At 65.5% G+C, this 55990-nt stretch carries 52 protein-coding genes and 2 tRNA genes (2 of these 54 cut by a window edge); 27 read left to right on the top strand and 27 right to left on the bottom strand.

Features of this window, described 5'->3' with window-relative positions; translation table 11 throughout:
• On the top strand, positions 1-633 hold the 3' portion of the coding sequence (locus ASF31_RS11590; protein ID WP_055754790.1) for a polysaccharide deacetylase family protein. 108 nt of this gene lie to the left of the window's left edge; only the last 633 of its 741 coding nucleotides appear in the window; its start codon lies off the left edge, out of view; its stop codon occupies positions 631-633.
• A 2-nt stretch (positions 634-635) separates the two neighbouring features.
• Here the strand turns inward: ASF31_RS11590 and ASF31_RS11585 are convergent, their stop codons facing one another.
• Positions 636-1532, bottom strand: coding sequence for a hypothetical protein (locus ASF31_RS11585; RefSeq protein ID WP_055754789.1), 897 nt, complete (start codon positions 1530-1532; stop codon positions 636-638).
• A 105-nt stretch (positions 1533-1637) separates the two neighbouring features.
• Between ASF31_RS11585 and ASF31_RS11580 the strand changes: the two genes are divergently transcribed.
• Positions 1638-2096, top strand: a complete 459-nt coding sequence (locus tag ASF31_RS11580; protein WP_055754788.1) for a RidA family protein — start codon at positions 1638-1640, stop codon at positions 2094-2096.
• Entirely contained in the window at positions 2093-3238 is a 1146-nt protein-coding gene (locus tag ASF31_RS11575; protein ID WP_055754918.1) for a GNAT family N-acetyltransferase, read from the top strand. The genes ASF31_RS11580 and ASF31_RS11575 overlap by 4 nt, the downstream gene beginning before the upstream one ends.
• A 4-nt stretch (positions 3239-3242) precedes the next feature.
• On the opposite strand, the gene ASF31_RS11570 is transcribed toward ASF31_RS11575, so the two are convergent.
• From ASF31_RS11570 to clpS, 3 genes are all read right to left on the bottom strand, one after another.
• Positions 3243-4049, bottom strand: coding sequence for a hypothetical protein (locus tag ASF31_RS11570; RefSeq protein ID WP_055754787.1), 807 nt, complete (start codon positions 4047-4049; stop codon positions 3243-3245).
• Positions 4050-4143: 94 nt separating this feature from the next.
• The gene (clpA, locus tag ASF31_RS11565) at positions 4144-6444 is read right to left on the bottom strand and encodes an ATP-dependent Clp protease ATP-binding subunit ClpA (protein ID WP_026108343.1); all 2301 of its coding nucleotides are present in this window, start codon (positions 6442-6444) and stop codon (positions 4144-4146) included.
• Positions 6445-6457: 13 nt separating this feature from the next.
• Positions 6458-6787, bottom strand: a complete 330-nt coding sequence (clpS, locus tag ASF31_RS11560) for an ATP-dependent Clp protease adapter ClpS (protein ID WP_017504641.1) — start codon at positions 6785-6787, stop codon at positions 6458-6460.
• 172 nt (positions 6788-6959) lie between these two features.
• Between clpS and ASF31_RS11555 the strand changes: the two genes are divergently transcribed.
• Complete coding sequence (locus tag ASF31_RS11555) at positions 6960-7433, top strand: nuclear transport factor 2 family protein (RefSeq protein WP_055754786.1); 474 nt, start codon at positions 6960-6962, stop codon at positions 7431-7433.
• A 61-nt stretch (positions 7434-7494) separates the two neighbouring features.
• On the opposite strand, the gene ASF31_RS11550 is transcribed toward ASF31_RS11555, so the two are convergent.
• Positions 7495-7986 (bottom strand): phasin family protein, encoded by a 492-nt coding sequence (locus ASF31_RS11550; protein ID WP_082465129.1) that lies wholly within the window; start codon positions 7984-7986, stop codon positions 7495-7497.
• Positions 7987-8261: 275 nt separating this feature from the next.
• On the opposite strand from ASF31_RS11550, the gene ASF31_RS11545 reads away from it, so the two are divergent.
• Together ASF31_RS11545 and ASF31_RS11540 are read left to right on the top strand one after the other, a co-directional pair.
• Positions 8262-9752 (top strand): D-alanyl-D-alanine carboxypeptidase family protein, encoded by a 1491-nt coding sequence (locus tag ASF31_RS11545; protein ID WP_055754785.1) that lies wholly within the window; start codon positions 8262-8264, stop codon positions 9750-9752.
• Between the two features lie 62 nt (positions 9753-9814).
• Positions 9815-10879 (top strand): PA0069 family radical SAM protein, encoded by a 1065-nt coding sequence (locus ASF31_RS11540; protein ID WP_055754784.1) that lies wholly within the window; start codon positions 9815-9817, stop codon positions 10877-10879.
• On the opposite strand, the gene ASF31_RS11535 is transcribed toward ASF31_RS11540, so the two are convergent.
• Positions 10876-11277, bottom strand: a complete 402-nt coding sequence (locus tag ASF31_RS11535) for a hypothetical protein (RefSeq protein WP_055754783.1) — start codon at positions 11275-11277, stop codon at positions 10876-10878. The two genes, ASF31_RS11540 and ASF31_RS11535, sit on opposite strands and share 4 nt — an antisense overlap.
• On the bottom strand, positions 11274-12518 hold the full coding sequence (locus ASF31_RS11530; RefSeq protein ID WP_055754782.1) for a class I SAM-dependent RNA methyltransferase: 1245 nt from the start codon (positions 12516-12518) through the stop codon (positions 11274-11276). The genes ASF31_RS11535 and ASF31_RS11530 overlap by 4 nt, the downstream gene beginning before the upstream one ends.
• A 196-nt stretch (positions 12519-12714) precedes the next feature.
• Here ASF31_RS11530 and ASF31_RS11525 point away from each other — a divergent pair, with 196 nt between their 5' ends.
• The gene (locus tag ASF31_RS11525; protein WP_055754781.1) at positions 12715-13377 is read left to right on the top strand and encodes a glycine zipper 2TM domain-containing protein; all 663 of its coding nucleotides are present in this window, start codon (positions 12715-12717) and stop codon (positions 13375-13377) included.
• Positions 13378-13540: 163 nt separating this feature from the next.
• On the opposite strand, the gene ASF31_RS11520 is transcribed toward ASF31_RS11525, so the two are convergent.
• From ASF31_RS11520 to ASF31_RS11500, 5 genes are all read right to left on the bottom strand, one after another.
• A complete protein-coding gene (locus ASF31_RS11520) occupies positions 13541-14272 on the bottom strand; it encodes a TlyA family RNA methyltransferase (protein ID WP_055754780.1) in 732 nt (243 codons plus the stop codon).
• 21 nt (positions 14273-14293) lie between these two features.
• Positions 14294-17080: a valine--tRNA ligase gene (locus tag ASF31_RS11515; protein ID WP_055754779.1), complete on the bottom strand. Its 2787-nt coding sequence runs from the start codon at positions 17078-17080 to the stop codon at positions 14294-14296.
• An 81-nt stretch (positions 17081-17161) separates the two neighbouring features.
• A complete protein-coding gene (locus ASF31_RS11510) occupies positions 17162-17767 on the bottom strand; it encodes a DUF2497 domain-containing protein (protein ID WP_055754778.1) in 606 nt (201 codons plus the stop codon).
• 130 nt (positions 17768-17897) lie between these two features.
• Positions 17898-19433: a TolC family outer membrane protein gene (locus ASF31_RS11505; protein ID WP_055754777.1), complete on the bottom strand. Its 1536-nt coding sequence runs from the start codon at positions 19431-19433 to the stop codon at positions 17898-17900.
• A 139-nt stretch (positions 19434-19572) separates the two neighbouring features.
• On the bottom strand, positions 19573-20202 hold the full coding sequence (locus ASF31_RS11500; RefSeq protein ID WP_055754776.1) for a protein-L-isoaspartate O-methyltransferase: 630 nt from the start codon (positions 20200-20202) through the stop codon (positions 19573-19575).
• A gap of 134 nt (positions 20203-20336) precedes the next feature.
• Here ASF31_RS11500 and ASF31_RS11495 point away from each other — a divergent pair.
• Positions 20337-20410 (top strand) — tRNA-Cys (locus tag ASF31_RS11495).
• Positions 20411-20458: 48 nt separating this feature from the next.
• Here ASF31_RS11495 and ASF31_RS11490 read toward each other — a convergent pair.
• Positions 20459-21292, bottom strand: a complete 834-nt coding sequence (locus tag ASF31_RS11490) for an RNA methyltransferase (RefSeq protein WP_082465128.1) — start codon at positions 21290-21292, stop codon at positions 20459-20461.
• A gap of 44 nt (positions 21293-21336) precedes the next feature.
• Here ASF31_RS11490 and ASF31_RS11485 point away from each other — a divergent pair.
• From ASF31_RS11485 to mnhG, 7 genes are all read left to right on the top strand, one after another.
• Positions 21337-21411 (top strand) — tRNA-Asn (locus ASF31_RS11485).
• A gap of 219 nt (positions 21412-21630) precedes the next feature.
• Positions 21631-24549 carry a monovalent cation/H+ antiporter subunit A gene (locus ASF31_RS11480; RefSeq protein WP_055754775.1) on the top strand — a complete coding sequence of 973 codons (2919 nt, stop codon included), beginning with the start codon at positions 21631-21633 and terminating at the stop codon, positions 24547-24549.
• Entirely contained in the window at positions 24549-24890 is a 342-nt protein-coding gene (locus ASF31_RS11475) for a Na+/H+ antiporter subunit C (RefSeq protein WP_055754915.1), read from the top strand. The genes ASF31_RS11480 and ASF31_RS11475 overlap by 1 nt, the downstream gene beginning before the upstream one ends.
• A complete protein-coding gene (locus ASF31_RS11470) occupies positions 24887-26482 on the top strand; it encodes a monovalent cation/H+ antiporter subunit D (RefSeq protein ID WP_055754774.1) in 1596 nt (531 codons plus the stop codon). The genes ASF31_RS11475 and ASF31_RS11470 overlap by 4 nt, the downstream gene beginning before the upstream one ends.
• Positions 26479-26967 carry a Na+/H+ antiporter subunit E gene (locus ASF31_RS11465; protein WP_055754773.1) on the top strand — a complete coding sequence of 163 codons (489 nt, stop codon included), beginning with the start codon at positions 26479-26481 and terminating at the stop codon, positions 26965-26967. Before ASF31_RS11470 ends, ASF31_RS11465 begins: the two co-directional genes overlap by 4 nt.
• Complete coding sequence (locus tag ASF31_RS11460; RefSeq protein ID WP_045810222.1) at positions 26964-27245, top strand: K+/H+ antiporter subunit F; 282 nt, start codon at positions 26964-26966, stop codon at positions 27243-27245. The genes ASF31_RS11465 and ASF31_RS11460 overlap by 4 nt, the downstream gene beginning before the upstream one ends.
• The gene (mnhG, locus tag ASF31_RS11455; RefSeq protein WP_055754772.1) at positions 27242-27583 is read left to right on the top strand and encodes a monovalent cation/H(+) antiporter subunit G; all 342 of its coding nucleotides are present in this window, start codon (positions 27242-27244) and stop codon (positions 27581-27583) included. Before ASF31_RS11460 ends, mnhG begins: the two co-directional genes overlap by 4 nt.
• A 116-nt stretch (positions 27584-27699) precedes the next feature.
• Here mnhG and ASF31_RS11450 read toward each other — a convergent pair whose 3' ends face one another.
• Complete coding sequence (locus ASF31_RS11450; protein ID WP_200918629.1) at positions 27700-28422, bottom strand: hypothetical protein; 723 nt, start codon at positions 28420-28422, stop codon at positions 27700-27702.
• A gap of 111 nt (positions 28423-28533) precedes the next feature.
• On the opposite strand from ASF31_RS11450, the gene ASF31_RS11445 reads away from it, so the two are divergent.
• Together ASF31_RS11445 and ASF31_RS11440 are read left to right on the top strand one after the other, a co-directional pair.
• Positions 28534-29139 carry a TIGR00730 family Rossman fold protein gene (locus ASF31_RS11445; protein ID WP_039246470.1) on the top strand — a complete coding sequence of 202 codons (606 nt, stop codon included), beginning with the start codon at positions 28534-28536 and terminating at the stop codon, positions 29137-29139.
• A 105-nt stretch (positions 29140-29244) separates the two neighbouring features.
• The gene (locus tag ASF31_RS11440; protein WP_017504618.1) at positions 29245-29538 is read left to right on the top strand and encodes a hypothetical protein; all 294 of its coding nucleotides are present in this window, start codon (positions 29245-29247) and stop codon (positions 29536-29538) included.
• Positions 29539-29553: 15 nt separating this feature from the next.
• On the opposite strand, the gene gltX is transcribed toward ASF31_RS11440, so the two are convergent.
• The 3 genes from gltX to ASF31_RS11425 all read right to left on the bottom strand — a co-directional run bounded on the left by gltX (position 29554) and on the right by ASF31_RS11425 (position 32004).
• On the bottom strand, positions 29554-30888 hold the full coding sequence (gltX, locus tag ASF31_RS11435) for a glutamate--tRNA ligase (protein ID WP_055754770.1): 1335 nt from the start codon (positions 30886-30888) through the stop codon (positions 29554-29556).
• A gap of 76 nt (positions 30889-30964) precedes the next feature.
• Positions 30965-31399 carry an RNA polymerase-binding protein DksA gene (gene dksA, locus ASF31_RS11430; protein ID WP_017504616.1) on the bottom strand — a complete coding sequence of 145 codons (435 nt, stop codon included), beginning with the start codon at positions 31397-31399 and terminating at the stop codon, positions 30965-30967.
• Between the two features lie 179 nt (positions 31400-31578).
• Positions 31579-32004: a flagellar assembly protein FliX gene (locus ASF31_RS11425; protein WP_055754769.1), complete on the bottom strand. Its 426-nt coding sequence runs from the start codon at positions 32002-32004 to the stop codon at positions 31579-31581.
• A gap of 183 nt (positions 32005-32187) precedes the next feature.
• Here ASF31_RS11425 and ASF31_RS11420 point away from each other — a divergent pair, with 183 nt between their 5' ends.
• The 4 genes from ASF31_RS11420 to ASF31_RS11405 all read left to right on the top strand — a co-directional run bounded on the left by ASF31_RS11420 (position 32188) and on the right by ASF31_RS11405 (position 35730).
• Positions 32188-33309 carry a flagellar basal body P-ring protein FlgI gene (locus ASF31_RS11420; RefSeq protein ID WP_017504614.1) on the top strand — a complete coding sequence of 374 codons (1122 nt, stop codon included), beginning with the start codon at positions 32188-32190 and terminating at the stop codon, positions 33307-33309.
• Between the two features lie 2 nt (positions 33310-33311).
• Positions 33312-33614: a rod-binding protein gene (locus tag ASF31_RS11415; RefSeq protein ID WP_055754768.1), complete on the top strand. Its 303-nt coding sequence runs from the start codon at positions 33312-33314 to the stop codon at positions 33612-33614.
• Complete coding sequence (locus ASF31_RS11410; protein WP_055754767.1) at positions 33611-34048, top strand: hypothetical protein; 438 nt, start codon at positions 33611-33613, stop codon at positions 34046-34048. The genes ASF31_RS11415 and ASF31_RS11410 overlap by 4 nt, the downstream gene beginning before the upstream one ends.
• 104 nt (positions 34049-34152) lie before the next feature.
• Positions 34153-35730 carry an EAL domain-containing protein gene (locus tag ASF31_RS11405; protein ID WP_055754766.1) on the top strand — a complete coding sequence of 526 codons (1578 nt, stop codon included), beginning with the start codon at positions 34153-34155 and terminating at the stop codon, positions 35728-35730.
• A 6-nt stretch (positions 35731-35736) separates the two neighbouring features.
• Here ASF31_RS11405 and ASF31_RS11400 read toward each other — a convergent pair whose 3' ends face one another.
• Positions 35737-37347 (bottom strand): ABC-F family ATP-binding cassette domain-containing protein, encoded by a 1611-nt coding sequence (locus ASF31_RS11400; RefSeq protein ID WP_055754765.1) that lies wholly within the window; start codon positions 37345-37347, stop codon positions 35737-35739.
• Between the two features lie 175 nt (positions 37348-37522).
• Here ASF31_RS11400 and ASF31_RS11395 point away from each other — a divergent pair, with 175 nt between their 5' ends.
• The 3 genes from ASF31_RS11395 (at position 37523) to uvrA (ending at position 41533) form a co-directional block, all read left to right on the top strand.
• Positions 37523-37957: a hypothetical protein gene (locus ASF31_RS11395; protein ID WP_055754764.1), complete on the top strand. Its 435-nt coding sequence runs from the start codon at positions 37523-37525 to the stop codon at positions 37955-37957.
• Positions 37958-38051: 94 nt separating this feature from the next.
• On the top strand, positions 38052-38477 hold the full coding sequence (locus ASF31_RS11390) for a group III truncated hemoglobin (protein WP_156356026.1): 426 nt from the start codon (positions 38052-38054) through the stop codon (positions 38475-38477).
• 110 nt (positions 38478-38587) lie between these two features.
• On the top strand, positions 38588-41533 hold the full coding sequence (gene uvrA, locus ASF31_RS11385; protein WP_055754763.1) for an excinuclease ABC subunit UvrA: 2946 nt from the start codon (positions 38588-38590) through the stop codon (positions 41531-41533).
• A 3-nt stretch (positions 41534-41536) separates the two neighbouring features.
• Here uvrA and ASF31_RS11380 read toward each other — a convergent pair whose 3' ends face one another.
• From ASF31_RS11380 to flgK, 9 genes are all read right to left on the bottom strand, one after another.
• The gene (locus ASF31_RS11380) at positions 41537-42439 is read right to left on the bottom strand and encodes a hypothetical protein (RefSeq protein WP_055754762.1); all 903 of its coding nucleotides are present in this window, start codon (positions 42437-42439) and stop codon (positions 41537-41539) included.
• Positions 42440-42533: 94 nt separating this feature from the next.
• Positions 42534-43184 carry an ABC-type transport auxiliary lipoprotein family protein gene (locus ASF31_RS11375; protein ID WP_055754761.1) on the bottom strand — a complete coding sequence of 217 codons (651 nt, stop codon included), beginning with the start codon at positions 43182-43184 and terminating at the stop codon, positions 42534-42536.
• Positions 43181-44119, bottom strand: a complete 939-nt coding sequence (locus tag ASF31_RS11370) for an MlaD family protein (protein WP_055754760.1) — start codon at positions 44117-44119, stop codon at positions 43181-43183. Before ASF31_RS11370 ends, ASF31_RS11375 begins: the two co-directional genes overlap by 4 nt.
• A 12-nt stretch (positions 44120-44131) precedes the next feature.
• Entirely contained in the window at positions 44132-44908 is a 777-nt protein-coding gene (locus ASF31_RS11365; RefSeq protein ID WP_039246447.1) for an ABC transporter ATP-binding protein, read from the bottom strand.
• Complete coding sequence (locus tag ASF31_RS11360) at positions 44905-46020, bottom strand: ABC transporter permease (RefSeq protein ID WP_055754759.1); 1116 nt, start codon at positions 46018-46020, stop codon at positions 44905-44907. The genes ASF31_RS11365 and ASF31_RS11360 overlap by 4 nt, the downstream gene beginning before the upstream one ends.
• A gap of 228 nt (positions 46021-46248) precedes the next feature.
• Entirely contained in the window at positions 46249-47703 is a 1455-nt protein-coding gene (locus ASF31_RS11355) for a UdgX family uracil-DNA binding protein (RefSeq protein WP_055754758.1), read from the bottom strand.
• Positions 47703-48941 (bottom strand): putative DNA modification/repair radical SAM protein, encoded by a 1239-nt coding sequence (locus tag ASF31_RS11350; RefSeq protein ID WP_055754757.1) that lies wholly within the window; start codon positions 48939-48941, stop codon positions 47703-47705. Before ASF31_RS11350 ends, ASF31_RS11355 begins: the two co-directional genes overlap by 1 nt.
• A 65-nt stretch (positions 48942-49006) precedes the next feature.
• Positions 49007-49972, bottom strand: coding sequence for a flagellin (locus tag ASF31_RS11345; protein ID WP_055754756.1), 966 nt, complete (start codon positions 49970-49972; stop codon positions 49007-49009).
• Complete coding sequence (gene flgK, locus ASF31_RS11340; protein WP_055754755.1) at positions 49969-52086, bottom strand: flagellar hook-associated protein FlgK; 2118 nt, start codon at positions 52084-52086, stop codon at positions 49969-49971. Before flgK ends, ASF31_RS11345 begins: the two co-directional genes overlap by 4 nt.
• Before the next feature lie 389 nt (positions 52087-52475).
• Between flgK and ASF31_RS14770 the strand changes: the two genes are divergently transcribed.
• The 3 genes in view from ASF31_RS14770 to flgE are tightly spaced (at most 48 nt apart) and all read left to right on the top strand, a layout consistent with a single transcriptional unit that may run on beyond the window.
• Positions 52476-54389 (top strand): flagellar hook-length control protein FliK, encoded by a 1914-nt coding sequence (locus tag ASF31_RS14770; RefSeq protein WP_235551322.1) that lies wholly within the window; start codon positions 52476-52478, stop codon positions 54387-54389.
• A gap of 4 nt (positions 54390-54393) precedes the next feature.
• Positions 54394-55122: a flagellar hook assembly protein FlgD gene (locus tag ASF31_RS11330; protein ID WP_055754754.1), complete on the top strand. Its 729-nt coding sequence runs from the start codon at positions 54394-54396 to the stop codon at positions 55120-55122.
• Positions 55123-55170: 48 nt separating this feature from the next.
• Positions 55171-55990, top strand: partial view of a flagellar hook protein FlgE gene (gene flgE / locus ASF31_RS11325; protein WP_055754753.1) — the start only. It continues 938 nt past the right edge of the window; the window shows 820 of its 1758 coding nt (coding positions 1-820); its start codon is at positions 55171-55173; its stop codon lies beyond the right edge, outside the window.

Raw genomic sequence — 55990 nt, 5'->3', positions numbered from 1 at the left:
ATCCCGGCATCGGCCTGGACCGAGGCCGGGCCGATCCTGGCTCAGCACGGGGTCAAGGCGACCTACTATGTCTGTGGAGGGCTGTCGGGCGGTCGCAATCTGGACCTGCCCCAGTTTGAGGTGGAGCATCTGCAAGCCCTCCACGAGGCCGGGCACGAAGTCGGATGCCACACCTATGAGCATGTCTCGACCCTGACCCTTTCGCCGGCCGAACTGGACGCCAGCCTGGCCCGCAACGCCGCCTGGGTGGCCGAACGGCTGGACGGATACGAAATGCAGACTTTCGCCTATCCGTTCGGGGATTGCGCCTTGGGATCAAAAGCGGTGATTGACAAACGCTTCCTTTGCGGGCGCGGCGTCCGCGACGGGATCAACGCCGGGCGTACGGATCGCAATCTGCTACAGGCCATCGGCCTGGAGAGCCGTCGTCTGCCCGGCTACGACCTGGAGGCGCTGGTGGCGGAGACGGCTTCATCCAAAGGCTTGCTGATCGCCTACGGCCACGACGTCAGCGACGCCCCGACGCCGTATGGTTGCCGTCCGGAGGACATCGATCGATTGATCCGACTGGCCAAGGCGGCCGACTTGGATATTCAGCCGGTCGCGGCGGCGTGGCGGATGGCGACAGCCTGAAATCAGGCGGCGTTACGCCGATCCGCCCAGGCGATCAGCTCCTTGCGGGGCCAGATCATCAGCCATGACCGGGCAGTGTATTCCCCGCTGTCGATCAGCGCCTTGCGCGACGCCGACGCCGTCGCCGCCCGTTCGGTATGGATCTCGCCGGGTCCTTGATGGACCATGAAGGCGCCGCCCTTCAGCGGGTTCAGGCGCAGGTGCGCCAGGCGGGGGCTGATCTCGGTCAGGGGTGGGTCGTAGAACCAGCTGGAGCCGATCATGCCGGCCAGTTCGGACCGCGCGCGGCACAGTTCAGCCGCTGTCGCCCAGGCCTCGTTCCAGCCGTCCTCGTTGAAGCCGCGCAACCAGCGGCTCTCGGTGTGAACCTCCAGCCAAGGCTCGCGCTTGGCGCCCGCCGCCAGATAGCGGAACAGCGGCTTGAGGCCCCAGCCGTCGCGAACGTGTTTGACGATCTGGCCCGGCCCGACCGGCGACGACAGGTCGATCACCTGACTTTTCGCGCCCGGCACGCTGAGCGCCAGGGTGAAGCGCACGTCCTTGGACCAGTGGTCAAAAACGTAGTCGCCCTCGGCCTTGTCCAGAAAACCCGCCAACTGTTCGATCCAGTAGGGATAGAGGGCCATGACCTCGGCCGGCAGGTTCATCGCCGCTGAACGGTCGGGCAGTTGCAGCGCCCAGGCAGCAACCAAACCCCGACGCACATCGTCCGATGCATCAGCGCCCAACAGCGCATCCACCGCCTTGGCCGGCATTTCGAAGTCCCAATGCGGCGCGGCCTCGGCGGCCTTCTGCGCGGCCGGGATTACGGCGGCGTCCACACGCGCGCGGTCGCCGGGAGACAACCGCGCCAGCACGGCATGGAAGGCGGCGACGTCGGGGGTCAGATGCATATCCATGATCGCACCATGACACGGTGCGGTTGGCGAACCTTTAAAGCGCGCCGAACGGGTGACGCCGCCCTTGCCCCGCGCTAAACCGCGCCCAGATAAACAGGAGCCCCCATGAGTATCGAAGCCCGCATCGCCGAACTCGGCCTCACCCTGCCGGAACCCGCCAAGCCGGTGGCAAGCTATGTCTCCTATGTCCGCTCGGGCGATCAGGTCACCATCTCGGGCCAGCTGTCGAACGACGCCTCGGGCGGGATCAAGGGCACGGTCGGCGTGGACGTGACGCCGGAACAGGCCACGGAGGCCGCCCGCCTGTGCGGTCTGAACCTGATCGCCCAGATCAAGGCGGCCTGCGACGGCGATCTGGACCGGGTGGTCCGCATCGTCAAACTGGGCGGCTTCGTTCAGGCCGGTCCCGACTTCATCGCCATTCCCGCCGTGATCAACGGCTGCTCGGACCTGATGGTCGAGGTCTTCGGCGATGCGGGCAAGCACGCCCGGTCGGCCGTCGGCGTCTACAAACTGCCGCTCGGTTTCGCTGTGGAGATCGATGCGATCGTGGAGATCCGCTGATCTTTCAGATCTCGGTTCACGAAGGCATCGCCGATATCGGCCGCGAGGCCTGGGAGGCGTGCGCGCGTCCCACCGGCGACCCCTTCGTCTCCTACGATTTCCTGCACGCCTGCGAGGCGTCTGGCAGCGCCGCGCCGCGCCAGGGCTGGGCGCCACGCCATCTGGCCCTGAGGGGTGACGACAACGCCGTCCTGGGCGTCATGCCCCTCTATCTGAAGGGCAACAGCCAAGGCGAATACGTCTTCGACCATAGCTGGGCCGACGCCTATGAACGGGCCGGCGGGCGTTACTACCCCAAACTGCTTGGCGCTGTGCCCTTCACGCCTGCGACCGGACCGCGCTTCCTGAACCACCCAGAGACCGACGCCGCCACGGTGCGCCAGGCCCTGATCCAGGGGGCGGTGACCCTGGTCGAACGGCTTGGCGTGTCGTCACTGCACGTCAACTTCCCAACCGAAGCCGACTGGTCAGCCATGACCGAGGCGGACCTGCTGCCACGCCAGGACATCCAGTTCATCTGGCGCAATAACGGCTATCGGACCTTCGACGATTTCCTGGCCGCCCTGTCGGCCAACCGCCGCAAGACCATCAAGCGCGAGCGCCGCGACGCTCAGGCCGATCTGGATATCCGCGTCCTGACCGGCGCCGACATCACCGAGGCCCACTGGGACGCCTTTTTCGCCTTCTACATGGACACAGGCTCGCGCAAGTGGGGTCGGCCCTATCTGACGCGCGACTTCTTCAGCCGCGTCGGGGCCACCTTGGCCGACCGGATCGCCTTGGTCATGGCGTTTCAGGATGAGACGCCCATCGCCGGCGCCCTGAACTTCATTGGCCGCGACGCGCTTTACGGCCGCCAGTGGGGCACGCTGGAAGACGTGCCGTTCCTGCATTTCGAGCTTTGCTACTATAAGGCTATCGAATTCGCCATTTCGCGTGGCCTGTCCCGCGTCGAAGCCGGGGCCCAGGGCGACCACAAAATCGCGCGCGGCTACCTGCCCTCCCCCGTCTATTCCGCCCATTTCATCGCAGACCCCGCCCTGCGCGATCCCGTTGCCCGCTATCTGGACGGCGAACGCCCGGCCGTCGCGGCGGAGATTCGGGCGATGACCGAGGAACTCTCGCCCTACAAGCAGGCGTAAGTCGTCAGCTGATCCAGCTGGTTTCGCAACGATCCTGCCGCCACCCGTTGAGCGTCCGGGAATAGAAGCAAGTCTGGCCACCACCGCCCAACATGACCCATTCCTGACCGACCGACAGCGCGGCCCGTGTTCTCGAAAGAGAATAGGTCGGAGGCTCGACGGAAAACCAAGGATGAAATTCGCCGGTCATATCGCTCTGATGGCGACGCGGCTCAGGCAGCCCTAAAGAACGCCAATCGCATTTCGCCCTTGCCTCCAACCGCATTCCTCCAGTGACGCCCTCCGGAGAAAATTCCTTCAACGCTTGCGCCATCAAAGCGCAGTCTGCGGAAGTGACGTGCTCTGATCTAACGATGGGAACGGTGAAAGCTGCCCAAAGCGAAGCGAGCACCGTCACAACTGCCAAGCCTGCCGCCGTGGGCTTTACCCATTTGTCGGAGGCGTCGAGCCTTCCCCGCCAGATCAGATCGAAGGCTACCCACGAGACGGTGGCCAGCATGCCGAAACCGGTCATCCAGGGGTATACTGAGGCGCGGTTGTCGAAGTTCAGACGCACCATGAGTTCCGCGAGAACAAAAGCGCAGATCAACAAGACACTCGCCGCCAACGAGTAGGCGGCGATCCGGCTAGGTGATCTTTTCGAAAGCCAATCGTAGGTGCGATCCGCAGCCAGCAGACAGATCGCAAATGCCACCACAAAGATGACGTCACCCTGGAAACTGAAACCTTGAAACCAGACGGCGATAGCGAGGACCAAAACGGTCAACGCCGCCATTATAACGACCGAGGCTCTCCACACCTTTAGATTCATTACGCCCCTCCACTGCCTAGTTCGCCAGCGACTTGAAACATTAAAAAGGCCCGGCTGCTGCCAGCCGGGCCTTTCGCCATCACCTTTTTAAGGATCAGGCCGTCTCTTCTTCCTCGGCCTTCGCGGGCGCGCTGGCGCTCGTGATGTCGAAGTCGATCTTGCCGTCCTTCAGCTGGACCCTGACGTGTCCGCCGCGCGTCAGGCGGCCGAACAGGATGTCGTCGGCCAGCGGCTTCTTGATCGAGTCCTGGATGACCCGCGCCAGCGGACGCGCGCCATACAGTTCGTCGAAGCCGTTCTTGGCCAGCCAGTCGGCGGCTTCGTCGGTCAGTTCGATGGTGATGTTGCGGTCCGCCAGCTGGGCTTCCAGCTGCAGGATGAACTTGGTCACCACCGAACGGATCGTATCGGCCTGCAACGGCTTGAAGGCCACGATGGCGTCCAGGCGATTGCGAAACTCCGGCGCGAACAGGCGCTGGATGGCCTTGTCATCCTCGCCCTCGACCTTGCCCCGGCCGAAGCCGATGGAGGCGCGCGCGTTGTCGGCGGCCCCGGCGTTGGTGGTCATGATGAGGATGACGTTCCTGAAATCGACCTTCTTGCCGACCGCGTCGGTCAGCATGCCGTTGTCCATCACCTGCAGCAGGATGTTGTAGACATCCGGGTGCGCCTTTTCGATCTCGTCCAGCAGCACGACGGCGTGCGGATGCTGGTCGACCGCGTCGGTCAACAGCCCGCCCTGGTCGTGACCGACATAGCCGGGAGGCGCGCCGATCAGACGGCTGACCGTGTGGCGCTCCATATATTCCGACATGTCGAAACGCTGCATCTCGATGCCCAATGTGGCGGCGAGCTGCTTGGCGACCTCGGTCTTGCCGACGCCGGTCGGGCCGCTGAACAGGAAGCTGCCGATCGGCTTGTTCGGATCACGAAGACCTGCCCGCGCCAGCTTCATGGCCGCCGACACCTGTTCGATGGCCTGTTCCTGACCGAAGACGGCGCGCTTCAGGTCGGTTTCCAGTTCGCGCAGGCTTTCGGTGTCAGACTTGGACACCGACTTGGCCGGTATGCGGGCCATCTTGGCGATGACGGCCTCGACCTCCTTCTGACCGATGACCTTCTTCCTCTTGGATTCGGTCAGCAGCATCTGCGACGCCCCGGCCTCGTCGATTACGTCGATCGCCTTGTCCGGCAGTTTGCGGTCGGTCATGTAGCGCGCCGACAGTTCCACCGCCGTGCGCACGGCGCTGTCGGTATAGCGGACCTTGTGGTGCTGCTCGTAGTAGGTCTTCAGGCCCTTCAGGATCTTCACCGTATCCTCGACCGTCGGCTCGTTGACGTCGATCTTCTGGAAGCGACGCACCAGGGCGCGGTCCTTTTCGAAGTGCTGGCGATATTCCTTGTAGGTCGTTGATCCCATGCAGCGCAGCGTGCCGGACGCCAGGGCCGGTTTCAGCAGGTTCGAGGCATCCATCGCCCCGCCCGAGGTCGCGCCCGCACCGATCACCGTGTGGATCTCGTCGATGAAGAGCACGGCGTTGTCGTGGTTCTCCAACTCCTTGACCACCTGCTTCAAGCGCTCCTCGAAGTCGCCGCGATAGCGGGTGCCGGCCAGCAACGCGCCCATATCGAGCGAATAGATGGTGGCGTCCTTCAGGACGTCGGGCACCTCGCCGTTGACGATCTTGCGGGCCAGACCTTCGGCGATGGCGGTCTTGCCGACGCCGGGGTCGCCCACGAGAAGCGGGTTGTTCTTGGTCCGACGGCACAGGATCTGGATCGAGCGATCCACCTCGGCCTGACGACCGATCAGGGGATCGACCTTGCCCTGGCGCGACTTCTCGTTGAGGTCGACGCAATAGGCTTCCAGCGCCTCGCCGCCCTGTTTGACGGCGGAAGCATCCTCGGCCTCTTCGGGCGAAGCGCCTTTGGCCGGACGGGCCTCGTTGGCGCCCGCCTTCTTGGCGATGCCGTGGGCGATAAAGTTGACCGCGTCATAGCGCGTCATGTCCTGCTCTTGCAGGAAGTAGGCGGCGTGGCTCTCGCGCTCGGAGAAGATGGCGACTAGGACGTTGGCGCCGGACACTTCCTCGCGGCCGGACGACTGGACGTGGATCACCGCGCGCTGGATCACGCGCTGGAAGCCGGCGGTCGGCTTGGCGTCCTCGCCGTCGCTGGTGGCCAGGGCGGCCAGGTCGTTGTCGACATAGAGGGTCAGCGCCGCTTTCAACGCCGACAGATCGACGTTGCAGGCCTGCATGACGCCGGTCGCATCGGGATCGTCGATCAGCGCGAGCAGCAGGTGCTCGAGCGTCGCATACTCGTGCCTGCGCGCATTGGCGTATCCCACCGCGCGGTGCAGGGTTTCTTCGAGAGGACGGGAAAATGAAGGCATAGGGAGGCTCCTCTCAGTCCTTTTCCATCGTGCATTGCAAAGGGTGCTGGTGGCGGCGCGCCGTCTCGATGACCTGCGCGACCTTGGTCTCGGCGACTTCGTAGGTGAAGACGCCGCAGACGCCGACGCCATGCTGATGCACATGCAGCATGATGCGGGTGGCCTCTTCCCGGCTCTTTTGGAAGAACCGCTCCAGCACATAGACGACGAATTCCATCGGCGAATAGTCGTCGTTCAGAATCAGCACTCGATAGAGCGAGGGCTTTTGCAGCTTCGGCTTTGTTTCGGTGACGACGGCGGTTCCTTGACCGCCGCCGGTCTCACCGGGCCTTTGTATGGGCATTCGTGTTCCGTAATCGGGGAGTCGTCTTGGCTCTCAGATAGGGAATGATGGCCTGAATTGAAGCGGCGTCCAGTCACGGCTTTCGTGAAGGGCGTCTGACAAAGATTTCACGTGATCACAGGAGGTCAACGGCTCAGGTTGAGCGCCTCAAGTTGAACAGCTCCCGATCGCCATGCCCGCCGCCCTCGTCGCCGCCCTTTCGCTCGCCGCCCTCTCCCAGCCTACGCCGCTGGAAACCGCCGTCATGGCGGCCGACGCGAAACTTTTCGCCGTCTTCTTCGAAGGCTGCGACCCGGCTGGGCTTCGGGCCATGCTGACCGACGATTTCGAGTTTTTCGACGACCGCGGCGGACGCGTGGCCACCGACGCCGACGGCTTTGTCGCGCAATACGCCGTGCGCTGTCAGGACCGTAGCGCGCCCGACGCCTGGCGGTCCCGGCGCGAGGCTGTGCGGGACGGTCTGGCCGTCTATCCCATCAACAACTACGGCGCGGTCGAAACGGGCGAGCACGTCTTCTACGAACGCCAGGGCGACGGACCCGAAACCCGCGTCGGACGCGCCCGCTTCACGCAGATGTGGAAACAGGAGGGAGCCGAGTGGAAGCTGGCGCGGGTCTTCAGCTACGACCATTCCGCCCTGCCCTGACAGCAAAGAGGCCCCGGAGCGAACTCCGGGGCCTTCTCGATTCTTCAGGCGGTTCGCGGGATTAGCGAGCGGCCTGGAAGGTTTCGACTGAGGCGGTGACGCGCTCGTTGATCGGCTTGATGCTGTCCTTGACCGTGGCGGTGACGATCTCGTTCGTCTTGGTCAGCTCGGCGACATAGCGCTCCATCGACTTCTTGGCCCAGGCGGTCTGGAGCTCGAAGAACTCCTGCACCGAACGGGCGGTCGACAGTTCCTTGGAGGCGGCGACGCCGTCTTCCCACGAGGACTTGGCGAAACCCAGCGCCTGTTGCGACAGGGCCTCGGCGCCCTTCTGAGCGACGGTGACCGACTCGACCATGGCTTCCAGGGTCTTCTTGCTGTGCGCATTCAGCTCGGCCATCGAGGCCGTCGACTTGTCGATGCCTTCACGGAAGGCCTGAGTGCCAGCGGCTTGCATGGTTTCGGCTTGCGCCTTGACCTTGGCGGCGGCCGAAGTCGCAGCGGCGGTGGCTTGGTCGGCGGTTTTCTTCACGGTTTCAGCGGCGTCGGCCATGATCGTCTCTCAGATAAAAGGCCCTTGGGGACGGACCTGAGGGCGGAAATAATGACGCGAGAGGATCTCGCAGACCCGCAATATGCTGCATGTGCGAAGGTTTTTCAAGCTTTTTGTGCAATGCACAATATGATCGGCGATAACCTTGATCGGTCGGTCAAATTTGCGTTGACGCGCGGTTAACCACCACGAAACCCGCGCTTCCTATGCTAGCTGTCTGTTCGTGACGGCCGGGGGGCCTGTCGCACCCTGCTCACCGAGGGGTTGTCCCGCCCATGATCGCTTTTCTCCGCCGTGGCCTGTTCGCCGTCCTCGCGCTTTCGCTGGTTCTGGGCGCGAACGTCAGGCCGATCGAGGCCCAGACCGCCTACTCGGCCCAGGAGAACAGCCGCTACGCCGCCATCGTGATCGACGCCGCCACGGGCGAGGTCCTGTTCGCGCGCAACGCCGACAGCCGTCGCTATCCAGCGTCCTTGACCAAGATGATGACGCTGTATCTGACGTTCGAGGCGCTGTCTCAGGGCAAGGCCAATGTGAACGACGTGCTGACAATCTCGCCGCGCGCCGCGTCCCAGCCGCCATCGAAACTGGGCCTGGCTGCAGGCCAGACCATCACCCTGGACAACGCCATGCGCGCCACCGCCGTGCGGTCCGCCAACGACATGGCCCTGGCCATTGGCGAGCACATCGGCGGATCGGAAGCCCGCTTCACCAATATGATGACGCAGAAGGCCGCGCAGCTGGGCATGACCCAGACACGCTACTACACCGCAAACGGCCTGCCGGACGCACGTCAGGTGACCTCCGCACGCGACCAGGCCATTCTGGCGCGCGCGATCATGCGCGACTTCCCTCAATACTACAGTTATTTCGGCCTTCACGACTGGGCCTACAACGGCCGCAACTATCGCAACACCAACGGCCTGCTGCCGACCGGGCGCGGCTATGACGGGATGAAGACCGGCTACACTAACGCCTCGGGCTACAACCTCGCCGCCTCGGCCGTGCGTGACGGACGACGCCTGATCACCGTGGTCCTGGGCGGCCGTTCGACAGCCAGCCGCAACGCCCACGTCGCCGAGCTGATGGACACCGGGTTCGAGGTCGAGCGCCGCCGCGCCCAGGGCGAGCGGATCCAGGTGGCGCAGACCTTCTTCGAGCAGCGCGGGTTCGGCGTCGGGTCGGCAATCGCCGACGCCCCGATCGCCTATGCTTCGCTCAATGACGACGAGGACGGCGTCGGCGCGGAATCCACCGCTGTCGCCTATACGGCCGCACCGGCGCCCGCCGCCCTGCCGACCCGCGTCGCCCCTGCCCCGTCAGAGCGCGCAGCCAGCCAGCGGGCCGCCGCGACGCTGCCGCCCATTGGTTCGGCACCGGCCGCCTCTGCCCCTCCCCGTGCACCCCGCAATGTCACCGCTTCGCTGAACGGCGCGCCGGCCAATGCTGCTGTCGCGCCGTCTACCACGCCCCGTCGCTCGGCGTCGTCCGCAACGCGGGAACCCGCCCGAGCCGCACCCAGAACGCCGGCCGGTCGCTGGGCAGTGCAGGTCGGCGCCTTCCGCGAGGAAAAGGTGGCGACCGACTGGCTGACCGAGGTCAACCGCCGCTTCCGCGATCAGTTCGCCACCGCCGAACGCAACGTCCAGACCGCCGGCGACTGGTATCGCTCGCGCTTTGTCGGCTTGACCGAAACCGGGGCAAAGTCCGCCTGCGAGGCGCTGGCCGCGCGTCGCGTGACCTGCATGGTCATCGGCCCAGACTGAGACCAAAGCCGCGAGAACAAATGTTCTTGCTTTGTTCCAATTGATGTCGCATCGTCCTTCCCATGGAAACCGCCAAGGGAAGAGGCGCGCGCTCGAATGTCAGCGGCCGCTACGAGCCTGAGCAGCATCAGGCGTTCGATGACGGCTGGACGCAAGACGACGCCGAGGCCGCGCCACTGCGCACAACCCTCACCCCTGAACACGCCCGCACCATCATTGCCCGGAACGACAGCCCGGACATCGGATTCGACCGCTCCATCAACCCGTACAAAGGTTGCGAACATGGCTGCATCTACTGTTACGCCCGTCCGTCCCATGCCTGGATGGGCCTATCCCCGGGCCTGGATTTCGAGAGCCGGATCTTCTTCAAGCCCCAGGCCGCAAGTCTGCTGGAACAGGCGTTCCTCGCACCCCGATACCGGTGCAAACGCATCCACATAGGCGGCAACACCGACCCCTATCAGCCGGTGGAGCGCGATCTGAAATCGACGCGCTCGATCCTGGAGGTCATGCAAAGATTCAGGCATCCGTTCAGCATCATCACCAAGTCGGTGTTGATCGCGCGCGATGCCGACATTCTGGGCCCGATGGGCAAGGCGGGGCTGGCCTCGGCCTTCGTCTCCATCACCACCCTGGATCGTGGGCTGGCGCGGGCGATGGAGCCGCGCACCTCGACTCCCGCCAAGCGGCTGGAGGCGATCAGCCGCCTGGCGGACTCCGGTTGTCCTGTCGGAGTCGGTTTCGCCCCCGTCATTCCCGGTCTGAACGACCACGAACTGGAAGCCATATTGGAAGCCGCCGCCAAGGCCGGGGCGACGCGGGCCATGTATGTCACCCTGCGTCTGCCGCTTGAGATCAAGGATCTGTTTCGGGAATGGCTGGCCGACGCCCGCCCGGATCGCGCCGCGCGCGTCATGTCCCTGATCCGCCAGACACGCGGGGGCAAGGATTATGATGCCGACTGGTCTCAGCGGATGAAGGGAACAGGCCCTGTCGCCGAACTGATCGGAACCCGGTTCAAGGCCGCCGTCAAACGCTACGGCCTCGACACGCCGCATCGTTTGCTGGACGAAACTCAGTTCCGCGTGCCCGCAGACGCCCGGCCTCAGCTGGAGTTGTTCGGCTAATCGTCCGCCGCCGAAGGATCGATGGCGCGCGTGACCAGATCGCGCCAGGTCGGATCGGTGTCATCGACCAGATCGACATCCTCCATCAGGGCCACCGCGCCCTCCCCGTCCGACAGGATCAGACCCAGGATTTCCATCTCCTCGCCATCGGCGCCGAGATGGCTTTCGGCCTGAACCGCCACCGCCGCCTGTTCGCCGTCCTCTTCCCACCAGATGACCGGCTGGGGCAGGTCCATGACGATGGGACGCGGATCGTCGGTTTCGCCCAAGGCGAACACCGCACGTCTGGCCTGAACGTCATCCAGCGTCGCCACGGCCCCCGTGAACGGCTTTAGCCGCATCCAGTCGTCGGCGTCGAAGCCGCCGCCGTCTTCTTCGCTCGTGTCGTCCAAGGTCATCGTTTGAAAATCCCCACCAGTTCGACGTGCGACGACCACAGGAACTGATCCACAGGCGTCACTGCCTCCAGCCGGAAACCGGCATCGATCAACACCCGCGCATCACGCGCAAAGGTCTGAGGATTGCACGACACACCCACGACGACGCCGGCCTTGGTGTCCGCGATCTGAGCCGTCTGGTCGATCGCGCCGGCCCGCGGCGGATCGAACACGATGGCGTCGCATCCCTTCAGGTCATAGGGATTCATTGGCCGACGAAACAGATCGCGCGCCTCGGCCGTGATGGCCTTCATCCCTTTGGCAGACCCGACGGCGGCCTTCAGCGCATCGATGCCCGGCTTGGATGCGTCCGCTGCGATCACCGGCGCGACCGTGGCCAACGGGAAGGTGAAAGTCCCCGCGCCGCAGAATAGATCGGCGATCTTCTTGGCGCCCTTCACCGCCGTCAGCGCGCGAGAAACCATCGCCGCCTCGGCCTGAGGGACCGCCTGCAGGAAACCGCCCGCCGGCAGGGACACGGTCGCAGGACCGAACGCCACCTTGGGCTGGCGCGCCATCACCAGGGTGTCGCCCGCCAGGCTGAGGCGCGCCAGATCGGCCCGGTGCGCCGCCTGGATGGCCTTCATCTGGGCGTCAGCCGACAGGCCGCCGCCCGAGCGCCTTTCGACCCCGGTCACGTCAACGTCCAGCCCCGACAGGGTCCAGGTGACGTGCAGGGTCGGCGCCGATTTCGGATGTTCGAAAAACGCAACCGCGACCTGGGTCAGCGCCGGAATGGCCGCCACGATCCGGGGATCGGCGACCGGACAGGTCTTCACTTCGACCAGCCGCCAGGAGCGGCGCGCCTTGAAACCCAGCACCACCCGTCCATCCTGGGTGCGACGGGCATGAAGAGCCAGGCGGCGACGGCTGGCCGGCGGGGTCGCCACCGTCGCCTCGATCTCGGTCTCGATCCGCTCGCGCGCCAAGGCCAGACGCACCTGTTCTCGTTTCCATTCCAGATACGGCCCCTCGGACCAATGCTGGAGCGAGCAGCCGCCACAGTCACCATACTGTGGCGAGACCGGTGCGATCCGGTCAGGGCTGGGCGTGATGATCTCGACCTCTTCCAACCGACCGTCCACGACGACGCCGCGCACCGTTTCGCCGGGCAAGGTCAGGCCGGCGAACACCGGGCCGGATGGCGTCTGGGCGACGCCGTCGCCTTGGCCGCCGACGCGGTCGATGGTGAGGATATCCATCGGCGGGCTTCTAGCCGCAGGTCTCCCTTCGCTCAAGCCGCAGGGCCATCGCGGCAGGTTCGCTGAACATGAACGAAGATGAACAAACCGATCAATTGCCGTTCAGCTTCGCCGTCGTAAATCCTAGTGCAACGAGACACGAGGCTTTGCCGTTAACGTTTGACGGAAAACCGTTCGGTCCTCAGAGGGTTGGAAAATGCGTCTCACGAAAACATCGATCGCCGCCGTCGCCGCCCTGGCGTTCGGCGTCACGGCCGCCCCGCTCACGGCGTCGGCCCAGAACTATTACGGCAGCGGCTATAGCCAGAACTACGGCACGGGCGCCTACAGCCGCTCGTACGATTACAACAGCGGCCGCTATTACGATCCTTGCGCGCGTGAGCGCCAAGGCCGCACCGGTGCCGGCGCGGTGATCGGAGGCGGCGCGGGCGCCGTCATCGGCTCGCAATTGGCCGCACGCGGCCGACGCACGGAAGGCAGCATCCTGGGCGGCGTGCTCGGCGCTGTCGTCGGGTCTCAGGTGGGTCGCTCCAGCTCGGACGCCTGCCGCAGCTATCAGAGCAGCTATGACTCGAACGGCTACTACGCCCAGGGCTACAGCCAACCGAGCTACGGCTATTACGACGATCGTTACACCGGCGACCAAGGCTATCGCTACGACGACTACGACCGTCGCGACGACTATGCCTACAGCCGTGGCGGCTACTACGACGACCGCTCGCGCCCGGTCGACGCCTATCAGAATTCGGACGGATGCCGCCTGGCTGAAAGCCAGATCCGTCTGCCCGATGGTCGCACGGACACCCGCTACGTCCGCACCTGCCCCGACCAGTACGGCCGCTATCGCGTCGTCGATTAATTTTCAGCCCCCCTGTCGATCGACGACGTGACGGAGCCGCCGGAGGAGTAATCCTCCGGCGGTTTCTCTTTGTTTGTGGGGTCTATCGGCCTTTGGCCTACTTGAGCCCGTTGTTGGGGCTGTCGGCCGTTCGGCCACTTGAGCCCGTTTAGGGGTTACGGCCCTAGCTCGGCTTCTTGGCCCACAGCAGGAACTCGACGTTGCCGTCGCCGCCGGTGATCGGGCTTTCGGTTACCGCCTGAACCGTCCAACCCAGCGCTTCCAGCCAGTCGCGTACGCGCTCCACGGCGGCAGCATGCGCCGCTGCATCCTTGATCACGCCCTTCTTGCCGCCGCCCGGGCCATCGGCCTCGAACTGCGGCTTGACCAGGGTGACCAAATCCGCGCCAGGCGTCGCCAGATCGAGTGCGACCGGAAGCACTTTGATCAGGCTGATGAAACTGGCGTCGCAGACGACCAACGATGGCGGCTGCGGGATCAGATCGGGCGTCAGGTCGCGCGCATCGATGCGCTCCAGATTGACGACGCGGGGATCGGACGACACCCGTGCGTGCATCTGGCCGAAGCCGACGTCCACGGCGAACACCCCGGCCGCGCCGCGGGTTAGCAAAACCTCGGTAAAGCCGCCGGTCGATGCCCCGACATCCAGCGCCACCCTGCCCTCGACGATGACGGGCCACAGGGTCAGGGCGTGGTCCAGCTTGAGCGCGCCACGCCCGACCCAAGGGTGGGCGGGTTGCGCCTCCAGCGCGATGTCGTCCGCGAACTGTTCGGACGCCTTCCGCACGATCACGCCGTCGGCCAAAACCAGCCCCACCTCGATCGCGGCGCGGGCTTGCGAGCGGCTGTCGAACAGGCCGCGCGCAACCAGAAGCTGATCAATCCGCGTCTTCACGGCCGTGCTTTCATCGGGGCGTCAAAGCGACGCCAGACGCGCCAGCGCCGCCTGTAGCTTGATCTTGCCCGCCTCGGCCTCGGCCAACTTGGCGCGCTGTTCGTCGACGACTTCCGGCGCGGCGCGAGACACGAAGTTAGGATTGCCCAGCTTTTTGTTCACATGGCCGATGTCGCTGTCTAAGGCGGCGATTTCCTTCTCCAGACGGGCCCGTTCGGCGGTCAGATCGATGATGCCCGCCAAGGACAAGGCGATCGTCGAGCCACCGGACACGAAGGTCACGGCCCCCGTCGGCGCCGCGTCAGCCGAACCGACCTCGGACACCCGGCCCAGGGTCAGAATCAGATCGCGATGGCGGGCGATCAGCTCAGCCGTCACGGCGTCGGGCGCGACAAAGGCCAGCGGCGGCTTGGCCGACGGCGGCACGTTCATTTCGGCGCGCAGACCGCGAATCTCACCGACCAGATCGACCAGCCAGCCGATCTCGGCCTCGGCCGAGGCGTCGATGAAGGCGTCCGGCAGAACCGGCCACTCGGCGCCCATCAACAAGCCGTCGCGCGCCGGGCCCTCCTTGCCCAGTTCGGCCCACAGTTCCTCGGTGATGAAGGGCATGACCGGATGGAGCAGCTTGAGCGTCTGATCCAGCGTCCAGGCGGTCATCGCCCGCGTCTCGGTCTTTGCGGCCTCGTCCGATCCTTGGAAGACAGGCTTGGCCAGTTCCAGATACCAGTCGCAGAACACATTCCAGACGAAGCGATAAAGGCCGCCCGCCGCATCGTCGAACCGCCCGCCCTCGATGGCCTCGGACACGGCGCGCTCGGCCTTGGTCAGTTCGCCGCGGATCCAGCGGTTGATCGTCTGCTCGACGGTCGCTGGGTCGAAGCCCTCGACGCGGCGCGCCTCGTTCATCTGGCTGAAGCGCGCGGCGTTCCACAGCTTGGTGCCGAAGTTGCGATAACCCTCGATCCGCTGCTTCGACAGTTTGATGTCCCGCGTACCCGACAGGATCGCCATGGTGAAGCGCAAGGGATCGGCGCCCAGCTCGTCGATGATGCCCAGGGGGTCGATGACGTTCCCCTTGGACTTGCTCATCTTCTGGCCCTTCTCGTCGCGGACCAGACCGTTGATGATGACCCGCTTGAAGGGGACTTCGCCCATGAAGTGCTGCCCCATCATCATCATCCGGGCGACCCAGAAGAAGATGATGTCCGCCGCCGTGACCAGGTCGCTGGTCGGATAGAACCGCTCCAGATCCTCGGTCTTCTCGGGCCAACCCATGGTCGAGAAGGGCCACAGGGCCGAGGAGAACCAGGTATCCAGAACGTCCTCGTCCTGGGTCAGGGCGACCTCGGAATCATAGTCCGCCATCGCCTGCTCGCGGGCGTCCTCTGCCGTTTCGGCGACATAGATTTCGCCGTTCGGGCCATACCAGGCCGGAATGCGGTGCCCCCACCACAGCTGGCGCGAGATGCACCAAGGCTCGATGTTGCGCAGCCATTCGAAATAGATCTTCTCGTAGGACTTGGGCTCGAACACAGTATCGCCCTGCTCCACCGCCTTCAGCGCGGGCTGGGCCAGGACCTTGGCGTCGACGTACCACTGGTCCGTCAGCCACGGCTCGATCACCACGCCAGAGCGGTCGCCGTGCGGCACGACGTGTTTGGTCTTCTCGATCTCGCGCAGCCAGCCCTCTTCCTCGGCGCGGGCGACGATGGCCTTGCGCGCGGCGAAGCGGTCGAGGCCCGCGAAATCCGGGAAGCTCTCGACCAAACGCAAAATCTCGAAGTCTTCTGTTGTCCGCCCCTCGGCGTCGACGCCCTTGTAGGCTGCGTCAAAGTTCAGGATCCGACCGAATGCGTCCATTACGTTAATGGCCGGCAGGCCCGCCCGCTTTCCGACTTGGAAGTCGTTGAAGTCGTGCGCCGGCGTGATCTTCACCGCGCCCGAGCCCTTGGTCGGGTCGGCGTATTCGTCGGCGACAATCGGGATACGGCGCCCGGTGATCGGGAGGATAACCGATTTGCCGACGATGGCTGCGTAACGCTCGTCATTCGGATGCACGGCCACGCCGGTATCGCCCAGCATCGTCTCAGGCCGCGTCGTGGCGACGACGATGAAGCTTCGCGTCTCCCACTCCGTCGCATTGCCTTCGTCGTCGAAGGTCACCGGGTGTTCGTATGTTTCCTCGTCCGCCAGCGGATAAGCGAAATGCCAGTAGGCGCCGTCCACCTCGCGCTGCTCGACCTCCAGGTCAGAGATGGCGGTCTGAAAGTGCGGGTCCCAGTTCACCAGCCGCTTGTCGCGATAGATCAGGCCTTCCTTATGCAGTTGCACGAAGACCTTGCGGACGGCGGCGTTTAGCCCCTCGTCCAGGGTGAACCGCTCGCGCGACCAGTCGCACGATGCGCCGAGGCGGCGCAGCTGACGCACGATGGTCCCGCCGCTTTCGGCCTTCCACTCCCAGATTTTTTCGATGAAGGCGTCGCGGCCCATGTCGCGACGCCCCACATTGCCGGCGGCGGCCAGTTGACGCTCGACCACCATCTGGGTGGCGATGCCGGCGTGGTCCGTGCCCGGCAGCCACAGCACCGCCTTGCCCTTCATCCGGTGATAGCGGGCCAGGATGTCCTGCAGCGTATTGTTCAGCGCATGGCCGATATGCAGGCTGCCGGTCACGTTGGGCGGCGGAATGACGATCGAATAGGCCTCGGCGGCGCCGTCGGTGCGGGGCGCGAACAAGCCGCTCTCTTCCCACTGGGCGTAAAGGCGGGGCTCGGCGGCCTGGGGTTCGAAGGTCTTCTCAAGCATCGGAATAGGTCTTTTGCAAAATGCGAAAGGGCGGCCCCTTCAGGAGCCGCCCCTCGGATTAGTCTGGGCTGAAGCGAAGGGCTAGGCGCTGCGCGCGATGCGTTCGACTTCCTTTTGTACCGCCGCCTGGACAATGCCGGGCAGGTTGTTGTCCAGCCAGTCCTTCAAAAGCGGGCGCAGCATCTCGGCGACCATGGCCTCGACCGTGTTGCCGCTGACGAAGGGCAGGTCGCCCGAGGCCGACGGAGCCGGCTCAGGCTTCTTGAAGCTGGCGGCCAGGCCCGCAAAGGCCGAGGCCGCGCTGGCGGCGGCGCTGTCACCGACCAGGGTGTCATAGGCCGGGGCCGGCTCGGGAGCCGATTCGTAAGCCGGCGCGGGTTCCGGTTCGGGCTGATAGGGCGCGGGCGAATGCTCGACCACGTCCAGATCGCCGATGGTCTCGGCCGGCACCTCATAGCGGTCGGTCAATTCCAGCACGTCGTCTTCGACGGCGGCGGGTTCAGGCGTCGGCTCGACCGGGGCGGCGAAGATGGTTTCGGCCGCGATCGGCTCGGGAACCGGCTCAGGCGTGGCTTCCGGCATCGCGGCGGCCGGCGTTTCGGCCGGGGCCTCGTCTTCGGAGATGATCCGGCGAATCGACGCCAGAATCTCTTCCATGGTCGGTTCCTGGGCGGACTGATCGGTCATGGCGCAACCTTGGGCGAGGCCTGGGTAGAAGGGGTGGGCGCCGAACGATGGATCGCTCGAAACCTGTGCCTTGTCGTCGCATCTTCGCCCGTCGGAATCAACGGGCGGTTTCCGTCCGTATTCGACGCGGTCAGTTCCGCGGCGCCGTGCGCACGACCTCGCCCTTGAGCTGAGCGTCGATCGGCGCGTCGGCGGTGTCCGGCGTGATCACGATCGGCGGCGAGGCCACGCGGTCCAGCGTCTCGATCACGCCGTCCCACGGCAGGCCGCCGCGTCCCTTGACCTGGTCGTAGTTCGCAGCCGGATCATAGGCCTCGATCGTCGGGTTCAGCGCCGGGCCTTCCAACTGGCCCATGGCGGCCAGCAGCGAGGCGCGGGCGACATATTCCGCGGCGCGGGCGCTGGCGACTGAAGTTTGGGCGTTCCGCAGCGCCAGTTCCTGATTCAGCACGTCCAGCGTGGTGCGCAGGCCGACCTGGGCTTCCTGGCGCACGCCTTCGGCCGCGACCGATGCGGCGCGAACCGCTTCTGTGCCGGCGGCGACCGTGGCGCGGGTCGACAGCACTTGGGCGTAGGCCGAGCTGACGTTCTGAAGCACGGTGCGGCGCTCGCCCTCGATGCCGATCTGGGCCGCGTTGGCGCGCTCCAAAGCCTGGGCGACACGCGAGCGATTCAGACCGCCGGTGAAGAGCGGCACGGACAGGGTGGCGCCGGCGGTGAAGCTGCGGCGATCGGCCAGTTCGCCCAGGTCGCCCAGATCATTGGTCGATCCGCCATAGGAGGCGGTAGCGCGCACCGACGGCAGATATTCCGAACGGGCGGCGGCGACGGCGGCCTCGGCGCTTTGCAGTTGATAGGTCGCAGCAAGGACAGCAGGGTTGCGCTGCAAGGCCGTCTCGATGGCGACGTCGAAGTCGCCGGGAACCTCCGGCAGAACCGGCGCAGCTTCCAGATCGGCCGGCGACTGGCCGACGACGGCGGCATAGGCGGCGCGCGACGTGGACAACTGGGCCTGGGCGTTCGCCAGGTCGGCTTCGGACTGCGCTTGCGAGGCTTCGGCTTGAGCCACGTCGGTGCGGGTGATCTCGCCGACCTCAAAACGCGCGCTGGTTTCTTCCAGCTGACGTTGCAGCACCGTCAGGTTCTCCTGGCGGATACGCAGAATTTCCATGTCGCGGGTGACGTTCACATAGGCCTGGATCACCGACAGCATGACCGACTGTTCGATCTCACGCAGGTTCTCACGACCGGCCAGGACGCTGGCGCGCGCCTGATCAATGGCGCGCGAGGTGCGACCGGCGGTCCAGACGTTCTGGCTGACGCTGACGCCGACATTGGCGCCTTCGGTTTCAGACGACGAGGTCGTGACCTGGGTATCGGGTATGCCGTCGCCGTTCGTATCGACGAACTGGGTCACGGCGGGGAAGTCGCTGCGGGTGTAGTCCACACCGGCCGAGGCGCCGATGGTAGGGCGCAGGCCCGACCGCGCCTGGACCACCGTCTCGTCCAGCGCACGCTGATTGGCGCGCTGGGCCAGCAGGTTGGGATTGGTCCGATAGGCCAGGGCGATCGCGTCCTGAAGCGTTTCGGCCCAGGCCGGCGCGCCCAGACCGGTCATCACGGCGACCACAGCGGCCGAAGCCAGCACACGCGAGCGTTTCAACATTGTCCGTCCTTGCGTGACGCTCCGAAGAACGCCCGAATGTTATCTCAAGCGTAACTGCGGCCTGACCGAACCACACGCCAGTTAAGTTTTCTTCACGGTTGCGAGCGGGATTTCCGTCGCAACCGCGCGTCTCTTGGTCTTACAGCGCGAAAGTGGGGGCCGGCGTCAGCTCGGCAAGGACCGCAGGCGACGAATCGAACAGTTCTCGGCGCGACAGGCCTTCGCGCGTCTGAACATACAGGGCCGCCTTGCCGATGGCGCCGCGACGTTCGACCACGACGATCCGGCCGCCGGGACGCAGGGCCGCGCCCCACGATTCGGGCAGGCTCTCGACGCCGCCTTCGGAAATGATCAGATCCCATCCTTCGCCGGTCGGCTGAGCCAAGGGCGCGACGACCGTGGTCACGCCCGCTTCGGACAGGGCCTCGCCGACCACGGCGAAAACGGCGTCGTCCGACTCCTGAGCCGTAACACTGACACCCATACGGGCCAGCAGGGCGGCGGCATAGGGCGCGGCGATCGCCAGGGCCTTCTCGCCTTCGCGTGCATCGGCCGCTTGCAGCAGCTTGGCGACGTCGCGCGCCGGCATCAGGCGGCGCTCGCCAACGATCACCACCGATTCTTCGGAATAGGCGGCGAAGGCGCGATCAGGCGCGCAGAACTTTTCACGCGGCACGGCCATCATGACCAGGTGAATCGCGCGATCCGTCACGTCGTTCACCCGCACCTGCGAGTCGACCATGGCCTTGCGCTCTGCGGTGAAATCCATCTGTAGGCAGCCTTCAACGATAATCCGGGAGGAAAACTCGCGCGCTTATAGGTCCGTGCGTTGCAGCGGACAATCCGATCTGATAGCGAACGCCCCTCGCGATGACCGCTCCCGAGAAATCGGGGACAAAAAGCGGCCTGATGGCGGAGTGGTGACGCAGAGGACTGCAAATCCTTGCACCCGGGTTCGATTCCCGGTCAGGCCTCCATCGCGACGATACGGACGAAGGCCGCCCCGAGGGGCGGCCTTCGCGTTTTCAGCTTCCAGTGAGCGCCGTCGTCGTCAGGTGATGAAGCGCAACCGCACTGGTCGCCGCGACATTCAGCGAATCGAACCCGCCCGCCATGGCGATGCCGATCGGCCGGCAACGGTCGATCAAATCCTTGGGCAGCCCCGGCCCTTCCGACCCCAGCATCAGAGCGACCGGTCCGGCGCGCCTGTAGTCCGAAAGCCGCTCGGTCGCCGAAGGCGTCAGCGCCAAGACCTCGACGCCGGCCCGCTGCAGGGCCTCGATAATGTCTGTCGCGCCGGCCACGACGAACGGCGTGCGCAGCACCGCGCCGACCGAAACGCGAATCGCCTTGCGGTAAAAGGGGTCGCAGCAGGTCGGATCAAGCAGCACCGCCTTAGCGCCGAACGCGGCGGCGTTCCTGAACAAGCCGCCCACATTGTCGTGGTTGCCGATCCCGCTAGCCACGAGGAACACGTCCTGCGGCCCGATATCCGCCAGCACTTTGTCCAGTGACAGCGGCTCGGGCTTTTGGCCCAAGGCCAGAATGCCCCGATGCAGTTCGAATCCCGCGATCCGGTCCAGCACGGCTTGGCTCGCAACATAGACGGGCGTCGCGGACGGCAGAGACGTGATGACATCGCCCAAGGCCGCAACGCGCTTTTCCGCCAGCAGCAGCGACAAGGGCTGACAGCGCGACGCCATCGACGCCAGTCCACGCACCACCACCTCCCCTTCCGCGATGAAGAGCCCCTGACGCCCCGTCAGATCGCGCTCGCGGATATCACGATAGGCCGCAACACGCGGGTCGTTGGGATCGTCGATAAATATCGTTTCGATTGGCTCGTTTTCCCATTGCAAGATCGGAACGGCCGCTGCTATACGCCCGCCTCCCGAGCAGATGTTCCGCAGTAGCTCAGTGGTAGAGCAGCCGACTGTTAATCGGCTGGTCGTAGGTTCGAATCCTACCTGCGGAGCCACTCGGGGTAAAGACTGAGGCCAGACAAGGCGTTAGGTCGAATACTTTCCAGATGATCTGATCTTTTCGAACGACGTCCGAGCTATTGGGCGCAGGTTGTCCCTCGCTGTGGTGTCGCTTTGACGCACCCCGCCCCTGTCCGTAGATCAAAGCGAACCTTGGCCAACCTTGAGCGTTGGCAAAGCTATCCCTCACGATCCAGGAGAGACGCCCCGCCTCGATGTCCATCAGCTTCCTACTTGTCGTCATCCTGGTCCTGCCATTCCTGGGTGCCATCGTCGCGTCCGGCTTGCCGCGTCATGCACGCACCTCGGCCGCCATCCTATCCTGGGTCGTGGCCTTGGTCAGCCTGGGGTGTCTGGCTGCGCTATGGCCGATGTTCCAGGACGGGGAGACGCTGCGCTACGAAATCCCGTGGCTGCCGTCGCTGGGCGTCAATCTGGTGCTGCGACTGGATGGACTGTCGTGGCTGTTCAGCGCCCTGATCCTGGGGATCGGCGCCTTGGTCGTGCTGTATGCCCGCTACTACATGTCGCCGAAGGATCCGGTCCCGCGCTTCTTCTCATTCCTGCTGGCCTTCATGGGGGCGATGCAGGGCGTGGTGCTGTCGGGCAATCTGATCCAGCTCGTGGTCTTCTGGGAGCTGACCAGCCTCTTTTCCTTCCTGCTGATCGGCTATTGGCACCAGAACCCGGCGGCGCGCGAAGGCTCGCGCATGGCCCTGACGGTCACGGCCACGGGCGGGATCGCCCTGCTGGTCGGCATGATCCTGATCGGGCGGATCGTCGGCAGCTACGACCTCGATGTCGTCCTGGCGTCGCGAGAGGCGATCCAGACCAGCCCGCTGTACCTGCCCGCGCTGATCCTTCTGCTGCTCGGCGCGATGACCAAGAGCGCGCAGTTCCCGTTCCACTTCTGGCTGCCCCGCGCCATGGCCGCGCCGACGCCGGTCAGCGCCTATCTGCACTCCGCGACCATGGTGAAGGCGGGTATCTTCCTGCTGATCCGCTTCTGGCCCGTCCTGGCGGGGTCCGAGAGCTGGTATCTGATCGTCGGCGGCATGGGTCTGGCGACGCTGCTGCTCGGCGCATGGTGCGCCATCTTCCAGCATGATCTCAAAGGCCTGCTGGCCTATTCGACGATCAGCCATCTGGGCCTGATCGTGCTGCTGCTGGGATTGGGCAGTCCGTTGGCCTGTATCGCGGCCATCTTCCACACGGTGAACCACGCCACCTTCAAGGCGTCGCTCTTCATGGCCGCCGGCATCATCGATCACGAGGCCGGCACGCGGGATATGCGCAAGCTGAGCGGTCTGTTCCGTTTCATGCCCTTCACGGCGACCCTGGCCATGGTGGCCGCAGCCGCGATGGCGGGCGTGCCCCTGTTGAACGGCTTCCTGTCCAAGGAAATGTTCCTGGCCGAGGCGGTGGCCAGCGCCCATACGCACGGCCTGAACATGCTGCTGCCCGCCCTCGCCACCTTGGCCAGCGCCTTCAGCGTTCTGTATTCATTGCGGTTCATCCACGCGACATTCTTCGGCCCGCCGCCGACAGAGCTGGATCGCATCCCGCACGAGCCGCCCGCCTGGATGCGCCGCCCCGTGGAGGTGCTGGTCGCCCTGTGCCTGGTCGTCGGCATTTTCCCGGCTGTAACGGTGGGGCCGTTTCTGAAGAGCGCCGCCGTTTCGGTGCTGGGCTTTGACCTGCCCTATTACAGCCTGGCCCTGTGGCACGGATTCAACGTGCCGCTGGTGCTGAGCCTCATCGCGCTCGCGGGCGGCGTGGGTCTCTATGTCGTCTTCGGCAAACGCATCAACGCCAACCCGCGCGGCGGACCGTGGGGCTGGAAGCGTCTGAACGGCGGCTGGTTGTTCGAGCGAACCATGACCGGCCTGTTCAAGGGGTCTGAGGCGATGGTTCGCCTGTTCGGGGCGACACAACAACAGCCACAGCTGAGGGCCATCGTCTTGGTCGCCCTGCTGGCAGGCGGGCTGGCGGCGATCGGCGCCGGATTGGTGATCCGCCCGATCATGCCGACATTGACCCTGTCCAACTGGGCCTTCGCCGGTCTGTGGCTGGTCGGCGCCAGTTGTGCAATCGCGGCGGCATGGCAGGCGAAATATCACCGACTGGCCGCCGTGGTTCTGATGGGCGGCGCAGGTCTGGCCAGCTGCCTGTCCTTCGTCTGGCTGTCGGCGCCGGATCTGGCCGTGACCCAGTTGCTGGTCGAGGTCGTGACCACCGTTCTGCTGCTGCTGGGTCTGCGTTGGCTGCCGAAGCGGCTCGAGACCATTCGCCTGCCACAGGCCATGGAGAAGCGGTCTCGCCGCCGTCGCCGCATCGACCTGATCATCGCCGCCGCCGTCGGCGCGTCCCTGGCGGCCATATCCTACGCCGTCATGACGCGTCCATCGATCGAGGGGATTTCGCGCTTCTTCGTCGAGCACGCCTACAAGGACGCGGGCGGGCGCAACATCGTCAACGTCATCCTGGTCGACTTCCGCGCCTTCGACACCTTCGGCGAGATTACGGTTCTGGGCATTGTCGGCCTGACGATCTTCGCCCTGCTGCGCCGCTTCCGTCCCGCCGACGACACCCTGTCCAATCCCAGCCAGCAGAGCGTGCAGGATGCCTCAGACCGCGATCATGAGACGCGATCGGAGGGCGACACGCTGAAGGAGACCATGCTGATCCCCCGCGTGGTGATGCGCTGGATATTCCCCTTCATCATCCTGCTCGCGGTTCACCTGTTCCTGCGCGGGCATGATCTGCCGGGCGGCGGTTTCGCAGCGGGCGTGGCCCTGTCGATCGCCTTCATCCTGCAATATATGGCCTCGGGCGCCCGGTGGGTCGAAGAGCGGCTGGCGATCCGGCCCATCTTCTGGATCGGCGCCGGCCTGGTGATCGCCGCCCTCAGCGGGATCGGATCGTGGCTGTTTGGCTATCCCTTCCTGACGTCCTGGTTCCAGTATGCCGATCTGCCGATCCTGGGCCGCGTGCCCTTGGCCAGCGCCGTGCTGTTCGACTTGGGTGTGGTCGTTTTGGTCGTGGGCGCCACGGTCCTGACCCTCGTCGCCTTGGCGCACCAGTCGCTGCGCAGACCCAAGCAAAGAAACGCCGAAGAAGGAGAGCCGTCATGATGGAGCTGGTTCTCGCCCTCGCCATCGGCGTGCTGTCGGCCTCCGGTGTCTGGCTGCTGCTGCGCCCGCGCACCTTCCAGGTGATCATGGGGCTGTCGCTGCTGTCCTATGCGGTCAACATCTTCATCTTCGCCATGGGACGGCTGAGGTCGGGCGTGCCGCCCGTGCTGGCGGGCGAGGTCTCCGACCCCGCGCGCTACACCGACCCCACGCCGCAGGCTCTGGTCCTGACCGCGATCGTCATCAGCTTCGCCCTGACCGCGCTGTTCCTGGTCGTCATTCTGGCGGCGCGCGGCATCACCGGCAGCGACCATGTCGATGGCAAGGAGCCGGACGCATGATCGACTGGAACGCCCATCTGATCATCGGCCCCATCGTCCTGCCGATGATCATCGCCTCCGCCATGCTGCTGCTGGACGAGCGTCGCCGAACGCTGAAGGCGGCGCTCAGCTTGAGCGCTATGGCCGCCATTCTGGTCATGGCCCTGGTTCTGCTGCACGAGAGCGCAAACGGCGCGGTGGGCGGCGGCGATACTGCGCGGGTCTATCGCCTGGGATCATGGGCTGCGCCCTACGGTATCGTCCTGGTGGCCGACCGGCTGTCGACGATGATGGTGGCGCTGACCAGCGTTCTGGGCGGATGCGCCCTGATCTTCGCCCTGGCGCGATGGGACCGGGCGGGGCCGCGCTTCCACGCCCTGTTCCTGCTTCTGATCGTGGGCGTGAACGGCGCCCTGCTGACCGGCGACCTGTTCAACCTGTTCGTCTTTTTCGAGATCATGCTGGCCGCCTCGTACGGACTGGCCCTGCATGGGTCGGGCGAGGCGCGTGTGCGGGCAGGCGTGATCTATATCGCCGTCAATCTGACCGCGTCCTTGCTGTTCCTGATCGGCGTCAGCCTGATCTACGGGGTGACCGGCACGCTGAACATGGCGGATGTTGCAACGCGGGTTGCGACCATCTCAGCGGATGACCTGGGACTGTCTCATATCGGAGCGGCGGTGCTGGGTACGGCCTTTCTGATCAAGTGCGCCATGTGGCCCTTGGGCTTCTGGCTGACCCCGACCTATTCGGCAGCCAGCGCGCCGGCGGCGGCGGTCTTCGCCATCCTGTCCAAGGTCGGGGTCTATGTGGTCATCCGCCTCAGTCTGCTGCTGTTCGGCGCCGACGCGGGCGCCTCCGCCGGATTTGGCCTGACCTGGCTGTTTGTCGGCGGACTGGCGACCATAGCGTTCGGCACGTTCGGCCTGATCGCCTCTCGCGATCTATCGCGCGCCGCCGGGTTCGGTGTGATGATTTCCTCCGGCACCGTCCTAGCCAGCTTGGGCGTCGGCGATGCAGCGACCCTCAGCGGCGCGCTCTTTTACCTGATTGGCTCAACTCTGGCCTGCGCAGCCCTGTTTCTGCTGGCCGAGATCCTCCAGCGAGGGCGAGAATCCGATGTCGGAGAGGCGCGCGCTGTTTTCGATGACGAATATCGTGATCCGTTCGACGACGAAGAGCGCAACGAGCCGGGCCTGGTCATTCCGGCGGCCGTCGCGGCCCTGGGCGGGGCCTTTCTGATCTGCACCCTGATGGTTGCCGGCCTGCCGCCTTTGGCCGGCTTCGTCGGGAAACTTTCTATGATCAGCGCCTTGGTCGGCGTTGGCGATGCGGCGGCCTGGACGCTGGTAGCCGTACTTTCCGTGTCCAGCCTCGGCGCCTTGATCGGCCTGACGCGCCTGGGCGTCGGCGCTATCTGGACGCGCGACGAGGATGCGCCGGCTTTCGTGGTGGGTGCGGCCGAGCTGACGGCGGTCGCAGCCCTGCTTGGCGCCTGCGTGTTCCTGGCAATCTTCGCTGGCTCCGCCCTAATCTACACCGACCACACGGCGGCCTGGCTGGCTGACCCGCAAGGCTACATCCACGCGGTGCTGGGCGGGGGCGGGCGATGAGACGCATCCTCCCCTACCCCATCCTGTCACTAGGCCTGTTCCTCGCCTCGATCCTGCTCAGCGCCTCGGTCGCGCCGCCGTCTCTGGCGCTCGCAGTGCTGCTGGCCCTTCTGGCGCCGATCATCATGTTGGCGCTGGGCGTGGATCGCGTGCGGGTGAAGGCGCCGATAGCTATAATTCGCCTCGCCATCGACGTCATCGGCGACATCGTGCGCTCCAACTGGGCGGTGTCGCACATCATTCTGGGGCGGCGACGGCATGAGCGCACATCCGGCTTCATCCATATCCCGCTGGATCTGCGCGACCGATATGGCCTGGCGGTCCTGGCCATCATCATCACCTCGACGCCCGGCACCCTGTGGGTCGAGTATGAGTCCGCCACCGGCCGTCTGCTGCTGCACGTGCTGGATCTCGTGGATGAAGAGACCTGGGTGCGGCTGATCAAGGATCGCTACGAGCGCCGGCTGATGGAGATTTTCGAATGACGGCGGCGGTGCTGACCTGGGGTCTGGGTCTGGCCCAGCTGATGCTGATCTGCGCCATGGGATTGGCGGCATGGCGGATCATTCACGGTCCGCGCGCCCAGGATCGCGTCCTGGGCATGGACACCCTTTATCTCAACGGCATGCTGCTGGTGGTGGTGTTCGGCATCCGCACCAACAGCCAGCTTTATTTCGAGGCCGCCCTGGTGATCGGCATGTTGGGCTTCGCCGCCACCGTGGCCCTGGCCAAGTTCCTGATGCGCGGCGAGGTGATTGAATGACCCAAGCTGACGTTCCCGCATGCGCCGCCATCATAGTCGTCGCCCTGGCCGTCATCGGCTCGGCCCTTTCGCTACTGGGCGCGGTTGGGCTGGTTCGGCTGAAGACCTTCTATGAGCGCGTCCATGCCCCGACGCTTGGCGCCACGCTGGGCATGGCGCTGGTCCTGCTGGCGTCGATCGTCTGGTTCACGACCGTCGAGCGGCGTTTCATGCCGCGCGAAATCCTGATCGGCCTGTTCCTGACGGTCACGACGCCGGTCACCCTGATCCTGCTCGCCCGCGCCGCCCTGTTCCGTGATCGCACCGACAGGGTCAAAGACACGCCGAGGAAGGGCTGATCGACCGGCAAAAAAGAAGCCCGGCGGGGGCGCCGGGCTGCAAGCAGGTTCGGTGATGGTGTCCCTGAGGACGGCCCATTCCTTAACCGAAATGGTTTCCAGATCGTTAAGCGCCTTCAGTCCGGCAGCCAGGTCGTCTGACGCCCAGATGGCTCGACAGGCCAAGTGATCCGCCAACCCGCCCCCACCCGCTCGACGACGAAGCTCCCAGCCGCGCCCGCTCCCGGATAGTCGAAGCGCTTTCCATTCACGGTGATCGTCGCGGTGCCCGACTGTCCGATAACCGCCCGCCAGCGGCCGCGCCCGATCGCCGTCGGCGCCATATCTGCGCCGTTGATATTGACCGAGGGAGCCGCTCCATTCGTCCGGCCTGAAGCCATCAGAGTCGCACCGTCCGAATCCACCGCATCCAGCCCCTCGCTGCCATTGAGCCGAACCGTCGGCTGGCCTGCTGCAATCAGGGCGACGGGACCGGCCCCGCCCTGGATCACCACCAGGGTCTCCGGCGAGACGGCGGCGTCCTCGCCCACCTGCACCTCAGGCGTGAAGCGCACATCGCCGCTCAAAGGCGGCAGTCGCAGTTCGAACCGCCCCGCGCCGTCCGCCGTCGTCGCCACGGCCGCAGTATCCTGCGCACGCAGCACGACGCGCGCATTGGGCCCCGCCCCGCCGCGCAGCACCAGGACGCCGCCGTCGCGCATCACGCCATCAATCTGGGGCGGGCGAACCCAGGGCGAGGCCTCGTCGGCCCCCGTCGGCCCCGCCACGCCGCCCTGCTGATCGGAACAGGCTGCGGCAGCTAGGGCCGCGACACACGCGACCATCATCCGACGTTTCATCCTGCGCCTCTACGATATAGGACTGGCGACCCAGCGGCTTGAGCCTGTGTTAGCTTGAGCGCTGTCGGTTTGGCCATGGCCAGGCCGCCTATTCGTTTTCTTCGAGGCTCCATGTCCCTGCCCCCCGTTTCGTTCCTGCCGTTCGACGGCTCTTCCGTCTGCCTGTTCTGCGGCGCCTCCGAGACCGCCGATCCCTCCTATACCGAGGCGGCCTACGCCTTCGGCAAGGCGGCGGCCGAGGCCGGCTGGCGGCTGGTCTATGGCGGCGGCGGCGTGGGTCTGATGGGAGCCTCCGCGCGTGGCGCGCATGAGGCGGGCGGCCGGGTCGTCGGCATCATGCCGGCCTTTCTGCGCAGCCGCGAACGCCTGTTCGACGAGGTCGAAACGGTCGTCGTCACTTCGATGCACGAGCGTAAGCAGCTTATGTACGACCAGTCCGACGCCTTCGTGGTCGCGCCCGGCGGCATCGGCACCCTCGAAGAGGTTGTGGAGCTGCTGTCCTGGAAGCGTCTGGACCTGCACCACAAGCCGGTCGTGTTCCTGAACCTGAACGGGTTCTGGAACGGGTTCTTCGACCTGATGAAGCACAGCGTCGCAGAAGGAATGACGCCCCCGTCGTTTTTGGACGCCTGGACCGTCGCCGAAACTGTCGAAGAGGCGATGGCGCAGGTTCAGGCCGGCGGCGATGCGCCGCAACTGAAACATGATCATCGATAAGTGATCATCGCTCATAATCCGCTGCGCGCGCCTTGACAGTTTTTATCAAAAACTGACATGGGAGCGCAGCGGCATGACGCCGTTCTTCATTTCGGAGAGTTTTCGATGCGCGCTCTGCTGATCGCCGCCGCCCTGTTCGCCGCCGCCCCTGCGGTCGCCCAAGCCCCCGCCGCCACCAGCCTGACGCTGGCCGACGCCGCCAAGGCGCCCGCACGCGCCACCATCATCGACGGCGCTCGTTGGTCCTGCGAAGGCGCGACCTGCACCGCTGCAGGCGGCACGGAACAGCCCGCAACGCGCGCCTGCCGTCGCGTGGTTCAGAAGTTCGGTCCCGTGACCGCCTTCTCGTACAAGGGCGTCGCCCTGAGCGCCGACGAACTGGCTGTCTGCAACGCCTAGAATGCGTGAGGCGGCTTAGGCCGCCTCGCCTCTCAGACGCCGCTGGATGGTTTCGCGACCGATCAGCGGCGCCATGGCCGCCATGTCCGGCCCGTGCTGCTGTCCCGTCAGCGCCAGACGCAGCGGCATGAACAGCGCCTTACCCTTCGCGCCCGTCTCGGCCTTGACGGCCGAGGTCCACGCGGACCAGGCGTTCTCGTCGATCACTTCCGGCAGCAGACGCAGCGCTGTTTCAATGAAGGTCGCATCTTCGATCACCGGTTGGATCGGACCACGGACGATCTGCGCCATGTCCGCGACGTCGGCGAACTTCGTCAGATTGCCCCGAACCGTATTCCAGAAGGTTTCACCCAGATCGGCGCCGAGAGCCTGAAGACGCGGCTGCGCCGTCCCATAGTCCATGACGTGCAGCGCCTGGGCGTTCAGCCGGTCCAGATCGGCCGTATCGTAACGCGCCGGCGAACGGCCCATCTTGGAGAAGGCGAAGCTCTGACCCAGAGCCTCGACCGAGGCGCCGACTTCCAGCGGATCAGACGTCCCGATCCGGCCGAGGTGGCTGGTGATCGCGATCGGCTCATAGCCTTGGTCGCGCATGTCGCTGATCGACAGCGATCCGAGACGCTTGGACAAGGCGGCGCCGTCGGCGCCGACCAGCAACGGCATGTGGGCGAACCCCGGAACCGTCGCGCCCAGCGCTTCGAAGATTTCGATCTGCGCGCCGGTGTTGGTGACGTGATCCTCGCCCCGGATGATGTGCGTGATGGCCATGTCTATGTCATCGACCACCGACGGCAGGGTGTAGAGGAACAGACCGTCCTCGCGGATCAGCACCGGGTCCGACATCGAGGCGGTGTCCACCTCCGCATGACCGCGCGCCAGGTCTTCCCAGGCGACGCGCTTGCCGTCCAGTTTGAAGCGCCAATGGGGGCGGCGCCCTTCGGCTTCGTAAGCGGCCTTCTGCTCTTCGGTCAGTTCCAGCGCCGCGCGGTCATAGATCGGCGGCAGGCCGCGCGACAGTTGCACCTTGCGCCGACGGTCCAGCTCGTCAGCGGTCTCATAGGCGGGATAAAGCCGCCCCGACGCCTTCAGCCTGGCGGCCGCTTCTTCGTAGCGATCGAACCGCTTGGACTGGTTGTAACGCTCGTCCCACGGCATCCCCAGCCAGGTCAGGTCGTCTTCGATCCCCTGTTCGAACTCGGGCGTGGAGCGCGCCAAGTCGGTGTCGTCGATGCGCAGAACGAACGATCCACCCTGCCCCTTGGCGAACATCCAATTCACCAAAGCGGTACGGACATTGCCGACGTGCAGCTTACCCGTGGGCGACGGGGCGAAACGAACCTTGACGGACATGGATAGACGACCTCGAAAGCGAGGCGGCTAGGTCGCCCCGCAACCCGGCGAAGTCAAGGCGCGGACGGCTTAAACCTCAGTCGTCGCGGTGAACGCGTTCGCGGCGTTCGTGGCGTTCCTGGGCTTCGACCGACAGGGTCGCCGTCGGACGGGCTTCCAGACGACCCAGGCTGATGGGTTCGCCCGTGTCCTCGCAGTAGCCGTAGGAGCCGTCCTCGATCCGGCGCAGCGCGTCGTCGATCTTGGAGATCAACTTGCGTTGGCGGTCGCGGGTGCGCAACTCCAGCGCGCGATCGGATTCCGAAGACGCCCGGTCCACCAGATCGGGGTGGTTTTCGGTTTCGGCCTTCAGATTGACGACCGTGCCCTTGGACTCGCGAAGGATCTCATCCTTCCAAGCCAGCAGCTTCTTCTTGAAATAGGCTTGCTGCCGTTCGTTCATGAACGGCTCGCTGTCAGACGGCCGATACGGGCCGGTTTCGTCGGACACAACGGACGCCAAGGCGCTCATCGATCTCACGCTCTCTAACACGCCCCCCTGTGGCGTAGATGGCCGTATAATCAGCCCGTCGAGTCGCGGCAACGCGGTTCTCGATTCCGTGATGAAAATAGGGCGACTAACCGCCTGACAGTGGCAAAAGTCACTCACTGCCAAAGCTTAGCCGCCTGATGTCAGACGATTATTTCGTATCAGGGGCGGTTGCGGCGCATTTCCGCCTTCGCCAGTTCGACTGAGGCGCGCAGGTCGATCTGATCCAGCAGGGCGCCCAAGTCCTTGTCGTCGTCGGCGGCGCGCTCCTCGCGCAGGCTCCGCGCCAGTCGATCCAAGGCCCCCTCGTCGGCGTCGCCGTTCAGCAGAGCCAGCTTGATTTCGTCAAGGCGATCCAGAAGACCGCTGCCGCGCCGGATCGCACGGCGTCGCTTCTCCAGCGGCCCCTCGACCCCTTGAAGGGCCATCAGGGCCGAGACGTCGGAGACCCCACCTGTTGCTGCGCTGGCGGTCGTTGCAGCGGGCGCGGACGGCGCTGCGGCCTGCCCCAGCGAAAAGCCGCTGGCGGATCGCGTCGGACGTGTGCTGGCAGGCGTGCTGACGCCGTTGGGGCCGACAACCTTCATGTGCAGGTGCTCCGCGTCATGAAACCATGGATGACCGGCGGCGATGACTGTTTGGTTAACGCCCCGGCAAATCCTGCCGCTTCTCTGACCGTCAAAGGCTGACCGACATTGAATTCACGTCGTTAATTCTCCGGCACGATCCTCGCACTGATGACGGCGTAACGTTGCGTGGACGCCTGACCGATGCAAAATCTGCTTGCCCGCCTGATCGCCTCCGTCGCCGCGACGCTCGTCGTCGCCGGCGGCGCGACCTCGGCGTTGGCCCAGTCGCAGTCGCGTATCAAGGATATCGCCGCCGTCGAGGGCGTGCGCGGCAACCAGTTGGTCGGCTACGGCATGGTCATGGGTCTGAACGGGACGGGCGACTCCCTACGTAACTGCCCCTTCACCCGCCAGTCGCTGGAAGGCATGACCGAGCGGCTGGGCGTCAATATCCGCGGCGCCAACGCCAACACCAAGAATATGGCCGCCGTCATGGTCACGGCCGACCTGCCGGCCTTCGCCACGCCCGGCTCGCGCATCGACGTGTCGGTAGCCTCCATGTGCGACGCCAAGAGCTTGCTGGGCGGTTCGCTGGTCGTCACCAGCCTGCAAGGCGCGGACGGTCAGGTCTATGCGGTGGCGCAGGGCTCGGTCCAGACCGGGGCCGTCTCGGCGTCGGGCGGGTCGGGGTCGTCGGTGACGCGCGGCGTGCCGACCGCCGGTCGCATCGCCTCTGGCGCGCTGGTCGAGCGCGAGACCGGCTTCCAGATGGCCAATATGAACGAGGTGCGCCTGAATCTGCGCAACCCCGACTTCACCACCGCCCAGCGCGTAGCCGCCGTCGTCAACGCCGCCTATCCAGGGTCGGCCCTGGCCGAGAACGGCACGGTCGTGTCCCTGCGCGCGCCCGGCGAACTTGGCATGGCGGGCTTCATCAGCCGGATCGAGAACCTGGCCGTCAGCGTCGATACGCCCGCCAAGGTCATCATCGACGAGGTCAACGGCGTCATCGTCATGGGGGACGCCGTGCGCATCTCTCGCGTCGCCATCGCCCAAGGCAACCTGACCATATCGGTGGACGAACAGCCGCAGGTCAGTCAGCCGGCGCCCTTCAGCCGGGGCCAGACCGCCGTCGTCCCCTCGACCCAGGTGAACGTCGAAGAGGATCTGGGCACCCAGATGCGGCTGGTCGGCGGCGGCGCCAACCTGTCCACCCTGGTCAACGGCCTGAATGCCCTGGGCGTCAGCCCGCGCGACATGATCAGCATCCTGCAGGCCATCAAGGCCGCCGGCGCCCTGCAGGCCGACATCGAGGTGATGTGAGCATGACCGACCCGACCGTCTCCGCCGATCTGCTGCGCCCCACCGCGGCCGCGCCCACGGCCGTGAATCGCGACAAGATCGCGGAAACCGCCAAGGCCTTCGAGGCCACCTTCATCTCGCAGATGCTGAAGCCGATGTTCGAAGGCCTGTCGACCGACGGCCTGTTCGGCGGCGGCCAGGGCGAGGCGACATGGCGCAGCTTCATGCTGGACGAAATGGCCAAGTCCACGGTGAAGGCGGGTGGCATCGGCCTGAGCAACACCGTCATGGCCGAAATGCTGAAGATGCAGGAGGGCCGGCAATGAGCGACACCGAACTGGCCCAGGCGCGCGTTCGTCAGCTGACGACCCTGACCTTGCGCCTGACCGAGCGACTGAAGGCCGAAACAGCCGCCTTCGCCGATGGCCGTCCTCAGGATGTGGCGGCCGGTCTGTCGGAAACCCAGGAGATGGCCAATCTCTACCGTCGCGATTCCGCCCATGTGAAGGCCAATCCGGCGCTGCTGAGCGGCGCTCCGCTCGAAGATCGCAGGACACTGGTCGACGCCACGCGTGAGTTCGACGCCGTCCTGACTCGTCACAGCCGCGCCGTCGACGCCGCGCGTCAAATTTCCGAGGGCCTAGTCCGGGCCATCGCGGCGGAGGTCACCGCTGCTCGCACACCCGCCTCCGCCTATGCCGCCGACGGCCGCGCCTCGCTAGGCGACGGACGCGCTGTCGCCCTGAATCGAATGGCCTGAACCGCATGGCCTGACTGGGACGGCCCTTCGCCGTTCGCAGATCACGGTTCGCGTCCTAAGGGTCATTGCCTATTTTTTAAGCGACTGTGTGCCAGCATGGCCTCATGACGCTGACCACTCGCCTCCTAGGCCTGGCATTCGCTTCCGCCGACACCCTGGTGGAGGTGGATCCGAAGGGCGTGGTCGCCTTTGCGATCGGCGCGGGCGCCGTGGCCGGCGAGGACGCAGGCGCGACCTGGACGGGCCGTCCCCTGCTCGATCTGCTGCACGATGGCGCCTCCACCCTGACCGCCCTGCAAGGCATGAAGGCCGGCGTGCGTATTCCCGCGACATCGATCCTGGTGGTGGCCGGGCCTGACCGTGTGCGTCGTGCATCGTTCCGCGCCTTCGTCCTGCCGCAGATGGCGCCGGCCGTCTCCTGCGCCATCTCCTATGAAGGCCCGGCCTTCGCGCTGGAGGATCTGGAAACCCGCCCGCTTCTGGAACCGGAGGATTTCCTGGCCGACGCCGGGCGCGTGCTGGAGTCCAACCCCGACCTGGCCCTGTCGTTCCTCGACATTACCGGGTTGGAGAATGTCACCGGCGAAGCCGCCGACCGTCTGAACCGCCGCATCGAGGCCACGCTTCAGTCCGCCGCCGTCGAGGGATCGAGCGCGTCGCAGGTCACCGGCGTCCGCTATGCCCTTCTCCGACACGCCAACGACCGTCGCGACATCGCCGCAGAAATCGTCGAGGCCGGTCGGGCCGAAGGCCTGTCGCTGGGCGCCGAGGCGTTCAGCTCGCCCGTGCCGCCCGGATCGGATTCCCTGTGCGTGCTGCGCGCCATGCGGTTCGCCATTGAAGGCTGCCTGAAGGGCGACGGCCTCGCGAATCCACAGATCGCCTTCGCGGACTCGCTGAAGCGCACCTTCCGCGACGCCGAAACCTTCCGCAGCCTGGTCAAATCACGCGAGTTCCAGGTCCACTATCAGCCCATCGTCCATCTGGATTCTCGAGCGGTCCATCACTTCGAGGCCCTGACCCGGTTCAGCGGCAACAACGGTCCGGCCGAAGCCATTCGCATGGCCGAAGAGCTGGACATGATCGAGTCGTTCGATCTCGCCGTGGCGGAAAAGGTGCTGAAGCGGATGCGCCAGTCCGGCGCCGGCCTGCTGAAGATGGCGATCAATGTTTCGGGCGCCTCGCTGGGCGACGACACCTACGTCGAGCAGTTGCTGCGCATGACCGCCGGCGCGCCCGAGGAACGCCGGCGCCTGATGGTCGAGGTGACGGAAACCTCCGCCGTTGCAGACATCGAAGCCGCCGACCGTCGCCTGGCCGCACTGCGCGAGGCCGGCATAAAGGTCTGCATCGACGATTTCGGCGCAGGGGCCGCCGCCTTCGACTATCTGCGCAAACTGTCCGTGGACTCGGTCAAAATCGACGGGGCCATCGTTCGCGATATCCAGACCGACCAACGCTCCAAGGCCATGCTGCACAGCATCGTCGAAATGTGCCGTTCGATGAGGCTGGAAACCATCGCCGAGATGATCGAGACCGATGGCGTCGCCGCCGAGCTAAAGGCGGCAGGAGTCGAATACGGCCAAGGCTGGCTGTTCGGCCGCGCCGAAGCCGAGCCGCGCACCCAACTGTCCAGCCCGTCGATGGTCCGTCGCAAAGGTGCCGTCGAGGCCTGGGGCTGACCGACCTCAGAGCTGGACCGTGCGCGTGATCTTCAGCGTCGCAAGGAAATCCACGTCGTGGCTCACGACGATCAGGGTGCCGTCATAGGCGTTCAGCGCCTCTTCGACCGACGCGATGGCGTCCAGGTCGAGGTGGTTCGTCGGCTCGTCCAGCACCAGCAACTGCGGCGGCGTCGCGCCCGTCATGACGCAGGCCAGACCCGCCCTCAGCCGCTCGCCGCCTGACAACTCACCGACCCGGCGCTGCGCCGCCGCGTTGCGAAAAAGGAAGCGCGCCAGCGCCGCCTGGGCGTCATTGACCGAGCCTTGCGGGTTCAGCCGTCGCCACGCCTCCACCAGGGTTTCGTCCGGGTGCAGGATCTTGACCTCCTGGTCCAGTAACACCGCACGCACAGGCCGATCGACGGCGCCCGTGGTCGGTGAAAGATCGCCGGTGATCAGCCGCAGCAAGGTCGTCTTGCCCGCGCCGTTCGGTCCCGTGATCGCGACCCGTTCCGGCCCGACCAGCTTCAGGTCGACCGGCCCGACGATCGTCCGCCCCTCAGGTGTCGCCCAGCCGGCCTGGTCCAAGGTCAGCACCGCTCGTCCAGTCGGCAGGCCGGTGGTCGGCATCGGGATCGCCAGCGTCCGCGTTCGCTCTACGCGCGCCTGGGCTGAGGCCAAGGCGTCCTGCGCGGCCGCGGCCTGACGTTCGGCCAGCAAGCCGCCGCGCCCGCCGGTGTTTTCAGCGCGCTCGGCTCGGGCGCCCAGCAGAATTTTCGGTATGTCGCCCTTGGCGGCCTTGCGACGGCCGGCGGCGTCGCGGCGCGACTGAGCCTCCGCGCGCTGCTGAGCCTCGGCGCCGACACGCGTGAGTTCGCGTTGGGCTTCGGCCAGACTCCGCGTCGCCGCCTCGCGCTCCAGCGCTGTTCGCTCGACATAGGCGTCATAGCCGCCGCCGTAGCTGGCGACGCCCAGGCTCGACACCTCAAGGATTCGGTCCATGCGGCGCAACAGGTTGCGATCATGGCTGACCACCACGACACCGCCGTCCCAACGCTCGATGACATCGGCGACCAGCGCCCGCGCCTGCGCATCCAGATGATTGGTCGGCTCGTCCAGCAGGATCAAATTGGGCCGGGTCAGCCTCAATCCAGCCAGCCGCAACCGCGTCTGCTCGCCCCCGCTGAGACTCGACGTCAGGCGTTCGTAGTCCAGGTCAGGCAGCCCGACATCTCTTAGGGCCTCGTCAAGACGAGTCTCCAGCGTCCAGTCCGCCTCGGCCAGATCGTCAGCCGTTCCCTGCCCCACCAAAACCCGTGCCACAACAGCCAGCGCCGTTCCAACGCCCAGGGTTTGAGCGACGGTCTCACCGGGGTTTGGCTCATAGCGCTGATCCAGGACACCGATCGTTCCGGTTCGCGCGACTACCCCCTCAGCCGGCGCGGCTTCGCCCGAGATCAGGCGCAGCAGCGTGCTCTTGCCCGCGCCATTGCGACCGACGACGCCGGTGCGCTCAGGCCCGAACGTCAGGCTCAGATTGTCGAATAGTGTGGCGCTGTCCGGCGTCCTAGCGGCGACCTTGTCGAGTGTCGCGAGTGCGGACGGGGACGCGTTTCGGCTTGGGCTGATTGGCATTGAGGATCACGAGCAGCATGGCGGACAGGGCGGAACCGGTGGCCAATGCGATGATCATGATCGTCAAACCTTCTGCAAAACGCGTCAGAACAGGGAGGATGGGTCGTAATCCCGCAATGCGCAAGTCTGGCGTCGAACACGGCCGCGTGAGAAGCTTGGTGTTGAGGAGACAATCATGAAGACCGTCATCACCCTCGCCATCGTGTCGGCCCTCGCTTGCGCCGCCTGCGCCACCGCGCCGAACGCGCCGCCTACACCCCCGAACTACAGCGCCGTGCCGACCCAGGCGCCGACGCCCAACGCACGGCTTTACGCAGCCTGCCTGGAGCAGGCTGCCGCAGCAGACGCCTATCGTCGCGCGGACAACGGGGACGCCGCAGAATATATCCTGTTCACCTGCACGGGCGCGCCGGCCGCCGCCTTTGCTGCGGCCTTGATCCCTTGGAGCGAGAAGATCGGATCGACATTCCAGCGTGACGGCCGCATCTTCCGCTCGACCGCAAGGGTCGAGGCCGACCTGTTCGGAGTCGATTCCTGCTCGACCGACGCGACGGGCGCGGACGCCATCTGCATCCTGTCGTTCAACGCCGGCGACTTTCTCGACCAATAGGCTGACGGCGTCTAGACCAGCCGTCATGCAAACCCGTTTCCGCATCGAAGACCCCGCCGGCGCCGCCGCGCGGCGCGAGGCCGCCGTTTAGCGCCTGCGTGACGAGACAGGTATCGACGAGACCGTGATCGACGCCCTGGTCGAAGGCTTCTACGCCCGCGTCCGCGACGATGCGCTGATCGGCCCGATTTTCGCGGACCGGATCACCGACTGGGCGCCGCACTTAGCGCAGATGAAGCTGTTCTGGTCGTCCGTCGCCCTGTCCACGGGCGTCTATCAGGGCCGGCCGATGCCGAAACACCTGCCCCTTCCCATTGATGCGCGGCATTTCGATCGCTGGCTGGAGCTGTTCGCCGAAACCGCGCGCACCCTGTGTCCGCCCATCGCCGCCGACTACTTCATTGAACGCGCCCGCCGCATCGCTGAAAGCCTGGAACTGGGCGTCGCCAACGCCAGCGGCGTGCTTCTGGCCAAGGGCGAGCGTTTCGTGCGGCCCACGCAGACGTGGACGCCGGATTGATGCGTCAGCAGCAATGTTCCTACATTGTTCTTGCTTCAATCACACAATTCGTCCCCATATAGCGATGTCGCGCCGGACCCGCCGGCCCTCCTCCGCGTTCTCCGGACAGCATGACCGAAAAGCACAACTTCATCCGCGTTCGCGGCGCCCGCGAGCATAACCTCAAGGGCGTGGATCTCGACATTCCGCGTGAACAGCTGGTGGTGATGACCGGCCTGTCGGGGTCGGGCAAGTCCTCGCTGGCGTTTGACACCATCTACGCCGAGGGCCAGCGCCGCTATGTCGAGAGCCTGTCGGCCTATGCCCGCCAGTTCCTGGAGCTGATGGGCAAGCCGGACGTGGATCTGATTGAAGGCCTGTCCCCGGCTATCTCCATCGAACAGAAGACTACGTCCAAGAACCCGCGCTCGACCGTCGGCACGGTGACGGAGATCCACGACTATATGCGTCTGCTGTGGGCGCGTGTGGGTGTGCCCTATTCGCCGGCAACCGGCCTGCCGATCGAGAGCCAGACCGTCAGCCAGATGGTCGACAAGCTGGTCGCCCTGCCCGATGGTGAGCGCATCCTGCTGCTCGCCCCCGTCGTTCGCGGCCGCAAGGGCGAGTACAGGAAGGAAATCGCCGAGTGGCAGCGCCAGGGCTTCCAGCGGCTGAAGATCGACGGGCAATTCTATCCGATCGATGAAGCCCCGACGCTGGACAAGAAGTTCAAACACGACATCGACATCGTCGTGGACCGGATCGTCACCAAGCCGGATCAGGAAGCCCGCTACGCCGACAGCCTGCAGACGGCGCTGGGTCTGGCCGACGGCATCGCCAATGCCGAATGGGCCTCGACCGCAGAAGGTGAGACGGCGCCGCGCTCTATCCTGTTCTCGGAGCGGTTCGCCTGTCCGGTGTCCGGCTTCACCATCAGCGAGATCGAGCCGCGACTGTTCTCATTCAACAACCCCTTCGGCGCCTGCCCGGTCTGCGACGGCCTGGGGGTCAAGCTGGCCTTCGACGCCGATCTGGTGATCCCGGACCGCGACAAGACCCTGCACAAGGGCGCCGTGGCGCCATGGGCGCGTGGGCCGTCGCCGCTTTACACCCAGACGCTGCAGTCGCTGAGCCTCCATTACGGCTTCTCGATGGACAAGCCGTGGCGCGACCTGCCAGCCCAGGCGCACAAGGCCATCCTGCACGGCACCGGATCGGAAAAGATCAAGTTCGTCTATGACGACAACGCCCGCAAATACGAGGTCTCCAAGCCGTTCGAGGGCGTGCTGCCGAACCTGGAGCGCCGCTGGCGCGAGACCGACAGCGCCTGGGTGCGCGAGGAACTGGCCCGCTATCAATCCGAGACGCCCTGCGACGCCTGCCACGGCAAGCGGCTGAAGCCCGAGGCCCTGGCGGTCAAGGTCGGCGGCGAGGACATCGCCGACATCTCCACCCTGTCGATCTCCAAGGCCTATCTGTGGTTCTCGACGCTGGAAGAGAATCTGACCGAAAAGCAGATGGAGATCGCCCGGCGCATCCTGAAGGAAATCTGCGACCGGCTGCGGTTCCTGAATAACGTCGGCCTGGACTATCTGAACCTGTCGCGGTCCTCAGGCACCCTGTCGGGCGGCGAGAGCCAGCGCATCCGCCTGGCGTCGCAGATCGGCTCGGGCCTTACCGGCGTCCTCTATGTGCTGGACGAGCCGTCCATCGGCCTGCACCAGCGCGACAACACCCGGTTGCTGGAAAGCCTGAAGGGCCTGCGCGATCTCGGCAACTCGGTCCTCGTGGTCGAGCATGACGAAGAAGCCATCCTGACCGCCGACTACGTCATCGACATGGGCCCGGCCGCCGGTGTTCACGGGGGACAGGTCTGCGCCGAGGGTACGCCGGCCCAGGTCATGGCCAACCCCAAGTCCCTGACCGGCAAATACCTGACCGGCGAGCGCGAGATCGAAATTCCCGTCGACGGCCGTCGTCCCATCGACCGCAAGCGGATGCTGAAAATCAGCGGCGCCAGCGGCAACAATCTGAAGAGCGTCACCGGCGAAATCCCGGTCGGCGTCTTCACCTGCATCACCGGCGTCTCGGGCGGCGGCAAGTCCACCTTCACCATCGAAACCCTGTACAAGGCCGCCGCGCGTCGCCTGAACAATGCCTCGGAGGCCCCCGCCCCCTTTGATCGGATCGAAGGCCTGGAGCATTTCGACAAGGTCATCGACATCGACCAGTCGCCCATCGGCCGCACCCCGCGCTCGAACCCCGCGACCTATACCGGCGCCTTCGGGCCCATCCGCGACTGGTACGCCGGCCTGCCGGAATCCAAGGCGCGCGGCTACGGCCCCGGCCGATTCAGCTTCAACGTCAAGGGCGGGCGTTGCGAAGCCTGCCAAGGCGACGGCGTCATCAAGATCGAGATGCACTTCCTGCCCGACGTCTATGTCACCTGCGACGTCTGCAAGGGCAAACGCTACAACCGCGAGACGCTGGAGATTGTGTTCAAGGGCAAGTCCATTTCGGACGTGCTGGACATGACCGTCGAGGAGGCCGCCAGCTTCTTCAAGGCCGTGCCGCCGATCCGCGACAAGATGCTGACGCTGGAACGGGTCGGCCTGGGCTACGTCAAGGTCGGCCAGCCGGCGACCACCCTGTCGGGCGGCGAGGCCCAGCGGGTCAAACTGTCCAAGGAGCTGTCCAAGCGCGCCACCGGCCGCACCCTGTACATCCTCGACGAGCCGACCACCGGCCTGCACTTCGAGGACACCCGCAAGCTGCTGGAAGTGCTGCAGGAACTGGTCGAGGCCGGGAACACCATTGTGGTGATCGAACACAACCTCGATGTCATCAAGGTCGCCGACTATCTGCTCGACTTCGGACCTGAGGGCGGTGACGGCGGCGGCGAGATCGTTGCGGTCGGCACGCCCGAACAGGTCGCGGACAACAAGGCCAGTTGGACCGGCAAATACCTCAAGGAGGTGCTGGATCGGCACGAGGACCGCCGCAAGGCGCGCGTTGCGGCCCTGGGCGGTTCCGTCGATGCTCCGGCTAAAAAGAAAAGGGTGAAGGCGTCGGCCTGATCGTTAGGAAAAGACGTCGGTCGGCTGACCGCCTCGAAGCCCATTCCAGGCCGCTGCGAACGGGGCATACAGCACCGCGAGTTGCAGCGCGGCGAGGAAGGCGTTGACGATCGACGACACCAGGATCGCCGGCCAGGCCTGCATCAGGATCTGACCCAGTCCCTCGCCGTCGAAGCGCGCCAGCGTCTGGATGCCGCCGGTGGCGAGGTCTGCGGCTGCGCCGATGATCATGCCCAGGATGCTGACGATCAGGGACATGATGATGGCGATCACGGCCATGCCCAGCAGCGACCAGAAATGCCCCTTGGTGGCGGCGAACGATTCCACGATGGTGATCTTGCGGCGATCGATCGTCATCGGCACCGCAAGGCTGAACTTGATCGCCAGCCAGACGATCAGGGCGAAGACGGCGAAGATCAGCAGCACGCCGGCCAAGATCAGCAGCGCCTGACCCGACGCCGCGCCGAAACCGATGGCCGCGCCGACCACCATCATGCCGACGCCAGACGCCAGACCGACAGCCAGGCTGACGATCAGACTGACCGCCAGAACGCGGACCTCATCCATGCCAAGGCGCAGATAGCCCCACGACGACTCGGCCGGCCGCAAGACCGAGCGCGCCACGGCCGCGCTCAGCACCGCGCCGACCAGAAGGCCGATGGGCGCGGCCCAGATCAGGGCTCCGGCATAGGTCTGACCCAAGGCCTGAAACTCCGCCATCGACGGGTTGGCCGACTGTTCCAGCGCTTCACCCGCCGCCATCAGGCTAGCCCACTTGTCTGCGCCCAGGCCGAACATGGCGACATAGACGGCCAGATAGACCAGGCCCCAGGCGACCGCGACGATCGGATGCCGGCGAACGACTCGGAAGCCTTCGAAGGCCGCGTCGGTGGCGGAAAAACTCATGACAACTCCGGGAGCAGATTCGCGGCGCACCCTAGCGCATCCGCAAGCCTACGTCCCGCACCGCCGCCGTCACGGCGTCATGCGTTCGACCGCCTCAGTTCGCGGAGGCGATCGTCCAGTCGGCGATCTGGGTGTTGATGTCGCGCGTCGCGGTGTCGAAGGCCGCAACGATGGCGGACACGCGATTGTCGCCGGCGGGTTGGGTTACGGTGAACACCCGCTCGACCGAGCGGCCTTCCTCGGGACGAATGGTCCCGCCGCCAGCGCGCCGTTCCGGGGTGGAGCGCAGTTGCGCCCGCGCGGTCACGACGACATCCGGCACGGCGCCCGGCGCGGCGTATCGCGCCTCGAACGTCGTGACCGTGACTTGCAGCACCAAAGGCGGCGTTCCCGGCTCACGGCGACCCAGCACGCGAATGCGGTCGGCGCGGTTGGCGAAGGCCGCCTTAAGGCTGTCGTCGAACAGGGTCGAGGCCGGCGACACCCAGCGTGCGCCGCCGATATAGGCTGTTTCCAGCCCCGTCACGCCCAGGATCTTGTCGTCGCCGGTCGCATCAGGGAACTCGATGCGGCGGATGGATACCGTCAGGGGCGCCGGCGTGTCGCCGACCGCCGACGGCGCGGCCATCGGCAGGCCGAACCGATAGTTCTGCACCGGGTCCGGCGAGGATAGCAGGGCGCACCCGCTCAGCGCGGTCAGGACAGCGGCGGACGCCGCCATTCGAAGGACAGGACGAAGGATCACGGCTGCACCTCCAGCTCTTTGGATTGGGGACGACCGATGAAGTCGCGCGGGCTGGCGCGGACGTCGTCGATCAGGGATTGCAGAGACCGGGTGGCGTCTTGCAGCTCTTCAATCGTGCCGGTCAGTTGCGGCAGGCTGGTCGTCGCAAAGTCACCCAAAGGACGCTCCAGACCCGTGATCGAACGGTTGGCCGAGGCGATCGCCGTGCGGGCCTCCGCCGTCGCCGAGTTGATATTGGCGATGGCCTGGCGACCGTCCGTATTGATGATCTGACGCGTGTCGACGGCCAGGGCCTGATATTCCTTCACCGCGGCGTTGGCATTGGTCACGGCCTCTTCCAACTGCTGGAAGATGGCCTTGCGGGCTTCCAGTTCCGTCGTCAGGGCCTCGACGTTCTTCACACTGGTGGAGAAGCTGCGGATATTATCATCGGACATGACGCGGTTGATCCGGTTCAGCGCATCCACGGTCTGGGCCAGCACCGTGCCCGAACCACTCAACAGTTCAGCGATCGGCGACGGCTGGCTTTGCAGCACGGGCACGACATTATCCGGATACTGCTCTTTCAGCAGGGCGCTGTTGGGCGAGCCCGCGGTGATCTGGATGTAGTTCAGACCGGTGATGCCTTGCGGCTCCAGCTGCGCGCGCGAGGTGACGCGCACCGGCGTCGTGCCGTCAACGCGGACACGGGCGATGACTTGGTCGCCGCGCTTGGTGTCGATGTTCAGGTCAGTGACCTCGCCGACGCGGATGCCGTTGAAATGCACCTCGCCGCCTTCGGACAGGCCATTCACCGGCCCATAGAAGACGATGTCGTACATGTCGTAGTCGCTGTTGAACTGCAGCCGGGCCAGCCAGATGGTGAACACCGCCAGGGCCGCCAGAAGGGCGACGGTGGCGATGCCGACGGCGGCGTAATGTGCGTCTCTTTCCATGATCCGCTCTCCTCAGGCGGCAGACTTGGTGGCTGCGCGTCCGCGCGGCCCCAGGAAATATTCTTTGATCCACGGATGGTCGGAGCCTTCCAGCTCCTGCACCGTGGCCTTTTCCACGACCCGCTTGTCCGCCAGCACCGCCACCTTGTCACAGATGGCGTAGAGCGTATCGAGGTCATGGGTGATCATGAAGACGGACAGACCCAGGTCGTCCGCCAGTTGCCGGATCAGATCGTCGAACGCGGCCGCGCCGATGGGATCCAGACCCGCCGTCGGCTCGTCCAGAAACACCAGTTCCGGGTCCAGCGCCAGCGCACGCGCCAGGCCGGCGCGCTTCTTCATGCCGCCCGACAGCTCGGCGGGCTTCAGGTGGTGGTGCTCGGGCTTGAGGCCCACCATGGCGATCTTGAGTTCGGCCAGTTCATAGATGACCGATTTGGGCAGTTTGGTGTGTTCGACCAAAGGCGAAGCCACGTTCTCAAGGACGCTTAGTGATGAGAACAGCGCGCCCTGCTGGAACAGAATGCCGGTGCGTTTCTCGATGTCGGCCGCCTCGGCCTTAGTCAGGTTCGCCCGGTCGTAACCCAGCACCTTCACCGACCCGCCCTCCGGCTCCTTCAAGCCGATGATGGTGTTCAGCAGCACGGTCTTGCCCGCGCCCGATCCGCCGACGACGCCCAAGACTTCGCCGCGCACCAGGTCGAGGTCGAGGTTTTCGTGGATGGTGCGCTCGCCGAACTGGCTCAACAGGCCGCGCACCTCGATCAGGTTTTCTGGCGCCTCGGTCATATGTTCAGCTCCAGGAAGACCAGGGCGAACACCGCGTCCAGAAAGATGATGGCGAAGATGGCTTGCACCACGGCGGCCGTCACGCGCCGGCCCAGGCTTTCGACATCGCCGGCGACCGACATGCCCTGACGGCAGCCGATCGCGGCGATCACCAGGGCGAAGACCGGCGCCTTCACTAGACCGACCATCAGATGCTGGGCCATGGTGCCATCTTCGACCAGACGCTGGAAGAAGAAGGACGGACCGAGATTCAGCGAGCTCCAGCACACGACCAGACCGCCGACCAGGCCGCCGATCATGCCCATGAAGGTCAGCAGCGGCAGCATCAGCACCAGGGACGCGACGCGCGGAATCACCAGGGCCTGGAACGGGTTGACGCCCATGACCTGCATGGCGTCGACCTCCTGGTTCATCCGCATCGATCCGATCTCGGCCGCAAAGGCCGAAGCCGAACGTCCAGCCAACAAGACGGAGGCGATGACGACCGCGAACTCACGGAACATGGCGACGCCGATCAGTTGAACGGCGAACACCTGAGCGCCGAAGTCGGTCAGCAAATCCACGCCGATGAAGGCGATGACGGCGCCGATGAAGAAGTTGGTGATCATTACGATCGGAATGGCGTCCAGCCCGGCGCGCTCGGCCTGACTGACCCAAGCCGGCCAACGGATGCCGCCGGGATGTTTGGCGGCTTCCACCACGGCGGCCATCAACCGACCAAGGAAGGCCAGCGACAACATGGCCTCGCCGCCGAAATCGTAAACGCCGCGCCCGATCTTGGCGAAGGTGCGCACGAAGGCGCTGGGGCGTTTCGGCGCCGGGGCGCTCTGGCGCTCCAGAAGCTCGATCATGTGATAGATGCGACCAGCCTCCGGTCGATCCTTCCACTGGCTCTTGGAAAGGCGGCCGCTTGAGGCCTGCACTAAGGCTAGCGCTCCGGCGGTATCGAAGCGACCGAGATCGGAGGTGTCGATGCTGGCGATATCGCGGCCTTCCAGATCGCGGCTCAGTTCTGTCGGCAGACGACCCAGCGCCGTGGTCGTCCAGTCGCCGGTCAGGCGCAGACGGGCCTCGCCATCTCTATCGACGATTTCGTATGCGGCCGTGTTCATCGCGCCCCTGAAGACCGGTCTGACATCGCGATTTTCCCCTGACCCTCTGAACAGACAGCCGAAATCTCTGCCGCGCTAATGGTCAAGCCGGCATTCGATGTCAACGCGCGATGACATTCGCGCGGATGTTTGTCGATCAACCGTGTCGAGATCGCCTCCCCCGATGAAACGTCCAACGGTCACGCTGGCGCTGATGCCAAACGCGGCCGAACGGGATTCGTTCTCGCGTCACCTCATACGACGCTGCACGGCCGCCAGATCTTCAATGAACAACCGCCTCGCCTCGGACTTCGCCGCCTCGTCCGACAGACGCAGCAGATAGGAGGGGTGGACCGTCAGTACGGCGGTCGATCCGTCGCTCAGGTCGATCGGCGCGCCGCGTTCCTGCATCACAGCCGGCTTGCGACCCAGCAACGCCAGACCCGCCGTCGCCCCCAGGGCCAGCACGACCTGCGGCTTGATCAGCCTTCGCTCCGAGTCCAGCCACCAGCGGCAGGCCTGAACCTCGCCCGCATTCGGCGTCTTGTGCAGGCGACGTTTGCCGCGCGGCTCGTGTTTGAAGTGTTTGACCGCGTTGGTGACATAGACGTCGGATCGATCAATGCCGGCCTCGGCCAGGGCTGCGTTCAGCACCTGTCCCGCCGGCCCGATGAAGGCGCGGCCTGCCAGATCCTCCTGATCGCCGGGCTGTTCGCCGACGATCATCAGACGCGCCGACTTCGGCCCCTCCCCGCACACGCCTTGCGTCGCGTCGCGGTATAGAGGGCAGCGGCGGCAGGCCTGAACGCCGCTGGCGACATCGTCGAGGTTTTCGGGCACGGCCTCGGCGTCGGGACGCGCCAGATGCAGGTCTGGCGCGACGGCGCGCGCAAAACGCGGATTGGGCTGAGGAGACGGCGTGGCGACCATGGTCTCGGTTCGAACCGACGACGCCGCGACCAATTCCGGGATCAGGGCGGCTTCCGGCAGGTTCTTCCAATAGGACTTGGCCATTTCCCCCTGCATCGTCTTCACCTTCAGGCGCGCAGGATTGAAGGTCGAGGCGTAGTAGGTCTTCCAGAAATCCTCGATCTCGTCTTCGGCCGGCGCCATGTCGCGCGTTGCCGGCGGCCCGAACCGCAGGGCTTCTCCATCCCAGAAGGCCGAACCATCCGGAGTCAGGATCGACCAGCGCATGGTCGTAAACCGCCGTTGGAAAAACGGCGCGGTCTTTTCCAGAACCCGATGCGGCGGCTCGAACCATGCCACCCAGGCCTCGCCCAAGTCGTCATGCACCTGGCGAAAGCGAACGAAGGCCTTCATCTTGTGCGAGGCCCGGCTGACATTCTTGACCCGCTCCAGCGCGTCGGCGACGTCCCGATCCGAAATGACCTTGATCAGGTCCGGCTCATCCTTCAGCCGCCACAGCAGTCGGTACATCAGATCGAAACGGTCAGCGGATCGATGCAGGATCAGGTTCTGGGCCAGATCCACGAACTCTTTCGGGACGTTGAAAGCTCTGCGCTCATCCGGCGTCGGCGACGCCTCTTCGGCAATCGGCTGATCGAAAAGCCCGCCCTGTTCCATCGTCCCCGCCACGACGAACCGCGCCGCCGCAGGCTCCACACCCGCCAATCGAAACGCGCGCGCCGCTTTCCGCCAGCCGTCGAAGTCGGTCTCACCGTCCAGCGTCGCCACCGCCATCAGAACAGGCTCAACTGCTCGGGCGCTCGGCTGGTCACGCGCGCCTTGAGGTCCGCCGCGTCCGTCAGACCGCCTGGCGTCCAGTCCAGCGCCGTAATGAAGGGCCGGATCTTCGCCACCGATCGCGTCAGCCGTCCGACATCCTCCAGCCGCAGGGTCCGATAGCGGCGCACCGAGACGATCCGGTCCACCGCCTTCACGCCCAGCCCCGGCACCCGCAGCAGCATCTCTCGCGGCGCACGGTTCACATCGACGGGAAATTGCTCGCGCTTGTTCAGCGCCCAAGCCAGTTTGGGGTCGACCGCCAGATCGAGCATGCCATTCGATGCCCCCTCGCCGATCTCCGGCGCGGAGAAGCCATAGAACCGCATCAGCCAATCGGCCTGATACAGCCGATGCTCGCGCATCAACGGCGGCTTGGACAACGGCAGGATCGAGCTGGAGTCCGGGATCGGGCTGAACGCCGAATAATAGACGCGGCGCAGGCCGTAACCGCCGTAGAGCGAGGCGCTGCGATCCAGGATTTCCGTATCCGGCGCGCCGTCGGCGCCGATGATCAGCTGGGTGCTCTGGCCGCCCGGCGCGAACTTTGGCGGTTTGATCTTTTCGCGTTTGGCCGGCTTGGCCGCCTCTACGCCCAGACGCACCTGGCTCATCGCTTTCTTGATGACCCCGACGTCCTTTTGCGGCGCCAGTCGCGCCAGCGCCTCGTCGCGCGGAAGTTCGATATTGGCCGACAGGCGATCGGCGTACAGACCCGCCATCTCCACCAGCTTCGGATCCGCCTCCGGGATCAGCTTCAGATGAATATAACCTCGGAAATCGTGGACTTCCCGCAGCGTCTTGGCCACCAGGACCAGCTGCTCCATCGTATAGTCGCCGGATCGAATGATGCCCGACGACAGAAAGAGGCCCTCGATATAGTTGCGCTTGTAGAAGTTGAGCGTCAGGTCGACGACCTCGTCGACATCGAAGCGCGCGCGCTCCACATTTGATGACACGCGATTGATGCAATAGGCGCAATCGTAGATGCAGAAGTTGGTCAGCAAGATTTTGAGGAGACTGATGCATCGACCGTCGGGCGTATAGGCGTGACAGATACCCATGCCCTCGGTCGAGCCGATCCCCTTGCCGTCGACGGAGTTTCGTTTCGACGTTCCGGACGACGAACACGAGGCGTCGTATTTGGCGGCGTCAGCCAGAACGGAGAGTTTTCGACGCAGATCGAGACGGGCCATCGTTCATGGTACGTTCCAGCACGATGTTTGGTCCAGCGTTGCCGTTTTCTTTTTGAAGCGACGACTTAACGCAGCAGATTGAGCAGCGACGTGCTTTTCAGCGAGTTGATGATCTGGGCCGATGCCTCGATCGCCACCTGCGCCATCTGCAGATCGGTGATCGCCCGTGCCGGATCATAGCCGGACTTGTCCTGCATCATCTTCTGCAGGGCGGTCTTCTGATTTTCCTGGGCGTCCAGCGCCGTCTCGACGTGGTTCTGGATCAGACCGTTTTTGGCCGTCTGGTTCGTCAGTCCCGCATTCGCCTTGTCCAGTTCGCCCATCTGCGCCTTCAAAAACGCGGTGACGTTGGCGTCCGGCTGTCCCGTCAGCGTGCCCGCGCCGGCTGGCGTATAGGTTACGCCGCCGACGGTCACCGCCGCGCCGTTCTGGAAGGCCTGAATGTTGCGAAACACCTCAGTCAGCGGCCCGCCGATCTCGCTGGCCAGAAACCCGGTCTCGACCGTGGTCTTTTCGTCGATACGCGACTTCTGCTTCAAGGTGTCGTTGGCGAAGGTCGCGGCGGTGGACGCCGCCGCCGTCAAATCGGCCATGGTCGCGGCCGTGGCGGGAGCGATGTCGCTTTGGCCGCCCGCAAACAGGTACGAGCCCTGGTGTTCCGCATTCAGTCCCCCCTGCACAGTCTGATAGTTCAGACCGAGCTCGACCATCAGATTGTCGATCCGCCCGGCGGCCAGGCTGTTTGCGATGGCCTCGCGCGCCGCATTACCGCCCTCGTAGATGCGGCTCATGGCCAGATCCTGGGCGCTCAGCCGCGCCTTCACGGCCTCGCCGGTGGAGATGAAGCCCTCCAGTCGCGCCTGGGTCGACGTCAGGCTTGTCAGCTGTTCGGCGCCCCGGCCATAGCCGGACATGTCGGTGGCGATCTTCTCGCTATCGATCCGCTCCTGCGCCTGCTGCGCGCGGCCTTGCGCGTTCATCAGGCTGAGCAAGGCCGACTGGTAGTTCCCGTGGGTCGCAACGCGCGTCATTGCAGGATTCCGATCAGTACGTCGTACATGTCCTTGCTCGCCTGGATCAGGCGCGCAGAGGCGTTATAGGCTTGCTGGAAGGTGGTCATGTTGACCAGTTCCTCGTCCATGTTCACGCCTTCGGCCGAGGTGCGGCGGCTGTCCGCCTCCTTGGCCAGAGCGCTTGCCGTTTCGCTGCGTGTCTTGGCGGCCGAGGCCTTGCCGCCGACCTCGCCGGCGAAGTCCGCCGCATAGGACGACAGGGTCTTGGTCCCACCGGCATTGCCGCCGGCTGCGGCGAAGGCGATGTTCGTCTTGCCCACATCGCCCAGCGCCAGGCCGCCGCGCCCATCGTTCTTGCTCAGCGCCGGCGTCCCCGCCGCCGCCGACAGGTTCAGCTGCGCCAAGGCCAGCTTGCCGGGGTCCTGCTGGATGTCGCTGCGCACCGAATAGGCGCCGGCCCGGGTCGATCCCGTCGCGCCCAGGCCGAACAGTTGCGACATTGAAACGCCGGTCGGATCTTGGGTCGTATTGTCGTTCACCACGCCCATCGACGTCGCAGACGGGTCGTAGGCCTTGAAGGACAGCTTGCCCGTCGCATCCAGGCTGAAGGCGCCATAGCGGCCGACGCCGGTGATGGGATCGTTCAGCGCGCCCAACATCTCGCCCATCGTGCCCGTCCCGGCGGGAACGGACACGGTGATGTCGCGAAGACGCGCGCCGGACGAACCGGCAAAGCGCAAGGTCAGGCTCTCGCCCGGATCGAACCCGTGCTGAGACGTCAGGGTCAGGCCCGTCTCGTAGAAGGTCGGCGTCGTGGTGGCGACCAGGTCGTTCAGGCCGAACCAGTGCGAGAATCCACGCCCGCCCTTGGCGCTGGGCGACGTCGCATCGTCGGCGATGGCCACGCCGTTTCCACCCGCCCCGTCCAGGCGCAGTTGGCCGTCCGAGAAGCTCGCCGTCGCCGTGCCGCCCAGTTGGGCGTTCAGCACACTGAGGAAGGTGGTCGGATCCGCGGCGGCGCCGTTGATCGTCATCGTGCCGCCGGAAAAGACGATCCGGGCCGAGGCCTGCACCACGCCCGACGCATTGACCGCCGAGATGGTCGTCGTGCCGGTGAAGCCGGTCAGGGCGTTCTCCAGCGACTGACCGGTGTTGCGCCCTGTCAGGGTGGACGGCGCAGGAACGCTGCTGTTTGCGTTATGGGCGCGGTTCAGTTCGTCCGCGAGTTTGGCCGTCAACTCACCCAGGCGCGCGGCGGCCGCTGGCGCATCGACATCGCGCATCTCGACCAGACCCCGGATCTGACCGGACGACACGCCGTCCAGCAGCGGCCAGCGCGTTCCGCTGGGCTCGGTGATCATGATGTCCGAGAAGGCCGTCATGGCGTCCACAGTGCCAGCCGCCTTGTACGACAGCGTCGCCGCCCCCTCGCCCACCAGGGTCATGCCTGTGTTGGTGCGCAGGGTGACGCCGCCGTTCGAGCGCGCCTCGACCTTTACATCCATATATTTGGACAGTTCGTTGATGAGGCCGAGCTGAGCGTTCTGGGCGCCCGTCACATCCTCGTTCGTCACCGTACCGGCGGCGATGGTCTTGTTCAGCTTGGCGATCTGTTCCAGCAGCGGATTGACCGTCTCGACCGCGCTCAGCAGCCGGCCGTCCGCCTCCTGACGCGCCGACTGAATCTGGGACGCTATGCCGGCGGCCTGATTGAAGATCGCCTGGGTCTTGTAGATCGTATCCTGACGCCCGGCCGAGGACGTCGGGCTTTCGGCCAGGGTCGCATAGGTGGCGAACAGCTTGTCGACCTGGGCGAAGAAGTTGCTGTCGCTGCTGGGATCGCCGAACTGATTCTGGATCTGGTCGTACAGCTCATAGCGCACGGTCTGGCGTGCGGCGTCCGACCCGGCGCTGAGGCTGGCGGCCTGCAGGAAACGATCTGTCGCCAGACGCACCCGCGTGACGTCGACACCCGAACCGTAGCCGTTGGTGACGGCGGCCGACTGATCGGCGACCTTGCGGATGTATCCGGGCGTATCGACGTTGGCGATATTGTCGGCGGTGACGCGCAACTGCGACTGGGCGGTCTTCAGCCCCGACGTCGCAATGTTCATGATCGAGTTCAGCGACATTGACGCGTCTCTCCCGCCCTACCCGGCAACCGCTGCATCGCGACGCGCAGTTCTTGCCCAGCCACGCGCCACGCCCGCTCGCACAAAGCGTTGTTTTTCCACAGGATCATTGATCGGGCGGTCGTCATGATGGGAAAGACGCGCAAAGGTCGGGCCAATCGGGCGCAGGCATCCCGCATGTCACTGATCGGCGGCGTCGCGAAGCCGGGCAAAAAGTGGCGAGAGCGCGGCAATAACGACCGCCGCGCCTCGAATCCGCAGACCCCGACTCTATGCTTTGCATTGTTTTTGCTGACTTATTTTCTTGGCCCGACCCTTGCGTCGAGGGCGGCGAACTCTTGGGCGCAGCAGGCGCCGTCGTCGCTCCTTACGAAAGCCGCCGCGCTTCCATGTCCACCGCTTCCGCCCTGCTCGCGCCTGCCGCTCTGGTTTCGACCGGAACGTCGGCTGCCGCCCTGGGCGCAGAGGCAGTCGATGCGGGCCTGTTCTCCAGCAAGGTCGCCGACGCGCTGAACACGGGCGTCCACGGCGCGCCTGTCGAGCGGATGACGCCCGGCCGCCTGACGGGCGCTCGGTCGCTGGGCGTCATCATGGCCCAGCCCATGGCGGCCGAGCCGGACGCCAACACGCCGACCCCGACGACCGATACCATTCCTACGATCTCGGGCGAGATCGCAGACTCCGCAGCTCAGCCTTCCCTTGCCGACGAGCGGCAGATCGGCACGGACACGACCGCGAATGACGAAGATAGCTCTGGCCTTGTCGCCGCAACGCCGTTTACAGCCGCGCAACCGATGCCGGCCGTTCCGGTCGCTCAGTCGCTCGATGTCGCGGGCTCGCCGGCCGTTTCCGAGGACGCAGCAGAGACCCCTCTCGATCCACAAGCTCACAAAGATGTTGCGGCAGTCGCATTCGTTGCGCCCGAGGCGATGACGACAACGGTCGCTACGACTTCTCGTTCTGGAACTGATCCGGCGGCCAAGACTGCGCCGGCGCCTGCCAACCAGGATCTTGAAGCGAAGGCCGCCCTAACGGCCGCGACCGCTCAAGCAGTCCTTTCCGAACTCTCCGAAATCCTGACGACCGAAGCGTCGACCTCTTCTCCCGCCGCGGCGAAGACGGCTGAAGTCGAGGCCGCCGAGTCCCCGGTCAAGCCTACTCAGCCATCGACGACCACCGACGGTTCGAAGCCGACAGTTTCGCCCAAGCCTGCCGCTCCAGCCATGGCCGCGACAGCGCCTCGTCCGACAAACGCAGCGCCGCCGGCGCCTGCCACGTTCGACGCTGCGGCCAGCACGATCCAGACCGCTGTCGCCAACACCGACAAGCCAGCCGCTCCCTCGCCCATGGCTCAATCCCTTGCGGCCGCTCAGATCCCGACCGCCCAAGTCCAGATCGCCGTCACGTCGACGACGCCCAAGCCGTCGATCATTGTCCCCGCCGAGGTCGTCGCTGCGATATCCGAAGCGGCGTCGTCTTTGACAGTCGAAACGGCCGGCACGTCTGATCACCTGGCAGAGGCGGCTCCATCCGATACACCGAAGTCGTCGCCGACCGCGCTTCAACCCGCCATGCCCCTGCGCGGCAATCTCCATGGCGCTCTGGAACAGACCGGGGACACCGCCGTTCCTGCGGTTCAAACCGCGACGACCGAAGACGCCACCCCTTCTAGCGCCGCGATCGAAGTCGCCGCCAAGCCGACGTCGCCATCCGCCAAGACAGCCGAGCCCGCGATTGCTGCCGTCGCCACGTCGGATTCAGCGTTGCCCGAAGCCAAGACCGCGAGCCCCGCGCCGGCCGATGCGCAGCCTGCGCAACAGGCCGCCGTGTCCAGCCATGCGCAGGGCCTGTCCACCCTGTCACGCGCCACCGTCGAGACCACCGCCCAACTCGCCGCGCAGATGGCCCGCAAGCTTGAAGGCCGTTCGACCCGGTTCGACATGGTGCTGACGCCCGAAGATTTGGGCCGCGTCGATGTCAGCCTTGAGATCGGCAAGGACGGACAACTGTCCGCTCGCCTGGCCTTCGACAATCCCGCCGCCGCCGCCGACCTGAAGGGTCGCGCCGATGAACTGCGTCGCCAGCTTCAGGAGGCCGGCTTCCAGGTCGCGGGTGATGCGCTCGACTTCTCGCAACGCGATCCGTCCGCGGGCGGCGGCGCTTTCGAGCGCCAACAGCAACGCAACGCCCTGTTCGCCGGCGGCTCTCGCCTGGCGGCCCAAGCCGACGCTCCCATCGTCCCGGCGCCCGGCGCCTGGATCAACCATTCCCTGACGCCTGACCGCGTCGATCTGAAGGTCTGACCCCATGGTCGACGCCGTCACCACAAGCGCAGCAGCCGGCCGGGTCACCGGCGGCACGAAGGCCCTGGCCTCGAACTTCGAGACCTTCCTGACCCTGCTCACCACGCAGATGAAGAACCAGGATCCGCTCTCGCCCCTGGATTCGAACCAATTCACCGCTCAACTGACCCAGATGGCCGGCGTGGAGCAGCAACTGCTGACCAACGACCTGCTGACCAGCCTTCTGGCCGCCCAGGCCGGAGGCGGTCTGGACAACGCCGCCAACTACATCGGCAAGAGCGTCACCGCCGCCTGGACCGCCACCGAGTTCAACGACGGCAAAGCCACCTGGGCCTATGAGCTAGGCGCCGACGCGGACAAGGCCACCTTGCAGGTCGTCGACAGCAAGGGCGTCGTGGTCTGGGAGGGCGCCGCGCCCGACAAGAAGTCCGGCCTGCACACCTTCTCCTGGGACGGCAAGCTGAAGGACGGCGGCACGGCCGAGGACGGCGGCGTCTATACCCTCAAGGTCGCCGCCACCGACGCCACAGGCGCCAAGGTCGATGCCCAGGCTCTGATCCAGGGCCGGGTCACCGGCGTCGAGATGTACAACGGCGCGCCGTATCTGGTGATCGGCGACTCCATCCTTCCGCTTTCGACCGTGATCTCGCTGAACGAGATCAAGGCCCAGGCGGCCAACGATACCGACGATACGGAGAATCCGAACGTCCCCACCGAGGAGGCGGCCGCATGATGCGATCCGCCGCCTTCCCGATGACCTCTATTTAAGGAGCGTTCTTCCATGAGCCTCAACAGTGCAATGCTGGCCGGCGTGTCCGGCTTGGCCGCCAACTCCGCCGCCCTGGCGGCGATCTCCCAGAACATCGCCAACGTGAACACCGTCGGCTACAAGCGCACGGCCAGCGAGTTCCAGACCCTGGTCAACAGCCAGACCGCCTCGGGCGGCAGCTACTCGGCCGGCGGCGTGACCACCAACACCCGCTCTTATGTCAGCCAGGAAGGTCAGCTTCAGCGCACGACCTCCAGCACCGACCTCGCCGTCAACGGTCAGGGCTTCTTCGTCACCACGACCCAGGCCGAGAACGTCGGCGCGACCGACACCCGCCTATTCACCCGCGCCGGCGCCTTCACCGTCGACAAGCAGGGCTATCTGAAGAACAGCGCCGGCCTGTATCTTCAAGGCTGGCCAGTGGACTCCAACGGCGAGATCTCGACCGATCCGTCCGACCTGTCGCGCCTGCGCTCGATCAACATCGGCTCGGTCGGCGGCACCGCCGAACCGACCACTCGCGTCCAGATCAACGCCAACCTGCGTTCGAGCCAGGAATCGTCCTCCGCGGCCAGCGCCCAGTCCTACAAGGGCGTGTCCGATACGGCGACGCCGGCCGTCACCCACGACGTGTCGGTCCGCTACACCCGCACCGGCGCCAACAGCCACGATCTGGTGATCAAGTCCGGTTCGCAGAAGGTCGACGCCTCGGCGACCTTCGACCCGACCACCGGCGCCATCACTGGACTGACCATCAACGGCGCGAACGCCGGCTCGGCGACCGCGATCGGCACGCCGCCGACCCAGATCCAGTTCACGCCGGCCAGCGGCC

This window comes from Brevundimonas sp. Leaf280, from assembly GCF_001422455.1.
GTDB lineage: Bacteria > Pseudomonadota > Alphaproteobacteria > Caulobacterales > Caulobacteraceae > Brevundimonas.
This window is presented reverse-complemented; position numbering and strand designations above follow the sequence as displayed.

Coding starts and splice junctions, on each gene's coding strand:
- ASF31_RS11350 (WP_055754757.1), bottom strand. CDS start 48,941: ATGGCCCGTCTCGATCTGCGTCGAAAACTCTCCGTTCTGGCTGACGCC.
- ASF31_RS11445 (WP_039246470.1), top strand. CDS start 28,534: ATGTCCCTGCCCCCCGTTTCGTTCCTGCCGTTCGACGGCTCTTCCGTC.
- mnhG (WP_055754772.1), top strand. CDS start 27,242: ATGACCCAAGCTGACGTTCCCGCATGCGCCGCCATCATAGTCGTCGCC.
- ASF31_RS11410 (WP_055754767.1), top strand. CDS start 33,611: ATGAGCGACACCGAACTGGCCCAGGCGCGCGTTCGTCAGCTGACGACC.
- ASF31_RS11360 (WP_055754759.1), bottom strand. CDS start 46,020: ATGAACACGGCCGCATACGAAATCGTCGATAGAGATGGCGAGGCCCGT.
- ASF31_RS11415 (WP_055754768.1), top strand. CDS start 33,312: ATGACCGACCCGACCGTCTCCGCCGATCTGCTGCGCCCCACCGCGGCC.
- ASF31_RS11510 (WP_055754778.1), bottom strand. CDS start 17,767: ATGACCGATCAGTCCGCCCAGGAACCGACCATGGAAGAGATTCTGGCG.
- ASF31_RS11550 (WP_082465129.1), bottom strand. CDS start 7,986: ATGGCCGACGCCGCTGAAACCGTGAAGAAAACCGCCGACCAAGCCACC.
- ASF31_RS11365 (WP_039246447.1), bottom strand. CDS start 44,908: ATGACCGAGGCGCCAGAAAACCTGATCGAGGTGCGCGGCCTGTTGAGC.
- uvrA (WP_055754763.1), top strand. CDS start 38,588: ATGACCGAAAAGCACAACTTCATCCGCGTTCGCGGCGCCCGCGAGCAT.
- ASF31_RS11540 (WP_055754784.1), top strand. CDS start 9,815: ATGGAAACCGCCAAGGGAAGAGGCGCGCGCTCGAATGTCAGCGGCCGC.
- ASF31_RS11370 (WP_055754760.1), bottom strand. CDS start 44,119: ATGGAAAGAGACGCACATTACGCCGCCGTCGGCATCGCCACCGTCGCC.
- ASF31_RS11570 (WP_055754787.1), bottom strand. CDS start 4,049: ATGAATCTAAAGGTGTGGAGAGCCTCGGTCGTTATAATGGCGGCGTTG.
- ASF31_RS11395 (WP_055754764.1), top strand. CDS start 37,523: ATGAAGACCGTCATCACCCTCGCCATCGTGTCGGCCCTCGCTTGCGCC.
- ASF31_RS11465 (WP_055754773.1), top strand. CDS start 26,479: ATGAGACGCATCCTCCCCTACCCCATCCTGTCACTAGGCCTGTTCCTC.
- ASF31_RS11470 (WP_055754774.1), top strand. CDS start 24,887: ATGATCGACTGGAACGCCCATCTGATCATCGGCCCCATCGTCCTGCCG.
- ASF31_RS11380 (WP_055754762.1), bottom strand. CDS start 42,439: ATGAGTTTTTCCGCCACCGACGCGGCCTTCGAAGGCTTCCGAGTCGTT.
- ASF31_RS11400 (WP_055754765.1), bottom strand. CDS start 37,347: ATGCCAATCAGCCCAAGCCGAAACGCGTCCCCGTCCGCACTCGCGACA.
- ASF31_RS11530 (WP_055754782.1), bottom strand. CDS start 12,518: ATGGATATCCTCACCATCGACCGCGTCGGCGGCCAAGGCGACGGCGTC.
- clpS (WP_017504641.1), bottom strand. CDS start 6,787: ATGCCCATACAAAGGCCCGGTGAGACCGGCGGCGGTCAAGGAACCGCC.
- gltX (WP_055754770.1), bottom strand. CDS start 30,888: ATGTCCGTCAAGGTTCGTTTCGCCCCGTCGCCCACGGGTAAGCTGCAC.
- ASF31_RS11515 (WP_055754779.1), bottom strand. CDS start 17,080: ATGCTTGAGAAGACCTTCGAACCCCAGGCCGCCGAGCCCCGCCTTTAC.
- ASF31_RS11420 (WP_017504614.1), top strand. CDS start 32,188: ATGCAAAATCTGCTTGCCCGCCTGATCGCCTCCGTCGCCGCGACGCTC.
- flgK (WP_055754755.1), bottom strand. CDS start 52,086: ATGTCGCTGAACTCGATCATGAACATTGCGACGTCGGGGCTGAAGACC.
- ASF31_RS11355 (WP_055754758.1), bottom strand. CDS start 47,703: ATGGCGGTGGCGACGCTGGACGGTGAGACCGACTTCGACGGCTGGCGG.
- ASF31_RS11405 (WP_055754766.1), top strand. CDS start 34,153: ATGACGCTGACCACTCGCCTCCTAGGCCTGGCATTCGCTTCCGCCGAC.
- ASF31_RS11425 (WP_055754769.1), bottom strand. CDS start 32,004: ATGAAGGTTGTCGGCCCCAACGGCGTCAGCACGCCTGCCAGCACACGT.
- ASF31_RS11555 (WP_055754786.1), top strand. CDS start 6,960: ATGCCCGCCGCCCTCGTCGCCGCCCTTTCGCTCGCCGCCCTCTCCCAG.
- ASF31_RS11475 (WP_055754915.1), top strand. CDS start 24,549: ATGGAGCTGGTTCTCGCCCTCGCCATCGGCGTGCTGTCGGCCTCCGGT.
- ASF31_RS11535 (WP_055754783.1), bottom strand. CDS start 11,277: ATGACCTTGGACGACACGAGCGAAGAAGACGGCGGCGGCTTCGACGCC.
- clpA (WP_026108343.1), bottom strand. CDS start 6,444: ATGCCTTCATTTTCCCGTCCTCTCGAAGAAACCCTGCACCGCGCGGTG.
- ASF31_RS11480 (WP_055754775.1), top strand. CDS start 21,631: ATGTCCATCAGCTTCCTACTTGTCGTCATCCTGGTCCTGCCATTCCTG.
- dksA (WP_017504616.1), bottom strand. CDS start 31,399: ATGAGCGCCTTGGCGTCCGTTGTGTCCGACGAAACCGGCCCGTATCGG.
- ASF31_RS11500 (WP_055754776.1), bottom strand. CDS start 20,202: ATGGATTTCACCGCAGAGCGCAAGGCCATGGTCGACTCGCAGGTGCGG.
- ASF31_RS11330 (WP_055754754.1), top strand. CDS start 54,394: ATGGTCGACGCCGTCACCACAAGCGCAGCAGCCGGCCGGGTCACCGGC.
- ASF31_RS11580 (WP_055754788.1), top strand. CDS start 1,638: ATGAGTATCGAAGCCCGCATCGCCGAACTCGGCCTCACCCTGCCGGAA.
- ASF31_RS11525 (WP_055754781.1), top strand. CDS start 12,715: ATGCGTCTCACGAAAACATCGATCGCCGCCGTCGCCGCCCTGGCGTTC.
- ASF31_RS11585 (WP_055754789.1), bottom strand. CDS start 1,532: ATGGATATGCATCTGACCCCCGACGTCGCCGCCTTCCATGCCGTGCTG.
- ASF31_RS11505 (WP_055754777.1), bottom strand. CDS start 19,433: ATGTTGAAACGCTCGCGTGTGCTGGCTTCGGCCGCTGTGGTCGCCGTG.
- ASF31_RS11545 (WP_055754785.1), top strand. CDS start 8,262: ATGATCGCTTTTCTCCGCCGTGGCCTGTTCGCCGTCCTCGCGCTTTCG.
- ASF31_RS14770 (WP_235551322.1), top strand. CDS start 52,476: ATGTCCACCGCTTCCGCCCTGCTCGCGCCTGCCGCTCTGGTTTCGACC.
- ASF31_RS11440 (WP_017504618.1), top strand. CDS start 29,245: ATGCGCGCTCTGCTGATCGCCGCCGCCCTGTTCGCCGCCGCCCCTGCG.
- ASF31_RS11345 (WP_055754756.1), bottom strand. CDS start 49,972: ATGACGCGCGTTGCGACCCACGGGAACTACCAGTCGGCCTTGCTCAGC.
- ASF31_RS11460 (WP_045810222.1), top strand. CDS start 26,964: ATGACGGCGGCGGTGCTGACCTGGGGTCTGGGTCTGGCCCAGCTGATG.
- ASF31_RS11450 (WP_200918629.1), bottom strand. CDS start 28,422: ATGAAACGTCGGATGATGGTCGCGTGTGTCGCGGCCCTAGCTGCCGCA.